Raw genomic sequence first — 56,841 nt, 5'->3', positions numbered from 1 at the left:
AGGCCGCCGCGCAGCCGCCGTAGTAGTAATAGTAGTAGTTGCCCACCAGCATGCCGCGGTGGTTCCACTCGCCGCAGGAGCTGTTGCCCACGTCGAGCGCCGTGTGGCTGCTCCCGGTGCAGTTGTAATAGGTCGTCGAGTTCACCCAGGCCGCCGTGTCGCAAATGGGGCCGTTCGCCGTGGCGGCCGTTCCCGGACCCGCCCACGCCGCGGCGGCCAGCGCCACCCCGGCGGACAGCAACGTCTTCAGCTTCATGCGGTGCTCCCTCCCGTCATCCGCCCTCCCTTTCCCCGCGAATGGCGGGGTGGGCGGTGAAGCCGTAATACACGAAATAGCTGTCTAAATCCTGGAAATCGAGAATTGAGAAACACAACGATTCCATGGGCTTCCGTGCCGCGCCGTGTCGTTTCTGACCGGGTGACGCAACCGGCGGCAAACGTTCACGACAATCTGGAATGTCGGCGTTCGGCCGACCCTGGCGCGCCGTCGCCGGGACTCTGGCCGGGTGCCCCCGTCACCCGGGAGAAGCGACATGACCACGATTGGAAAGCCCGGCTCGCGCCCGACGTCCCCTGTGTCTTCGCAGCCGGTGAAGACGCCCGCCGCGCCCGCGAAGCCCAACGGGGTGAAGGCCGCCGTCACGCAGCGGATGACGGACGGCTTCGACGCGGGCCCTCGCGCGGGTGCGCGACCCCGGCTGACGGAGGTCCGCACCACCGAGACGGCGCTGAAGAAGGACAAGGACGGCTCTGGCTTCCTGGGCGGTCTCGGTTCGAGCATCGGCTCGGCTGTCGGCAGGCTCGCGGAGGGCGTGGCGAAGGCGCTCGCGCCGCAGGTGAGCACGAACGCGGACGGCCGCACGGTGGTGGACCTGGGCGCGGGCAACAACACCGCGACGGTGTCTCAGAACCAGGACGGCGGGCTGACCATCAGGTCCGGCAGCGACACGGTGACGCTGACGGCGGCGCAGGCCCAGGGCGTCATCATCAACGGCGGTGACGGCAACGACTCCATCACCGTGGACGCGAGCGTCACCCAGGACATCACGCTGGACGGGGGCGCGGGCGACGACAAGCTCGTGGGAGGCAAGGGCAACGACACGCTCATCGGCGGCGCGGGCAACGACACCCTCCTCGGAGGCGAGGGCCATGACCTCCTGAAGGGGCAGGACGGCGACGACTACCTGGAGGGTGGCTCGGGAGATGACCGCATCCAGGGCGGCGAGGGCCGCGACGTGCTCTACGGCCTGGATGGCAATGACACGCTGTCGGGAGGCAAGGGCCGCGACTACATCGACGGCGGCGCGGGCGACGACCTTGCCTCCGGTGGTGAAGGCGACGACCAGGTCCTCGGCGGGCGTGGCAACGACACGCTGTTCGGTGGTGCGGGCAACGACGCGGTGGCGGGCGGCGAGGGCCAGGACCGGATCCAGGGGGGCGCGGGGACGGACAAGCTCTACGTGGAGGAGAGCGAGGCCACCGCCGACGCGGCCGAGGGCGAGCGCGAAGTCGTGGACATGACGAACGCGGGCCAGCGGGGCTCGTCCGTCTCCGTGACGGGCAGCGCGGACTTCCAGGCGCGCGTGCAGTCGGACCTGGACGCGCTGCGGTCGCTGCCCGCGGGGCAGGAGCTGCTGCGCACGCTGGATGACAGCGGCAAGAAGACGACCATCCGCGAGACGTCCAGTGGCAACAGCGCGGGCGGCACGAACTTCAACGACGGCTTCATGAACGCGGACGGCACGCCGGGCAAGGGCACGGACGCGCAGGTGAACTACAACACCACGCGCATCTCGCTGGGCGGCGAGGAGTGGATGAACCGCCCGCCCGTCGTGGGCCTGTTCCATGAGCTGGTGCACGCCTCGGACATGAACAACGGCACGCTGGCGCTGGGCTCCAAGGATGGCACGCGCAACCTGGAGACCTCCGCGGTGGGCCTGCCCATCGACCTGGACCAGGACCCGTCCACGCCGGACGTGGTGCAGGGCGGCCGTCCCGGGGAGAACGTCCTGCGCGACGACCTGAACCTGCCCACCCGTCCGCGCTATTAGGATGCGCGGGATGAGGACCTTCCGCCGCGCGGGTGCCATCATGGCGCTGGCGCTCATCGTCGGGTGTGCGCGGGCGCCGGAGCGGCCCGCGCCTCCCGTGGAGACCGGAGGACAGCGCGTGGCCCAGGCGGACGTGGAGCTGAAGGTGGAGTCGGTGGCGCGCGACGCGGACACGCTCGCCGTCACGTACGCGGTGCACAACCGGACGGCGAAGGCGGTGCTGCTCCTGGACGGCCTGTGGGACGTGGGCTTCAGCGGCCACCTCACGCTGGCGCCGGAGCGCGCCTACGTGGACCTGTCCGGCGGCAAGGTCGTGCTGTCGCGGATGCTCCTGCCGGTGCCGGAGGACCTGGCGGTGGAGGCGCCGGAGGTGCCCGCCGTCACCCGTGTGGAGCCGGGCGCCACGGTGAACCGCCGCGCGGCGGTGCCGCTGCCCCTGCGCACCGCGCTGCCGTACCCCACCGGCCCGGAGGACACACGCGAGCTGTCCGCCGTGCGTGAGGTGTCCCTGCGCGTGGGCTACCTGCCGGACGCGGATGCGGTGACGCTGGGCGAGGGCCGGGACGCGCAGGGCACGCCCATCCAGACGCCCCGGTACGGGCAGGCCGTGACGGCGCAGCGGGTGCTGGACAGCGGCCCACTGCCGGTGACGGGCGCGAAGTAGGGAGCTCGGGTCCTGGGGCGGGACGACGAACGCGATGACGGCTCCGGGCCCGTCATCGTCACCGAGGATGCACAGGGGCGCCGCTCGCTGCGCTTCGGTGACGGTGGTGCGCGCCAGAGCGTGGTGTGGCCCGGCGAGCCGCTGCGGCTGGAGCTGCCATACACCCGCATGTCGATGGTGGCGCTGGCGTTCGTGCCGCGGCCGGAGAACGTCCTCGTCGTCGGACTGGGTGGCGGCGCCATCCCCATGTTCCTGCACGCGGTGCTGCCGGACACGCACGTGGACGTGGTGGAGCTGGATCCAGCGGTGGTGGACGCCGCGAAGGCGTACTGCGGCTTCCAGGAGGACGCGCTCCTGCGCACGCACGTGGCGGACGGGCGGGCGTTCATCGAAGCGGACGGGCCGCCGTACGACATCATCTTCCTGGACGCGTATGGGGCGGACCAGATCCCCGGACACCTGGCCACGCGTGAGTTCCTGGGGGCGGTGCGCGACCGGCTGTCGCGGGGCGGGGTGGTGGCGAGCAACGTCTGGGAGTCCGCGGGCAATCCGCACTACGACGCGATGGTGCGCACCTACCAGGTGAGCTTCCACGGCGTGTCCGTCTTCGAGGTGCCCACCACCACCAACCGCATCCTGGTGGGGCTGGAGGGCCCTTCGCGGCTGACGCGCGAGGCGCTGGTGGAGCGGGCCCGCCAGGTGGAGCGGGAGCGCAAGCTGCCGTTCCGGTTGAGCCCCCTGGTGTCGCAGCGCTACCACCCCTTGACGAAGCGGGTGGGCCGGGGGCGGGTGTTGACGGACGCGGGGCTGGGGCCGGGCGGCCTCATCGTGGAGGAGTGAGGCCGCTCTGCTGCCCAGTGAGCACGGCACCGCCCGGTCGCGGCTGAATCGGGGAGCGGCGCTGCTAATCTTGAGGGCTCGGTACGTCAGCATCCTTTCGGGAGACGCGATGAACGGCGCGAATGACGGACGACCCGGCCAGCCCACGGCCTCCTCCGAGGACGAGGAGCTGCTGGCGGCCGGCGAGTCCGGTGCCGAGGGCCTGACTGGCCGTCCGAAGCCCATCTATGTCCTGGAGGGCAACACGCTGAAGACGCGGCTGACGCGCGAGCTGGGCATCCACTATCCCTTCGTCGGCGCGGGCATGGCGTTCGTGTCGCTGCCGCCGCTGGTGACCGCGGTGTCGGAGGCGGGCGGCCTGGGCGTGCTGGGCACGGCGCCGGAGCCGCCGGGTGTGCTGGAGACACGGCTGAAGGCCATCCAGGCGGGCACGCAGCGGCCCTTTGGGGTGGACCTCATCGTGGACCAGTTGGAGCCGCACGGCTTCACGACGCGGGACCACGTCGCCGTGTGCATCGCGGCGAAGGTGCCGGTGGTGGTGTTCCACTGGACGCTGCCGCCGCTCGAATGGATTCGTGCGCTGCATGCCGCGGGGACGCGGGTCTGGATGCAGGCGGGCACGGTGGAGCTGGCGAAGCAGGCGCTGGATGCGGGAGTGCAGGGGCTCATCGCGCAGGGCCGGCAGGCGGGCGGGCGCAACCTGGGCAGCACGCCGACGCTCGCGCTGGTGAAGACGTTCCGGGAGCTGACGGACGCGGCGCTGGTGCTGGCGGCGGGAGGCATCGCGGACGGGCTCAGCGCGGCGCGAGCGCTGCATCACGGCGCGGACGGCGTCTGGGTGGGCACGCGGCTGGTGGCGTCGGTGGAGGCCTACGCGCATCCGCTCTACAAGGAGCGGCTGGTGGACGGGGACGCGGGGGACACGGCGATGACGACGCTGTTCGGGCCGGAGTGGCCGGGCAGGCGCATGCGGGTGATCCGCAACCGCGTGGTGCGCGAATGGGCGGGGCGCGAGTCGAGCGCGCCGCCGACGACGGAGGCAGACGCCATCGGGACGACGCGGCTGTTCCCGGGCGTGCTGGACGTGCGGTACGTGATGCCGAAGTTCAGCGCCTTCCTGCCCACGCCGGACACGCAGGGCGACCTGGAGGAGATGAGCCTCCCCGCGGGAGGCGCGAGCATGGCGCGCATCGACAGCGTCCAGCCCGCCGGGCAGATCGTCGTGGAGATGATGGAGCGGGCCCGGAGGCTCCTGGAGTCGCCGGAGGGGCTGGACGAGGCCGACGAGGAGGACCGGGGGTAGAAGGCGCTGGCGATGATCAGCGAGGGAAGCGTGCCGTCAGCCGTTCCTGCCACGTATCCAGCGCCTGGTTGACCTCCATGCGCTCGGTGGCGGTCGTGGCGTTGGCCGCGGACCGGTAGATGTCCACCAACTGCTTCGTGAGGTCCGGCGCGACGTCCTGGTCTTTCGTGCGCTTGCGCAGCTCCGCCAACAATTTGTCCAGGCGCTGGGCCAGCCGCTGCTCGGAGGCATTGCCCTGGGGCAGGGTGGGGAGCTTGGGAATCACGAGGGCAGGGACCTGGGGGGGCGGCTTCGGGGCTGCGACGACGACGGAAGCCGGGGCCGGAGGCGCGTCGTGCAGGGCGATGCGCTGGGTCAACTCTTTCTCGATGTCATCCAGCGCGACATGGATGCGCGCGCGCTCGGAATCCGTCGTCGCGGCCGCGGCAGCCCGGTACTGCTGGACCAGCTTGCCGCGCAGCACTCTTTCCTCATCCACGTCCTTCGCCCGCGCCAGCAGCTGCTTGAACAGACCTGCCAGCCGCTGCTCCATCTTCTGCTCTGAGGCAGTCCCCGTTGGCAACGGTGGCAAGCCCGTGGACTTCACCTGGAGCTCTGTCGCGGTCTCCGCCCCGGCGTGCGCTTCTTCTTCGATGTTCTCGGGCGGCACCTCGACAGGGGCCTGTGTCGCCGTGACCGGCGGCGGCTCCACCGGAGGCGTGGGCTTCGCGTCCACCCTCACCGGCTCGGAAGGGCGTGGCGGCGCCATCGCCAGGGGCTGCTCCGCCTTCCCCGCCAGCGTCCCCCACCCATAACCCACTCCGAGCAGCGCCAGCCCGGCGACCGCCGCCACCGCGAGGGGAACCCCGCTCCGCCGGCCCGGCGGCATGCTCACCGCGGGCGCAGGGACCACGATGGCCGAGGGCCCTGTCTTCCCAGGCACCTCTGGTACCGCCCCCGCCTCCACGCTCACGGATGGCACCGGCGGTCTCGCCAGCCCCCGGAGCTTCCGACGCACGGCCGCCGCGGACGGGGGCCTCTTCGCGGGCTCCTTGTCCATCAACTGGAACACCAGGTCATCGAGCTCCGGCGGAATCCCCTCCACCCGCGACGACACGCGGGGCGGGACGCGTTCCACGTGCGCGAACATCACCTGCACGTTGTCACCCTGGAACGGCCGGGTGCCCGTGAGCATCTGGAACGCCATCACCCCCAGCGCGTACAGGTCCGCGGCCGGACCCACCTCGCCGCCGCGAATCTGCTCCGGGGCCATGAAGTCCGGCGTCCCCAGCGTGGAGCCGTCCGCCCCCGCCACCGCGTCTTGCTCCTGCATCACCTTGGCGATGCCGAAATCCACCAGCTTGATCAGCGGCGCCGCATCCGGCTGCTCCATCAGGAACACGTTCGCCGGCTTCAGGTCGCGGTGCACCACCCCCGCCCGATGCGCGGCGCCCAGCGCGGCCAGGACCTGATCCAACAGCCAGGCCGTGGTCCCCACGTCCATCCGGTCCTGCTCGCGCAGCCGGTCCGCGAGCGACTGGCCCTGGAGCAACTCCATCACCACGTACGGCCGCAAGTCCGGCAGCGTCCCGAAGTTGAAGATGTCCAGCACGCCCGGATGCCGGATGGCGTTCACCGCCCGCGCCTCCACCAGCAGCCGCTGCTCCTGCTCCCGGGACACCAGCTCCGCGCGCATCACCTTGATGGCCGCGTGCTTGCCAATCAGCGGGTGCTCCGCCCGGTAGACGATGCCCATCCCTCCCGCGCCCACGCGCTCCCGGATGACGAACTCGCCAATCTTCGACCCCACCAGCGGATCCGCCGACGGTGCGGTCGTCGCCAGCGCCGCCGGGAGCTCCTCATCCGACAGCACCTGCTGTGTCCCTGCCTCTGGCAATGGCCCGGTCCTCATGGGAAGCGCGTCTCGCGCCGATGGTACCGGGCCGGGGCGATGACGTCGCGCATCCATGCGAGCCACCGGCCCGCTCGCCTGCCGTCAGATCCACGCTGCTCGGAGAATCCTGTTCTCCGAGCAGCGAAGCGAGAGAGAGGAGGGCTCCGGCTGGGGCTGGTCGTCGATGATCACTTCGGGATGCGGGCGTTCAATTGTTCCTGCCACGCATCCAGCGCCCGGTGGACCTCCGTGCGCTCGGTGGCGGTCGTCGCCTGAGCGGCCTGGGTGTAGAGGCCCAGCAGCTTCCGCGTCAGGTCCGGCGCGACATCCTGCCCCTGGGTGCGTCTGCGCAGCTCCGCGATCAGCTTGTCCAAGCGCTGTGCCAGGCGTTGTTCGGACGGGTTGGTCCGGGGCAGCGCCTGCAGCGTGGGGATCGCGAGCGGCGGGACCTTGGGCAGCTCCGGGACGACCGGCGCGGGCGGTGCGTCGTGCTCCGCGATGCGCTCCACCAACACCTTCTCGAAGCCATCCAGCGCGGCATGGATCCGCGCACGGTCAGCGTCGGTCTTCGCGTCCGCGGCGGCCCGGTACTGCTGGATCAGCTTGCCACGCAGCGCTCCATCCGCGTCCACGTCCTTCGCCCGTGCTCGCAGCTGTCGGGACAGCCCCGCGAGCCGCCGCGCCAGCTTCTTCTCGGAGGCAGTGGCGTGCGGCAGCGAGGGCTGTCCGGGGGCCTTCGCTTCCGTCTCCGTGTCCGCTTCCGTTTCCTCATGCTCCTCCGGCACGGGCTCGCTCTTGACCTCCGGAGCAGGAGGTGGCACGACCGGATCCGGATGCTTCATCACGGCCACGGGCGGCGGGGGCGGACGCTCCTCCTGCTTCAGCGGCGTCCCCGCGGGCCGGTACATCCAAAAGAGCCCCGTGCCCAGCAGCGCCAGCCCCGCGACCGCCGCCACCGCGAACGGGGCCGCCCGTCGGCGCGGCGCGAGCCCCGTCGGACGGGGCGCCGTGGGGGACGTGGGCTCCTCCCGCTTCGCCTCCAACGGCACCGGATGCACCAACTTCTCGGGAGCCCGCTCCAACGACAGCGCCTTCAACCGCTGGCGCACCACCTCCGCGGAGGCCGGCCGCTTCGCCGGATCCTTCTCCAGCAACTGGAGCACCAGCGCGTCCAGCTCCGGCGGGATGCCCTCCACCTTCGACGAGGGCGGCGGCGGTGCCTGTTCGACGTGCGCGAACAGCAGCTGCACGCTGTCTCCCTGGAACGGCTTCTCGCCCGTGAGCATCTGGAGGGCCATCACGCCCAGCGCGTACAGGTCCGTGGCCGGCCCCACCGTGCCGCCGCGGATCTGCTCCGGCGCCATGAAGTCCGGCGTCCCCAGCACCGAGCCGTCCGTGTGGGTCAGCCCCTCGCTCGACTGCAGCACCTTGGCGATGCCGAAGTCGACCAGCTTGAGCATGGGCGCCGCGTCCGGCCGCTCCACCATGAACACGTTCGCCGGCTTCAAATCCCGGTGCACCACCCCCGCCCGGTGCGCCGCCCCCAGGGGCGAGAGGATTTGATCCAACATCCAGACCGTGGTCCCCACGTCCAGCGGGCCCCTGGCGCGCAGCACGGCCGAGAGCGCCTGACCCTGGAGCAGCTCCATCACCACGTAGGGCCGCCCGTCCGGCAGCGTCCCGAAGTTGAAGATGTCCAGGATGCCCGGGTGGCGGATGGCGTTCACCGCCCGCGCCTCCACCACCAGCCGCTGCTGCTGCTCCGCGGACACCAGCTCCGAGCGCAGCACCTTCACCGCGGCCTGCTTGCCGATGATGGGGTGCTCCGCCCGGTACACCACCCCCATCCCTCCCGAGCCGATGCGCTCCTGGATGATGAACTCGCCCAGCTGCGCCCCCAGCAGCGGATCCGCCTTCGGCGCCGTGGGTGCCAATGCCGCCGGCACCTCCCGCTCCGTCAGCGCCCGGTGTGCCCCCGTCTCCGGATTTTTTCGAGTCTTCATGGAAAAGCTCGCTTTGTGTGACAGTACCGTGACTCCAGGGACGCCGTCGCGTGCCCCGAAGGACTGCCCTCGCGGTGCTCGTTCGCCAGGCGACGCAGGGGTTCCCCGCAGGTCATGACGCTGCCGGCCAAGACGCTCCTGGGGGAGGGGGATGGGCCCCAGCGCCAGTGGATCCAGGCTGTCCCGGAAATGCCCGTCTCCAGAGTGAGAAATGCGGATCCGCCGAGGGGGTGCGGCCTCAAGGAAACAGGGGCGACCCGTTGTAGAGTCAGGTCCGTCCTTTCCTGGACGTTCCCGGGTCGCGCTTCCGGATCCCTGCTCCCCAGGGATCGCACCCGAGGGGGAACATGGCACCGGCATACGACGCCCTGGTCATCGGCACGGGGTTTGGCGGCGCGGTGGCGGCCTGTCGGCTCGCGCAGGCGGGGCTGTCCGTGCGCGTGCTCGAACGCGGCCTCCGCTATCCGAAGGGCGGCTTCCCGCGCGACTTCGAGGACCCTCGCAACGGCTGGCTGTGGCAGCACCGGCAGGGGCTCTTCGACATCAAGCTGCTGAAGGGGATGAGCGTCGTGCAGGCCGCGGGGTACGGCGGCGGCTCGCTCATCTACGCCAACGTGCACCTGCGCCCGCCGCAAGAGGTGTTCGCGTCCGGGTGGCCGGAGGGGTACAGCCGGGAGGCGTTGGATCCGTACTACGACCTGGTCGCGCACATGCTGGACGTGCAGCCCATCACGGCCTCCGCGCGCGGGCTGCCGCCCAAGACGAAGCGGATGCAGGAGGTGGCGAAGAAGCTGGGCCGCGAGGCGCAGTTCTTCTACCCGAACCTCGCCGTGCGCTTCGCCCCCGCGGGCGAGCCCCTGCCCAACAAGTTCGGCGTGCTCCAGGAGGGCTGCAACTACTGCGGCGAGTGCGACATCGGCTGCAACCGCCGCGCGAAGAACACCCTGGACCTGAACTACCTGGCCGTCGCGGAGCAGCGCGGCGCGGAGGTCACCACCCAGGCGGAGGTGACCCGCATCGAGCCCCTGTCCCCGGGCTACCGCGTCACCTTCACCGACCACGCCCACGCCGGCATGCAGCGCACCGTGGACGCCCGCCGCGTCTTCCTGTGCGCGGGCGCGGTGAACACCACGGAGCTGCTCCTGCGCAACCGCGACGTGCTCGGCACGCTGCCGGACCTGAGCGCGCGGCTGGGCTCCCGCTATTCCGCCAACGGGGACTTCCTCGCCTTCGCCTTCGACACGAAGGAGGCGTGGGATCCGGCGGTGGGGCCCACCATCACCACCGGCATGGTGGTGGATGAAGGGCAGGGCAAGGACAAGACCTGGTTCCTCTTCCAGGAGGGCGGGCACCCGGTGCAGGCGGCGGGGCTGATGATGGCCATGGATCCGGACCGCGCGATGACGCTGCCGGCGGACCTGCTCCAGCGCGAGCTGGTGAAGGTGCTGCGCACGCGCTCCAAGGAGATGGCCTCCATCGAGAACGAGCGCGGCCGCTTCCAGGCCGTCTTCCTGGCCATGGGCCGGGACAAGTCCAACGGCCGGCTGACGCTGTCCCCGCTCACCCGCGAGCTCCAGGTGCAGTGGGACGTGCCCGCGAACCTGCCGCTCTACCGCACGCAGGAGCAGCTCTGCGAGGACGTGGCCCGGGCGCTGGGCACGCGCGCCGCCTACAACCCGCTCTGGGAGCGGCTGCACCTGCCGGTGTCCGTGCACAACCTGGGCGGCTGCACGATGGCGGAGGAGCCCGCGTACGGCGTTCTGGATCCCCACGGCGAGGTGCACGGATATCCCGGCCTGTACGTCATGGACGGCGCGGCGCTCCCGGTGGGCGTCGGCGTCAACCCGTCCTCCAGCATCGCCGCGGTGGCCGAGCGCAACGTGGAGCACGTCATCCGCCAGGTGAAGGACGCGCCGGGCTGGGTCGCGCCGGAGCGCGTCCCCGTGAAGTCCGCGCCCGCGTACCCGCCTCGCGTCAGCATGCGGATGATGCCGGAGGTGGAGACGGTGGCCTCGCCGGTGATGCCGGGGACGGATCCGCTGGGGGACGTGGTGATTCCGCCAGGCGGCACCGTGGCGTCCCCCACGCCGGTGGTGGGCCTGCGCTTCACGGAGCGGATGAAGGGCTTCATCCAGCCGAACCATCCGTCACCGGAGGACTTCTCCGGCGCGGCGAGGGCGGGCCAGCGCGCGGGGCAGACGGCGGAGTTCGTCGTCACCATCACGCTGCCGAACCTGGACCGCTTCCTCGCGCAGGAGTCCCACGGCGGCATCGTGCAGGGCACGCTGACCGTGCGCGGCTTCACGCCGCCCGGAGGCGCGCCGGTGGAGAACGGCGTCTTCAACCTCTTCGTGGGCACGGAGCGCTTCTACGAGCGGCGCATGCTGTACCTGCTGCCCTTCACCGGCGTGGATGGCCAGCCGTACCTCCTGGACGGCTACAAGGAGGTCAACGACGACGCGGGCTTCGACGTGTGGAGCGACACGTCCACGCTCTACACCGTGCTGCGCAAGGGACACGAGCGCACCGGCCCCATCGTCGCCACCGGCATCATCCGCCTGCACCTGCCGGACTTCCTCCAGCAGCTCACGACGTTCTCCGTGATGGGCACGTCCTCGCCGCTGAAGCAGGCGGACGCGCTGCGGCGCTTCGGCGGCATGTTCATGGGCACGCTCTGGGACGTCTTCGCCCGCGCGAAGTTCGACTAGGGGGACACACCATGGGCATGGCGAAGCGGTACGACGTGGTGGTGGTGGGCTCCGGCTTCGGCGGTTCCATCACCGCGCTCCGGCTGGCGCAGGCGGGCCGGTCCGTGGCGGTGCTGGAGCGGGGCCGCCGGTACAACCCCGGCCAGTTCCCCCGGGACGTGACTCGCGCGAACGAGCTGCTCTGGAACCCGTCGGTGCGCCGGGAGGCGCGGGGCCTGTACGACGTGCGCTTCCTGTCCGGCATCGGCACGGTGACGGCGAGCGGCGTGGGCGGCGGGTCGCTCGTCTACGCCAACATCCACGTGCGGCCGGACCCCATCGTCTTCGACCATCCGCGCTGGCCCCGGGGCTTCAGCCGCGAGGCGTTGGAGCCGTACTACGACAAGGTGGCGCACGAGCTGGACGTGAAGCCGTTCCCCGCGTCCATCCCGCTGAAGAAGCGCGACCTGTTCCAGCAGGCCGCCCGGCGCATGGGCCGCGAGACGTTCGACCCGGACGAGGCGGTCTCCTGGACGGAGCCCTCCGCGCCGGGCCGCAAGGCGTGCCAGCGCTGCGCGGAGTGCGAGTTCGGCTGTCAGCACGGCGCGAAGAACACGCTGGACCTCACCTACCTGGCGCGCGCGGAGAAGCTGGGCGCCACGGTGTGGCCGGGCCTGTCCGTGTCCCACGTGCAGCGCGTGGCAGGCGGCTACCGAGTGCACTTCCAGGACCTGGCCACCGGGGAGAAGTCCTCCGTGGAGGGCAGCCGCGTGGTGCTGTCCGCCGGGGCGCTGGGCACGGTGGAGATCCTCCTGCGCAGCCGCGACCGGGCCCGCACGCTGCCGCTGGTGAGCGAGTGGCTGGGCAAGGGCTACTCCGGCAACGGCGACTTCCTGGGCTCACTGCACGGCAGCCGCGAGGAGATCCTGCCGTGGGTGGGGCCGGACGTGGCCACGGTGATGCGCTTCTTCGACGCCGCGCCGCGCTTCACGATGGTGACGGCCACCTTCAACCAGCCGGCGACGGCGGTGCTCGCGGGGCTGGGGCAGCCGCGGCTGGGCCTGCTGGGGGGCATCGGGTCTCCGCTGTGGCCCAAGCTGTGGCCGCTGTTGCACGGCGCGTTCTCCAAGGGGCTGCTCAGCAAGCCGGTGGGGACGGGCGTGGACCCCTCGCGCACGAGCAACCTGTTCGCCATTGGCCAGGACAACGCCAACGGGCACATGGTGCTCAAGGGCGACCGGCTGGACATCGAGTGGGACTACGCGAACGAGAACTTCGCCCTGGTGAACCGGATGACGGCCGCGATGCACGAGCTGGCCTCGCAGTACGGCGGGACGTTCGCGCCGCTCGTCACCTGGGAGCTGTTCCGCCGGCCGTTCACGGTGCACTCGCTGGGCGGGGCGCACCTGGCGGAGTCGCCGGCGCGGGGCGTGGTGTCGACTGAAGGCGAAGTGTTCAACTACCCCGGACTGTACGTGGCGGATGGCTCCGTCATCCCCACGTCCATCGGGTTCCATCCGGTGATGACCCTCAGCGCGGTGGCCGAGCGCATCGCGGAGGCGGTGGCCCATGGCTTTTGATTACCGAAGCGGCGCGGCGGTGTCGCGGACGCTGTCCCAGGACGTGTCCGCCCATGGCCTGCCCGTGGCGGAGCGGTACGACTTCCTCTCGGGCGACGGCGTGCCCCTGCGCCTCACCCGCTTCGTGGGCGGCACGAAGGGCCCGGTGCTCCTGGTGCACGGCGCGGGCGTGTGGAGCGGCATGTTCATGCTGCCCACGCTGAAGGAGAACTTCGTCCAGCACCTGGTGCGCCACGGCTACGACACGTGGCTGGTGGACTGGCGCGCCAGCGTGCAGCTGCCCCTGCGCCAGTTCACGCTGGACGACGCGGCGGACCACGACATGCCGGCGGCGGTGCGGCGCGTGCGCGAAATCACCGGGGCGGAGTCGGTGCAGGCGGTGGTGCACTGCGCGGGCTCGGCGGCGTTCTTCATGTCCATGGCCGCGGGGCACCTGTCGGACGTGCGCTCCGTGGTGGCGTCGCAGGTGGCGCTGCACCACGACACGCCAGCCTCCACGCGCTTGAAGGCGCTGCTGCGCGTGCCGGAGCTGTTGGACACGGGGCTGGACTCGCTCACGCCGGATGATGCGTCGCGCACGCCGCTGTTCCAGGCGGCCTTCACGAAGGTGGCGGGCTTCCTGAGGATGGAGTGCGACAGCCCGGTGTGCCACCGGCTTTCGTTCATGTACGGCCGGCTGTACCGGCACGCCCGGCTCAACGCGGAGACGCACGCGCGGCTGGAGGAGCAGTTCGGCAGGTGCAACCTGCTGACGTTCCGCCACCTGGGGCAGCTTGCGCGCTGCGGTCACGCGGTGAAGTTCGACTACGGCCGCGCGGAGAACCTGCGGCGCTACGGGCAGGCCCGCCCGCCGGACTACCTGGATCCGCGGCCCTTCCGGCGGCCCATCACCTTCGTCTCCAGCGAGCAGAACCGCACGTACCTGCCGTCGTCCACGGAGCGCACGTTCCAGTGGCTGCGCGAGGCGAACGGCGCGAGCTACTACCAGCGCCGCATGCTGCCGGGCTACGGCCACCTGGACACCTTCATGGGCAGCACCGCCTCCGAGGACACCTACCCGGTGCTGCGCGAGGCGCTGGAGTTCCAGCCCCGCTGAGGCGCCACCGCTCTGATGGTGCGGTGCTTCACGACCTGGAAGGTCTGGAGGGTCGAGGCTATGCATCAGGGTGTCTGGTGTTGACCTCCTCGGGAGGGTCCGGATGGCCTCGTGCGTGATTCCGGGGGCTGAAGCCAGACGCGTTCCCCCAAGACGCACCTGCGTCGCGCGGTGACGCCGCTCGGGTCTGCTCCCGGGGGTGATGTGTCCAAGTCCGCGAAAGCAGACGTCTGGGTTGTCCGGCAGGGAATGGCATCCGGGTTGCTCCTGGATGCGTGCCATGCAATCGCAGACGACGCTCGGGTTTCCTGGTGGGGTGCGTCACGTCGCCATCTCGGCGAGCCATGAGCTCTTCCCGTCGCGGGAGGCGGCGCTCGCGTGCGTCGTCGAGAAGCATGTCGTGGCCCACCGGCGGATGCGCGACCAGCGGAAGGGGCTCACGCTTCGCGCTCCCGTGCGTCTGGCGGCGACGCGCATCGAGCGGACGCTGGAGGGCGGCGTCGACGACCTGAAGTTCCTCTACCCGGTGCTCGACAACCTCCCGGTCATCGCGTTTCCCATCCTCCACTTCGCGGCCAGCGGAGCGCAGGTCAGCGTCTATGGCTCCGCCGAGGTGGGGCGGGTGGTGGAGGTGATGCGGGACTACCTGGTCGGTGCGCGCGTCATCGCCGGACCCGAACGGCTGCTCTTCGCTCCGGAGGACCGGGAGCGCATCTCCTATTTCCACTCCGTGCGGAGCGCCGCGGAGGCGCTGGGCGCGCGAGAGGCGGAGCCGCTCGTGTGGTGCGCGGGGGACATCGTCCTTGCCTACGACGTCTTCCCCTGGCTGATGGAGCCCGACGTGGGCGCGCACGCGCTCGTCCTCAACGTGGGCGCGAAGCAGCGCGTATTTCCGGACGGGACGCCGGAGCTGTTCTCCGGCAACTACTACGAGACGCTCCTCGCCCCGGACGGACGCGGCGGGACGTGCGCCTTCGACGTGAAGGACCCCAACCTGCTCGTCTTCACGCGCGAGGGCCTGGGCGGCCTGTCCCGCCTGGATGAGCTGCGGAGCGCGAAGGACTCCAGCGTCTACATGGACGTGTTCCTGCGCACGGCCTGGCGGGCGCTGGCGGGCTCCCGTGCACGCGCGTGCCTGGGCACGCTCCGCTACGGCCTCAAGCGGCGGCGGGGAACGCTGCGGCCCGGCGAGGGCCTGCGGCAGGACGACGCGAGCGACTTCGCGTCGGCCTTCTTCGGCGTCCGGGTTCGGCTCAAGGCGGACACCGTCGACCCGTTCGCCCTCAAGGACTGCGACAACTACGAGGACCTGTTCGGCTTCTATCGGGGCCTCTTGCAGGGCATCGTCGATGAGGGCTCGTCGCGCGAGGAGGGCTACCGCCGCCTGGAGGCGTTCTACCCGCACGCGCGACACCTGCTGGCCCTGTCGGAGCGCCTGCGCCCGCTCTGGAGCGAGCTGCCCCTGTGGCGTCACTGGCCGGAGCTCATCCGCGACCGCCTCGCCACCTGCAACCGCCGCCTGACGGAGGCGCTCCAGGCCGAGGCGCTGCACGACGGAGCGCCGCCCCTCCCCGAGTACTTCGCCCCCGACGGCTCCTTCCAACAGGCGCCCGCCCCCGGCGACGACCTGCCCGGGACGCGCGCCTTCCTGCGAGACGTCTACCTGCCTCGCTTCCACCAGGGCCGCGCCGCCCATGCCGCCGCGCTCACGGGAGCCCAGCCATGAGCCGCGCATTAAATGAAGCCCTCCCCCCGGCGGACGTGCTCGGGCCGCACCTCGCCGCGCTGGCGTCGGCCGGGGTGCTGGTGGTCGGAGACGTGATGCTGGACCGCTACTGGCACGGCTCCGCGTCGCGGCTGTCACCGGAGGCGCCGGTGCCGGTGGTGCGCGTGGAGCGGGACGAGTGCCGCCCGGGTGGGGCCGCCAACGTGGCGGTGAACGTCGCGGCGCTGGGGGCGCGGGCGACCGTGGTGGGCATCACGGGCGAGGACGCCGATGGGGGCGCTCTGCGGGCGCGCCTGGAGGAGGCAGGGGTATGCGCACGGCTCGTCCAGGCTCTGGGCGTGCGCACCGTCACCAAGCTGCGCGTCCTGGGGGCGCGCCAGCCCCTGATCCGCCTGGACTTCGAGGACGGGCTGCCGGGAGGCCATGAGGCGGGGTTGCTCGAGCGGTTCGTCCCGCTGCTCGCCGACGCGAGCGCCGTCGTGGTGTCCGACTACGGCAAGGGGACGCTGCGCGAGCCCCGGGGCTTCATCCAGGCCGCGCGCGCCGCGGGACGGCCCGTGCTGGTCGCTCCGAAGGGCCGCGACTTCACGCGCTACGCGGGGGCGACGGTGCTCGTCCCCAACCGCGGCGAGCTCGAAGCGGTGGTGGGGCCCTGCCCGGAGGAGGCGGTGCTGACCGCGCGGGGATTGGAGCTGGTGCGGACGCTGTCGCTGGGGGCGCTGCTCGTCACGCGAGGAGAGGAGGGCATGACGTTGCTGCGCGAGGGCCACCCCGCGCTGCACCTGCGCGCGAGCGCCACCTCCGTCGTGGACGTCACCGGCGCGGGCGACACCGTCATCGCGGTGCTTGCCGCGGCGCTCGGCTCCGGCGTGCCGTTGCCGGAGGCGGTGGCGCTGGCCAACGCGGCGGCGGGGCTCGTCGTGGGCCGGCCCGGCACCAGCGCCGTCACCCTGCCGGAGCTGCGGCGGGCCCTGACGGGCCCGCGCGAAAGCGCGCGGGGGGTCGTCACCGAGGAGCGCCTGATGGCGCTCGTGCACGACGCGCGCGCGCGCGGAGAGACCGTGGCCCTGACGCTCGGCTGCTTCGACATCCTGCACGCCGGGCACGTCTCCTATCTGGAGCAGATGGCCGGGCTCGCGGACCGGCTCATCATCGCGGTCAACGACGACGACTCCGTGCGCCGGCTGAAGGGGCCGTCGCGTCCGCTCAATCCGTTGGCGCAACGCATGCGGGTGCTCGCCGGGCTCGCGGCGGTGGACTGGGTGGTGCCCTTCAGCGAGGACACGCCGGAGCGGCTGGTGTGCAGGGTCGTCCCGGATGTCCTCGTGAAGGGCGGCGACTACCGCCCCGAACAGATTCCCGGCCAGCGCTGCGTCCGCGAGGCGGGGGGCCGGGTGCTCGTCCTCGACTACGTCGAAGGGTGCTCGACGACGGGGCTGGTGGCCCGCATCCATGAACGCCAGGGCGCCGCGAAGGTGGGCCCTGCCTCCGCGGGGCCGGGGTAGGCCATGGGAGCGAGCGCGCCCATGGAGCACATCCGCGCGGACGTGGCCATCCTGGGCGGTGGCATCACGGGGCTGTGGCTGCTGGCGCACCTGCGGGGGCGGGGCTACTCCGCCGTCCTGTGCGAGTCCCGGGCGCTCGGGGCCGGGCAGACCCTGAGCTCGCAGGGCATCATCCACGGCGGCCTCAAGTACGCGCTCACCGGGACGCTGTCGGCGGCGAGCCGCGCGCTGATGCACATGCCCGCGCTGTGGCGCGACTGCCTTGGCGGGACGCGCGCGCCGGACCTGAGCGGCGCCCGGCTGCTGTCGCCGCACCAGCACCTGGTCTGCGGCTTCAGGCTGGCCGGCTTCTTCGCCAGCCGCCTCCTGCGCGGACGCGTGAGCCGGGTCGACGCCGGAGCGCTCCCCGCGCCCTTCGCCGAGGCCCTCGGGCGCACCGTGGACGGCGGCGTCTATCAACTCGACGAGCCCGTGGTGGACGTGCGCTCCGTCCTCGCGGAGCTGGCCCGGGCCCACGCGGACGCCCTGCTGGCGGTGGAGCAGGAGGGGACGATGCTCCTCCAGGAGGCCGGCGACGTCCGCGGGCTGGAGGTCCGCGCTCGCGATGGTCGCAGGCTGCGGATCCACGGTGCGCGGGTGGTGCTGTGCGCGGGCGCGGGCAACGAGCGCCTGGGCCACCAGTTGCCGTCGGGCGCCGCGCCCATGCAGCGCCGTCCCCTGTGCATGGTGATGCTGCGCGGAGCGTTGCCCGCGCTCTACGCGCACTGGCTGGGGAGCGGCGCCGCTCCGCGCGTCACCGTCACCAGCCACCGCGACGCGCGAGGGACCCCCGTCTGGTACGTGGGCGGGGCGCTGGCGGAGTCGGGTGTGGCGCTCGACCCGGGCGCGCAGGTCGAGCGCGCCCGCGACGAGCTGTCCCGTCTGGTGCCCGGCGTGGACCTGAAGGCGTGCGCGGGCGCGGTGCTGTCCGTGGACCGGGCCGAGGGACGCCACGCGTCCGGCCAGCGCCCGGACGGACCGGTGGTCGCGCACGCGGGGACGGTGACGCAGGTGTGGCCCACCAAGCTGGCCTTCGCGCCGCGCGTGGCGGAGCAGGTGGAGTCGCGGCTGTCGCTCGAAGGCCTGCGGCCGTGCCGCGTCCCCATGCCCTCCACGGAGGGGTGGCCGCGCCCGGCGCTGGCGCCGCTGCCCTGGGACGAGGCGCGGACATGGTGCTGAGTGCTCCCGCCGCACGGCCCTTCGTCCTCCTGGACCGGGACGGCACGCTCATCGAGGAGCGCGGCTACCTGCGCGACGTGGACGACGTCCGCCTGCTGCCCAACGCCGCCCAGGCCCTGCACCGGTTCCGGGCGCTGGGGCTGGGCCTGGTCATGGTCACCAACCAGTCCGGCGTCGCCCGGGGCTACTTCGATGCGAGCCGCGTCGACGCGGTCCACGCGCGGCTTCACGAGCTGCTCGCGCGGGAGGGACTGCACCTGGACGGCGTCTACGTCTGTCCGCACCTGCCCGACGCCGGCTGTGCGTGCCGCAAGCCCCAACCGGGGCTGGGGCTCCAGGCAGCGCGGGAGCTGGGCATCGACCTGTCGCGCAGCTTCGCCGTGGGGGACAAGCTGACGGACGTCGCCTGGGGGCAGGCCTTGGGGGCCACGGCCCTCCTGGTCCGCACGGGCCATGGCGCCGGCGCGGACCTGTCGCGACTGCCCGCGCCCGCCCGGGCCGCGGACGACCTGCTGCACGCCGCGGAGCTCATCCAGCGGCGCATCCACCGGAGGGGGCAGATGGAACGGAAGCTGACGCTGGAAGCGGGGGAAGCACGTGGTGGGGCGGGCTCGCTCGTGAGGCGCCACCTGCTGGGCAGCATCGACGTCAAGCAGCGGCTGCTGGCGGACTGCGAGCACGCCATCGAGGACGCGGCGCAGGTGCTGTCGCAGGCCCTGCGGACCGGAGGCAAGCTGCTGCTCTGCGGCAACGGAGGCAGCGCCGCGGACTGCCAGCACCTGGCCGCGGAGTTCGTCAGCGCGCTGAGCCACGACTTCGAACGGCCGGGGCTCGCGGCCATCGCGCTGACCACGGACACGTCCCTCATCACCGCGCACGCCAACGACTTCGGCTTCGGCCACATCTTCGAACGGCAGGTGCAGGCGCTGGGCCGCCCCGGGGACGTGCTCATCGGCATCAGCACCAGCGGCGAGTCCGAGAACGTGGTCCGCGCCTTCCGCTGCGCGCGGCTCCAGGGGCTGCGGACGGTGGCGCTCACGGGCGCGAGCGGCGGCCGGCTCCTGGCGCTGGCGGACGCGTGCGTGCGCGTGCCCAGCACCAACACGCAGTACGTCCAGGAGAGCCACATCACCATCGCGCACCTGCTGTGCATGTTGGTGGAGAGCGGGCTGATGGCGCAGCCAGTGGCCTCCGCGGGGTGGAGCGTGGCCCATGGCAAGTGACTCCGGGGGCGTGGACATCGCGACGCGCGCGCTGTGGCGCTTCCTCGCCGGGGAGTTGGAGCCGCTCTGGTCGCGGCTGCTGGAGGGCTCGCTCGGTGCTCCGGGGCCGAAGGCGGACGGCGACCTGGTGTACGGCGTCATCGACGAGCTGCGCGAGCGCACGTCCCACTTCCTCTCGCGCCGCTACCCGGGCCTTCCCCTGAATGAAGAGGGGCAGTCCTCGTGGCCACCCCGGGGCGACTGCATCGCGGTGGACCTGGTGGACGGGACGAACAGCCTGCTGCTCGGCGCGCCGCTCTTCGGGCTCCAGTTCGCCACCGTGGTGGGCGGCCGCGTGGAGGAGGCCGTCATCTTCCTGCCCACGGAGGCGCGGCTCGGCGGCGCGGGGCTTCACGTGAGCCGGCGCGGCGCCGGAGCGCATGCCGTGCTGCGCGGCGAGACCGCGATGCGCCTGCGCGTGTCCCCGGTGCGCGAGCTCGCGAAGGCCTCCATCGGCTTCGACGGGACGACGCCCACCGTGGGCGCGCTCTACCACCCGCCGCTGGTGGCGGCCGTCACGCGGATCCGGAACTTCGGCGCCTTCTGCTGGGCGGGGACGCGGCTGGTGCGCGGCGCGCACCTCCCGGTGAGCTTGGACGCCATCATCGCCATCGGCAACAAGCCGTGGGACCACCTGCCGGCCGTCGGCCTGGTGGAAGAGGCCGGGGGCCAGGTGACGTGCTTCGACGGGTCCCCGCACGCGCTCACGCACTGCACGGAGCTGCTCTTCTCCAACGGGCACCTCCACGCGGAGCTGCTCGGCCACCTGCGCGGCGCGGGGCTGTCCCGGAGGGGCACGTGAGCGCGACGCACGTCACCGTCCTCTGCGGCTGGCCGCTCTCCGGCAAGAGCGAGACGGCGGCGCTGGTCGGGCGGGAGCTGGGCGCGCACGTCGTCGACGTCGACGTGCTGGCGCGAGCGGGCATTGGCCTGCCGGAGGCGGCATGGTGGACGACCGACGCGGGCCGCCAGCGCAACCTCAACCGGATGGCCATGGCCTACGAGCTGCTCCACCAGGCGGTGCGCATCCACCTGGAGGTCGCCCGGCCCCAGCGCTCGCTCGTCGTGGTGTCCACGTACTCGAGGCCCTCCAGCTGGGACTTCCTGCGCGCGGTGCTCGCGCCTCACCCCGAGGTCCGCTTCAAGGTGCTGTGGCTGCGGCCCGCGGATGACTCACCCGCCGCGGTCCGCGAGCTGCTGGGCCGCCGTGCCGGCGCGGGCTACTGCGGCGGGTGCACGACGCCGGACGAGTACTTCGACGTCAAGGCGCGCTTCGTGCCGCCGCCCTTGCCCCACCGGGTGGTCGACACCTGGTTCCGTCACTCCCCCGAGGACTGCGCGCAGCGGGCCCTCGACTACGTCCTCGCGCCCTAGGAGCCACCATGCTGTTCCACCGCAGGTTCGAACATCGCTATCCGCGCATCGTCCGCGGGCAGGGCGCCTACCTGTATGACGACGAGGGCCGCGTCTACCTCGACGCCGTGGGCGGCGCGGGCGTGGCCATCCTGGGCCACGGCCTGGAGCGGCTGGCCCGGGCCGCGGCCGAGTCGATGCGGCACGTCAGCTACCTCCACGGCACCCAGTTCACCACGCCCGAGCTGGAGGCCTACGGCGAGCGGCTGGTGGCGCTGGCGCCGGACAACCTCTCTCACGTCCTCTTGATGGGGAGCGGCTCGGACGCGGTGGAGACGGCCCTCAAGCTGGCGTACCAGTACCAGGCCGGGAAGACGGGCACGCGGCGCAAGCGCAAGGTGATTGCCACCCAGCCCGGCTACCACGGCGCCACGGGGCTGGCGCTGGCGGTGACAGGCAAGCCACGAGACCGCCTGCTCTTCCAGGGGCTGCTGCCGGAGCAGTGCTTCATCCCCGCGCCGGATGCCTACCGCGGGCCCGGGTCCGCGGAAGCCTGCGCGATGGCGCTGGAGCGCAAGATATTGGAGGAGGGGCCGGAGGAGTGTCTGGCCTTCATCGTCGAGCCGGTGATTGGCGCGTCCATGGGCATCGGCGTCCCGCCGCCCGGCTACCTCCAGGAGGTGCGCGCGATATGCGACCGCCATGACGTGCTGCTCATCTGCGACGAGGTGATGTGTGGCTTTGGCCGCTGCGGGGAGTGGTTCGCGTCCTCCCTCTTCGGCGTCAAGCCTGACATCCTCATCCAGGGCAAGGGCATGGCGGCGGGGCTCATGCCGCTGTCCGCCGTCTACGCGAGCCGCGCCATCGTCGAAGGCATCCACCGGGACGGCGGCAACTTCGCGCACGGCTTCACGTTCACGAACCACGCGCTCGCCGCGGCCATCGGCCTGCGGGTGCTGGAGCACGTGGAGCGGCATGACCTGCTCTCCCACGTGCGGCGCCAGGGGCAGGTGCTGCGCGAGCGGCTCAGCGAGCTGACCGCGTTCGACTGGGTGGACGACGTGCGCGGGCTGGGGCTGTTCTGCGGCTTCGAGCTGGTCGCGGACAAGGCCACGCGGCGGCCATTCCCGCGCTCGGCGAAGGTGGCGGAGCGGGTGTTGCAACGGGCCATGGCCCGGGGCGGGAACTTCTACTTCTCCATTGGCTACCTGCCCGACGGCACCGGCGACTCCATCCTCGTGATGCCTCCCTACAACGTCACGGACGAGGAGCTGGAGCATCTGGTGGACATCCTGCGCGGCACGCTCGAGGACCTGGACCCGGAGGTCCGGACGCTGCGGGGCCCGGCAGCGTAGGCCCGCGAGGAGGACACCCATGGACATCCGGACCGACTGTCTTCACTTCAATGGCTACAAGCCCTGTGGGCCCCACAAGGCTCGCGGCGTCCACTGTGGCGGCTGCACGGACTACCGGCCCGCCACCGGCAACGTGCTCATCATCAAGCTGCAGGCGGCGGGCGAGGTGATGCGCAACACGCCGCTCCTGCGGGCCATCCAGCGGCGGCACCCGGGCGCGAGGATCTTCTGGCTCACGAACTACCCGGAGCTGATCCCCCGGCGCGAGGTCTTCAAGGTCCTGCGCTTCGACCTGGCCGGCACGCTGACCGTGCTGGACACGAAGTTCGACCTCCTGCTGTCGCTGGACAAGGACGTGGAGGCCTGCGCGCTGGCCAACCGCGTGGACGCGAAGGTCAAGAAGGGCTTCACCCAGCGGGACGGCGTCATCCTCCCGTTCGACGGCGAGAGCGAGCGCAAGTGGCGCACCGGCGTCTTCGACGACCTGATGAAGGCCAATCGCAAGCACTATGTCGAAGAGCTCTTCGAGGTCTGCGGCTATGACTTCCAGGGCGAGGAGTACCTCCTGCCGGACTTCGAGGTGCCCCAGGTGCCGCTGGCCCCCGGCAAGCCGGTGGTGATGCTCAACACGGGCGCCGGCAGCCAGTGGAAGCCCCGGCTCTACTCCCAGGCGGGCTGGACCGCGGTCGCCCGCGCGCTGAAGGACTCCGGCCGCGAGGTCGTGCTCGTGGGCGGGCCGGAGGAGCATGCGCGCAACGAGGACATCCGCCGCGCGGCGGACGTGCATTACTTCGGCGTCCAGCCGTTCGCCGGCTTCATCGGGCTGTTGAGCCTGGCGGACGTGGTGGTGACGTCGGTGACGTTCGCCTTCCACGCGGCGGTGGGGCTGCGCAAGCGCATCGTCCTGTTGAACAACACCTTCAACAGACATGAGTTCTTCATGTACGGGCGCGGCACGGTGCTGGAACCCGAGGTGCCCTGCCTGATGTGTTACAAGCAGGACTTCGACGCCGGGTGCGTCCAGCGCGACTGTATGGATTTGATTTCCCCGGAGCGCATCCTGCGCGCGGTGGGGGAGGTCTGAGCCTGGACACCACCGGCCCCCATGAGACTTGCGACGTGGCCATCGTGGGCGGCGGCGTGGGCGGGTGCTACCTGGGGCACCGCCTCACGCACCCGGACGGTGGAAGGACCGGACCGAAGGTCGCCCTCTACGAGGCGACGGGACGCGTGGGCGGGCGGCTGTGGTCCGTGGCGCTTCCCGGCGTACCGGGTGTCCGCGCGGAGCTGGGTGGCATGCGCTTCCATGAACAGCTCCACCTGGTGGCCGACCTCGTCCAGCACCTGGGCCTGGGCGCGCAGGTGGAGGACTTCCACTTCGGACAGCCGGAGAACTTCCGCTACGTGCGCGGCAGCCGCCTGCGACAGCGGGACGACGGGGGGCTGCCATACAGGTTGCGCTTCTCCGAGCAGGGCCTGGGGCCCGCGGAGCTGGAGGCGCGGGTGGTGGAGGCCGCGGTGCCTGGCTTCACGGCGCTGCGCGCGCGCTATCACGCCGCCTTCGACGCGGGACGGTGGGGTGACGCCGAGGCGCTCGAAGGAGCGTATGCGCGGAGCAAGGACGCAGCGCGGCTCGACGGCGCGCGGCTCCATGCGGTGTCGTGGTGGACGGTGCTGACCGCGGTGCTGAGCCAGGAGGCCATCCGGCTCCTCCAGGACACCGGCGGCTACGACGGTCTGGCGGCGAATGGCAACGCGGCGGACTGGCTGGACGTCCTCTTCCATGCGCCGCCGTCGGGCCGCTACCGCCGCCTCGCCGGAGGCTTCGACGCGCTGCCACGCGCGCTCCACGAGCGCTACCGCCAGGCCGGGGGCGGCACGCGGTGGTTCCATGTCCTGAGGCGCATCGACCGGGCGCGAGGGCTCGCTGGAAGCCGGGCCTACGATTTGCGCTTCGGGTGCCCCGACGGTGAGCGCGTCGTGCGAGCCCGGACGGTGATGCTGGCCCTGCCTCAGCAAGCGCTGCTGCGGCTCGCTCCGGACTGCTTCCTGCTCCAGGACCCCACGTTGCGGCGCCACCTGGAGAGCGTGCGCGGCGTGCCGGCGGTGAAGCTGTTCCTCGCCTATCCCTTTCCGTGGTGGGAGCGGGCGGGCGTCTCGAAGGGGCGCAGCACCACGGACCTGCCGCTGCGCCAGCTCTGGTACTGGCACGGCACGACTGGCGCGGCCTCCGGGCCCGGGGTGTTGCTGGCCGCGTACGCCAGCGGGACGGACGCGGAGTACTGGAGCAGCCTGCGCTCCGGCGAGCCCTTCCCGGACGCGCCCGGAGACTCGGGCCTGCCTCCGGTGGACGCGCCCGCCAGCCGGCACATGGTGGAGCGCGCCCACGCCATGTTGCTGGAGCTCCACGGCATCGAGGACGCGCCGCGCCCCATCGCCGCGCGCTGCCAGGACTGGTCCGAGCCGCCGCACGGCGCGGGCTGGCACGTGTGGCGCGAGGATGCCGTGTCGCGCGACATCATCCCCGCCATCCGGCGGCCGCTGCCGGACGAGGACGTCTTCATCGTCAGCGATTGCTGGTCGCACGACCCCGGCTCGGTCCACGGCACGCTCGCCTCCGCGGAGTGCACCCTGCAGGACCACCTGGGCCTGTCGTGGCCGTCCTGGCTGCGCCGCGAGGGCACCCGCCTGGGCCCGCGCGGCGCGAAGACCCTCACCCCTTTTGAAGGAGGCGCACCATGGCGTTGAGTGTTCCCGAAGGCTACGAACCCCTCGACGCGCGAAGCCTGCCCGGCTACCTCGCGCGCCATCCGCACCTCGCCGCGAGGCTGGGCGGCCGCCCCGAGGACTGGCGCGTCGTCGAGGCGAACGACGGCAACGTCAACCAGGTGTTCCGTGTCCACGGTCCCGCTGGCGACGTGTGCGTGAAGCAATCCCTGCCCTACGTGCGGCTGGTGGGCGAGTCCTGGCCCCTGGCGCTCGGCCGCATCCACTTCGAGCACCTCGCCCTGCGCGAGCACGGCAAGCACGTGGGGCGGCGCGTGCCGGAGGTGTTGCATCACGATGCGCGCCTCTTCCTGCTCGTCGTGGAATGCCTGACGCCGCACCGCATCCTGCGCGAGGGAATGACAGACGGCGTGCGCTACCCCCGCTTCGCCGCGCAGGTGGCGGACTACCTGGCCCGGTCGCTGTTCTTCACCTCCAGCCTGGCGCTGACGGCGGAGGAGAAGCGGGCGGGCGTGGCGGCCTTCAGCGCGAACACCGCCATGTGCCGCATCATGGAGGACATGGTGTTCACCGAGCCGTACCAGGTGCACCCGCGCAACCGCTGGACGTCCCCCGCGCTGGACGGGCTGGCGGCGGCGGTCCGCGAGGATGTGCCGCTGAAGCTCGCGGCCTTCCGGTTGAAGCACCACTACCTGAACACCACCGAGGCGTTGATCCACGGCGACCTGCACACCGGCTCCATCATGGTGACGCAGGAGGACACCCGCATCATCGACCAGGAGTTCGCCTTCCACGGGCCCATGGCGTTCGACGTGGGCTCACTGCTCGCCCACCTGCTGCTCTCCTTCTTCAGCCAGGAGGGACACGCCACCGCCCGGGCGCCCAGGGAGGACTCCGCGTCGTGGGTCCTGGAGGTGGCGGAGGCGCTGTGGTCCTCCTTCCACGAGACCTTCCTCCACCTCTGGGAGGCGCACGGCGCCGGCGCGGGGGACCCCGCGGTGCTGCTCACCCGTCCTGGGGAGCGCGAGGCGCTGCGGACCGAGCGGCGTGCCTTCCTCCAGCGGCTGTGGGAGCAGAGCGTGGCGTACACGGGCGCGGAGATGCTCCGGCGCATCTTCGGCCTGGCCCATGTCCTGGACCTGGAGCGCATCGCGGATCCGGAGCGCAGGGCCCGCTGCGAAGAGCGCTGCGTCCATCTGGGGCGCGACCTGCTGGTCGAGCCCGGGCGCTACCGCACCGTCCGAGACCTCACGGCGGCGGCGCGAAACGCGGTGGCGCGGACGCCGCGCGGACAGAGGGCATAGCGGGCGGAGCGTCCCGGACGCGCGCGGCTTCCGGGACGGCCCCGCGCGTCACTTCACGAGCGCGAGCGCTCCCGGCAAGGGGCTCGACAGCTCGTGGAACTTCTCCCCGAGCGGCCGGACCACGTGCTTCTCAATCTGGTAGTAGCTCGACAGCTTCTCCAGCGGGACGCGCCGCATGGACCAGCGGCCGTTCAAATCACAGCCGATGGAGTTCTTCTGGAAGCCGCCGGTGAGCCAGCCATCGCTCTCTCCCTGGCTCGTCCGCTCGATGCGGAAGTACTTCCACATCTTGTCCGCGGTCACCACCACGGACTCGGAGGGGTCGTCCGGTCGGGGCTCGGCCACGCCGAACCAGACCTCCGGACCCTCCGCGTCATTCACATAGGCGTCATTGAAGCCCAGCCAGATCCAGATGAACGCGATGTGCCGCACGTCCCGCGCGGTGCACGCGTCCACCGGCGTGCCCGGCGGGACGTGCAGCGGGTCCACGTAGAAGCGGCCCAGCCACGAAGGCATCCACAGATAGAAGGGATAGGAGCTGTCATCCGTCAGCAGGTAGCCGCTCGCGTTCGAGAACAGCTTGTTGCCCGCGAGCGGCTTCAGGCTGACGCCGTACTCGCGGATGGCGAAGCGCACCCCGATGATTTCGAAGAACGCCCGGATGTCCTTGTGGTGTTCGTTGAAGTTGGAATAACTGCTGCCCAGGTCGCTCAAGACGTGTTTGCGGAAGGCCATGGAGCAAGTCATTGCACTCCAGATGCCAATCACAGATGCGGGCGGGCCGCCCGGTGGGGCTCCGGTCGCGGCCCTGATTTGCGTCAACCCCTGACGCGTCTGCGTTCCGCGGGGAAACGGCCTCCCGCACTCCATGAGATGGCTTCCTGGTTCCGTTCGAAGGCCGGGAGATAGACATTGCGCAGGAAGTCACGCGTCTGGGACAGCCGGTCCGAGGGCAGGGGGCAGGAATGGAAGACGCCGTCCGCGCCGAAGTACTCCGGAACGGGCCGCGCCGCGTCAGGGAGGCCCAGGCCCCGGAACTCCGCGGTCAGCCGCTGGTTGAGCGTGGCGAGCTTGTCCCGGATGAGCTCCGGCCACCGGCGCCAGAGGGACAGCTCCTCCTGGAGCGGGCGCAGCGCCTGGGACACCCGGTAGAGGACCTCCGCGTGCGGGTGGTAGCGCGCAAGCTCGCGGTAGCCGGCCTCCTTCGTGGCGCCGGAGTCCACGATGGGTTGCAGGACGGCGCGGTAATAGCCGAACAGGTCCTCCACGCTGTCGCCATCCCGCACGCAGAACGGATCCGTGTTCTCCGCCTTGATGAGGGTGGGCACGCCGAAGAACGTCCGGGCCAGCTCCCCGGCGTGGTGGCTGCCCAGCGCGTCAGGCGCCTGGAGGCGGTCGCGGGTCCGCTTCCATCCGTAGCGGAGGAAGGCCAGCGTCGCCGCGGGGCTCGTGTGCCAGAACGTGCGCGCCGCGGCGCGCAGGAGCACGTTCACATAGGTGTCACCCGGGCGGGGATGCCGCAGCTCGTCCACCCTGCTCAGTCCCCGCAGGCCCCGGGCAGTGAAGAGCAGGACGTTGGGCTCCTTGATGTCCAGGAGCTCCTCCGGTTCGCGCTCCACCCGCAGGCGGTCCAGGTAGTTGCGCGCGAAGAGCTCCGGGGTGCCCTCCGGAAAGACGCGCTGGCGGGCATTGAGGTTGAAGATGAGCTCGTAGCCGGGGAGGTGCCGGTCCGTCAGCCAGGGGTGGACGTCATAGGCCAGCACCAGGTCACCAGCCGACCAGACGATGGGGGCGTCGCTCGGGGCGGACAGGCCCTCCGTCGCGCGCTGGAGTGAGCGGGACAGGGAGATGTCGCTCCGGTCCTCCTCGACGGTCACCACCCGCGCGCGGTCCTCCAGGCGGCCCATCGCCAGCAGGACGTCGCGCACCACCTCCACCACGCGGCAGACCTCCGGGGGGCCGTAGACGCTGACGTGCACCCCGGCGAGCGCGTGGCTCAGCAGGGGAAAGACAATGACCGGGAGGTTGTCCAGGACGGGGTAGAGGAACTTCGTGTCGTCGAGCCCGCCTTCCATGGAGCGCAGCAGCGGAGTGGTATCCACCACCTTCCACCGCCGATAGCGCGCGGGCTGGCGCTGCTGTCGTTCTCGGGCCAGGCGGTCCGCGACGCGCCGGGTCACCGCCTCCTGGATCGCGGCTTCACTTGAGTCGAAGATTTCATGGCTGGCGCTGATGGCTGCGTGTCTCACCTGCATTCGTTCCACCTCCAGGCGCGTGATGCCATTCACGAACCATGCGAGGCGCCGGGACGGATGGACACGCCGCCGGGATTTTCCGGTTGGCGTCTGTCCATCACGCGGTTGCGTTCGCGGGGGACGCGGGCGCGGCGCGGCAGCTCGTCACGAATGGGTTGCCATGCTGGGGCGCGCGTTTTGTCTTGGATTGGTATGCCGCTTGCTGATGGCCGTGGCCCGAGGCAGGCGGCGCACGCCGCGGCCTCGCTTCCGCCCGTGAAGGCGGAGCTGGATGCGATGTCTGTCTTTTTCGTCAGGTCCACGCAGTCCCACGCATGGAGTCCGTCATGAAGAAGAACCTGGTTGTTTCCCTGTTGTCGGGCGTCAGCCTCGCGATGCTTTCGGTGGGGTGCGGCACGCCCGCGGAGTCCACCGAAGGTGGAGCGAAGGACACCGCCCGGTCGAGCGCGGCGCTCGCGGGGCAGATCTCCAGCGTGCCCGGGGACACCGCGTGCCCGTCGGGCTACACGCTCGCGTCCCCCGAGGAGGCGCGCGCCAACGCCGCTGCGCTCTGCGGCCAGCTCGGCACGTGGGACATCCTCCGGCTGGCGAACGGCGGCAGCATGGACGGTCCGGGCTACGGCTGTGGCGTCCGGACCTACGACAACCGCGCGCTGGGCGGTAGCGTCTGCAAGCTGGTCGGCACGGCCAGCACCGCGGTGGGGGACGGCGTCTGCCCGTCGGGCCTCACGCTGGTGAGCCCGCTGGTGGCGCGCACGAATCCGTCCGGCTTCTGCTCCGTGCTGGGAACGTGGGACATCGTGCGGCTGGCGAACGGCGGCAGCATGGACGGCCCGGGCTACGGCTGCGGCATCCGCGACTTCGATTCGCGCCCGCTGGGCAACACCCTCTGCGCGCAGCTCTCCTTCGTCACCGTGGCGGGGGATAAGCCGTGCACGCCGGGGACGGCGTTGCTGTCGCCGCAGGAGGCGCGCGCCCGCCAGTCGGAGGCCTGCGCGGCCCTGGGGACGTGGGACATCGCCCGTCTGGCTGGTGGCGGGAGCATGGACGGCCCGGGCTACGGCTGCGGCATCCGGGACTGGGACACCCGCACCACGGGCAACGCCCTCTGCCAGTCGCTGTAGTCTCCGGCGGAGTCCTCCCGCTTCCGGCCGCTCGGGCCGGGAGCGGGGCCGCGTCCTCCATGCGCTTCATCCATTGCTCTGACGTCCACCTCACGGCGGACTACCGGAGGCTTGCCCCGCGCCCACTGGGGTGGCGTCGCTGGCTGGCCCTACCGGAGCTGCTCCTGGGGGGGCGCGCGCAAGCCTATGCGCGCGCTGCCCGGACGCTCTCCGCCATCGTGCGCGAGGCGAAGACGCACGACGCCGACCACCTCATCCTGTCGGGGGACCTCACCGCGTGCGCGCTGGACGGTGAGTTCCAGGCCGCTCGGGACGCGCTGGGCGAGTGGGGGGAGGACCGGCGCCGCTGCACCGTCATCCCGGGCAATCATGACGTGTACACGCCCGGCAGTGTCCGCGCCGCGCGGTTCGAGCGCTACTTCGGGCACCTGTTGGAGAGCGACCTCCCCGAGCACCGCAGGGAAGGCCGGTACCCGTTCGTCAGGTTGGTGGGGAGCGGAGCCGCCGTGGTGGGGCTCTGCTCCGCGCGCCTGCCCCTTGTTCCCGGAATCTCCCGCGGGTTCATCGGACGTGCGCAGCTCGAAGGGCTCGCGGCGGTGGTGGCGGATCCTCGGCTGGCCGGGCGGGCGCTGCTGGTTGTCGTGCACCACGCACCGCTGACATCCCGGGGGGAGCTGGCGACGGGGCCCTGGGGGCTCCGGGATGGAGCGGCGCTCTGCCGGTTGCTGCCCGGGAGTCGCCACGCGGTGCTTCACGGCCACATCCACCAGCGCTTCCATCACCAGGCCACCGGGACAGGGCCCCACCTGTTTGGCGCGGGCTCGTCGACGTTCGCGGGCCACGAGGGCTACTGGCTCATCGACGTCGAGCAGGGGCGCGTGACGGGAGGACGGATGCGGGTCCCCCCAATGAACGACGCCGGGGTGCAGGCCAGCGAGCGGAGGGACTGAAGGGAGCAGGAGACGGGGCGACCGGCTGGCGACGATGGCGGCCTTCCTGGCGGTGCTTACCGTTGGGCCGACGTTGGAGTGCTGATCCCTCGCTCGTCTGTGTGGAGGCCTGGATGAAAGCGGTCGTGCTGAAAGGCTATGGGGATGTGGACGTGCTCGCGGTGCAGGAGATGCCCGAGCCGAAGGTGGGGCCGGGCGAGCTGAAGGTCCGCGTCACCGCCGCGGGCATCAACCCGGTGGACTGGAAGATCCGCCGGGGGGAGATGAAGGGGCGGGTGGATTTGAAGTTCCCCGCCATCCTCGGGCGCGACGTGGCCGGTGAGGTCCTGGAGGTGGGCACGGGCCTCGAGGACTCCTTCGAGCGGGGGGACCGCGTGATGGGCCTGGTGAACGCGGGCTACGCGGAGACGGTGGTCGCGCCCGCGGAGTGCTGGGCGAAGGTGCCCGACAATCTGAAGCTACAGGATGCCGCCGCGCTGCCGCTGGTGACGCTGACGGGCACGCAGCTCATCGAGGAGCAGGTGCGGCCCTCGAAGGGGGACACGCTGCTCATCACGGGCGCGCTGGGCTCGGTGGGACGTTCCGCCGTCTTCGCGGCGCGGGCGCGGGGCGCGAAGGTCTGGGCGGGCGTGCGGAAGAGTCAGGTGGAGGAGGCCCGGAAGCTGGGCGTGGACGGCGTCGTCGCGCTGGATGACCCCAAGGACATCGCGAAGCTGCCCACGCTGGACGCGGTGGCGGACACGGTGGGCGGTGAGACCGTGGCGGCGGTGCTCGGCAAGGTGAAGCACGGCGGGACCGTGGGCAGCGTGCTGGGCGAACCGAAGGGCGCGAAGGAGAAGGGGCTCGTCGTGCGCAGCTTCATGTCGCATCCGGATGCGAAGCGGCTCTCGCAGATTGCCGAGAGCGTGGCGAAGGGCGACCTGGTGATTCCCATCAGCCGGACCTTCAAGCTGGACGACGCACGCGAGGCCCAGAAGCTCGCGGAGCAAGGCGTCACGGGCAAGGTGGTGCTCGTCAACTGATGCGAGCGTCTAGAACGGGGCGGCGCGAGTGAAGGACACGCGCTGCCCCGTCGCCGGGTGCATGAACGACAGTGTCTCGGCGTGCAGGTGCAGGCGGAGGCCCGCGTGGCCGTACAACGGGTCTCCCACGATGGGTGCTCCCAGGCCCTGGGGATGGGCCGCGTGGACGCGCAGTTGGTGGGTGCGGCCGGTGCGCGGATGGAAGGCCACGCGCGTGTGGTTCGCCTTGCGCTGGAGGACCTCCCAGTCGGTGACGGCGGGCTTGCCGTGCACGGGGTCGACGATCTGCCGGGGACGGTCATCCAGGTCCACGCGCAGGGGCAGGGTGATGGTGCCCGCGTCTTCGCGCACGGGGCCGTCGATGAGCGCCACGTAGCGCTTGGAGACCTCGCGGTGGAGGAACTGGCGTTGCAGGGACGCGTGCGTGCGGCTGTCCAGCGCGGCGACGAGCAACCCGGAGGTGTCCAGGTCCAGCCGGTGCGCGAGCAGCGGTCCCGTGGCGTTGGGGTATCGCGCGCGCAGCCGGGTGAGCACCGAGTCGAACAGGGCGGCATCCCGGCCCGGCACGGACAGCAGGCCGCAGGGCTTGTCGATGACGACGAGCCAGGCGTCCTCGAAGACGATGGAGAGGTCTGGCGTGGGCGCGGGCGGCGGGACGAAGACCCGGGGCGCGGAGACCTTCAGACCCTCCAGCATGAACGGGAGCAGGGGGCCGCACTTGTCGCGGCATGCGGGATAGAACGCGCCCTGGATGCGGCCACCCGATGCGGGCGGCGTGCCCCACCAGAACTCCGCGAGCGCGACCGGCTGGAGTCCCTGCGCGAAGGCGTAGGCGAGCAGCTTCGCGCCCGCGCAGTCACCGGCGCCGGACGGGGGCTCGGAGCCGCCGTAGAGCGAGCGCAGGGGGCGGGTCTCTCCCCGGGCGTTGGTGACGGCGTAGGTGTCGTGGAATTGCTTCATGAAGCCGCGGGAGACGATGCGCCGCAGCCGGTCCAGCGCGCGCACGCGGCGTTCCGCCTTCGCACGGGCCGGGGCGAACTGGCGCCGGGCTTCTTCCTGCGTGGCGTCCCAGCGGCGCTTCTCTGCTTTGTCGCCCCGGCTCTCCTGGTCGAGTGAATGGAGCGCCTCCGCGCGTGCGGCCTCCGTGAGTCCTTGTGTGGCCAGGAGGGCGGCGCGGCGCTTGTGACGCTGGCGGCGGCGGGCCTCGTGGTGCTGGCGCACGGCTTCGCGCTCGGTGGCTTCGCGTGCCTGCCGGGCGTCATCGTCCTCGCGCAGGCGGCGCAGCTCGTCGGAGGCGCTCCAGGCTTCAGCGCGGGCCAGCAGGGCCTTCACCGTGGCGTCGGCCACCGGCTCCACGCGGGCGCGGGCCTCGCGGTCGAAGACAGGGGGCACGAAGCCCGGCACGTCCCAGCGGCCGGCGAGCATCGCGGAGAAGGCTCGCAGCACGCCGAAGGTTCCATCCGGTTGGCGCACCACGAGCACGCCGAACATCTTCCCGCCGTCCGGCCCCTGGAGGATGTCGCCGGGCAGCCCTGGCGCGATGAAGCCTTCGCGGAGCGTGGCTTGCAGCGACTCCGCGGCCCGGCGCGCGAGGGCGTGCGGGCCCACGGCGTCGAAGGGGCTCGGGAAGGAGTCCGGCACTTCGTCCGCTTGGGGGGCCGGTTCGAGTGCGGTGACGTGCGGGGCCACGGCGCCGGAGTAGCACGAAACCTGGAGGCTGGGGACGCGGGGCTACCGCGAGGCTGGCCGGCTGGCGCGGAAGGGGGCGACAGCGTGGTCCGTGCACCGCTGGACGTCCTGCGCCTCCATGAAACTCGCGGTGTAGGGGCCTCCCAGGGGACATCGAGTGGGGCGCAGTCCTGCCTCGTGATGGCCAGTTCCCACGTGTCCCAGCACGCACGGAACTCGAACGGATGTTCATCGACCTCGACGCCGAGCGTCTGCTGATTGGACTGACCGACCGGTGATGGATCAGCCTGCCCATGCGTGACCGAGATGAATTGCGCAATGAGAGGCGGGGGGAGGATGGGACTGATTGATGCTGTTCAGATGATTGACGCGAGAGGGGACTACAAGGAGTTTTGACTCTAGACTCCGGGCCTCCATGGCCACTGTCCGCGCTGTTGCCGCTGGTTTGCTGCTGTTGACCGCACTCCTCGTGCCTGAGTGGAACGTGGAGGCCCGCACCGCCATCCTGGAGGCAGGGGCGGGATGGAAGCTGGAGGTGGATGGCCAGCCCTACGTGGCGAAGGGCGTCACCTTCAGTGGCACGGGCGGGCCCGCGAACTTCGACAAGGATTGCGAACGGCTGCGCGCCATTGGCGTGAACACGCTGCGCACCTGGGGCACCGGCGACGAAACGGCCGCGCTGCTCGATGCCGCGCACAAACACGGCCTCCGTGTCCTGGTGGGGCTGTGGCTGCGGCCGGGCCGCGCGGGCATGGAGAACGACGACGCCTTTGATTACGCGCGCGACGCGAAGGGACGTGATGCGCAGCTCCAGGCCACGCTCGCGCAGGTGCGACGGTTCAAGGACCATCCGGCGGTGCTCGCTTGGGGCGTGGGCAACGAGGTCATCCTCAATTCGCCGGATGAGCCCTCGAAGGTCGCCTACGCGCGCTTCCTGGAGAAGGTCGTCCGCGCGGTGAAGAAGGCGGACACCGCGCACCCGGTGCTGTCCGTGGATGCTTGGACGCTGGGCATTCCGCTCTGGGAGAAGTACGTCCCCTCACTGGATGCGTATGGCTTGAATGTCTACGGCCGGGGCATCCACGCGCTTGCGGATGCGGTGAAGCAAGCCGGTGCGCGCAAGCCCTGGTTCATCACCGAGTTCGGCGCGCAGGGGGAATGGGAGGTCCCCAAGGATGCTCGCGGCGTGCCCCAGGAGCCGGGAGACGGGGAGAAATATGACGTCATCGTGGATGGCTGGCGCAACGCGCTGGCGCCGCACGTCCAGACGGGCCGGTGCCTGGGATTGTTTGTCTTCAACTACAGCTCGGCGTTGGACCACACCGGGCTGTGGCTGGGAATGGTGTCCGGCACCTCCATGCGGCCGGCATGGCACGCGGTGCGCGAGGCATACACAGGCACGAAGCCCGACCCCGCGCTGCCGGTGGCGGTACGCCTGGAGGTCCGGGGCGTGGAGAAGGGGTGGGCTGACGTGGCCTTCGACGTCACCTCCACCACGCCGCTGGACGTGTCCTTCGCCTACAACTTCCGGGGCGCGGCGCTCCGGGCGGAGCGCGATCGGGTGACGGTGCTGGAGTCCCGGCAGGGGAGCACTCCGGGGACGTGGCGCGTGCGTCTGCCCGTCGTGACGGGCGCCATCAAGCTGTATGGCCTGGCGAAGGACGGTGCGGGGAACCTGGTCGCCGCGACCACGTCCGTTGCGGCGCAGGCGACTCCCTGAGCCCTCGCGGCTACTTCGTCCAGCTGTCCCCGTGGCCCTTCGTGATGCCCAGGGCCGCGACCCAGTAGTCCGCCTTCGAGGAGGCCGGTGACAACGCGCGGCCGCTGCCCTCGACCGTGCCGTTCTTCACGCCGTCCACCTTCCAGTTCACATCCTCGGGCCGGTACTGCGCATGGCGCCGCATGTGCTCGTACATGCCCGAGAAGATGCTCTGGATGCCCAGGGCGCCGGCCAGGGTGCGCTTCTGCTGGGCGAACTCCGCATCCACGAAGGAGTTGCGCAGCTGGGAGCGCAGGCTCCGGGGCTGGACCGGGGCGCCGCAGAAGCCAAAGGCCTCCGCCCGGGCGATGTAGTGGCGCGCAATCGTCCACATCATCGGGTGCCGCGGCGGCGCGTACATGGCCCACATGTCGGTGCCGTTGAACTGCGCCATCTCATCCGTGGCGTCCTCCTCCATGCCCATCTGCAGGGCCAGCTCGTCCTTCATGAAGCCGGGTGGCTTCGCATTGAAGGTGAGGGTGTCCTCCAGCTTGAGGAACGTGGGGACCTTCGGAGGCTGGGCGAGCATCTTCTCGAACTGCTTGCGGTCCTCGATGACGCAGTTCGCGTCGAGGAAGTACCCGCCGTTCACGCCCAGCGTCAGAAACGTCAGGATGTCCTTGGCGGGCGCGTGACCTTTGTTGCCCAGGTAGAACGCCAGGAGCTGCTCCAGCTTGTCCAGCAGGAGCGCGCCCAATTCCTTGCGGACGACGGGCGCGTCCAGGACTTCGTCCAGCCCATGGACCTTGACGCGCTTGCCCAGCGCCTTCTCGAACTCGGGCGCCATCTGGGGCAGGCACCAGAAGTACACCGTCGCGGAGGAGAAGCCGGACGCGATGGCCTTCGGCGTCTTCGTGTTCGCGTCGTTCGGCTTGCCCGTCCCGTACCAGACGAAGTGCAGCGCCGTCTTGTGCGGGGCCGGAGTCCGCGCGGGCTCCGGCTCCGGTTCCTCGACGCCGTCCCGCAGGACGTTGAAGGGATTGAAGGTGGGGTCGTCCTTGCGGCGATCAGCGATGGAGAAGGGTTTGGAGGACCGGGGCATCTCGCGAGTATGAATCGTGTTCACGAAAGGTGACAACGTCGTGGGACGTCAGGTCCCGCCGGAGGACGTGGCCCTTCCCCCTGGCCGTCAGCGCAGCGTCGGGTCCTCGTTGATGCGTGTCACGGCGCCGTGAAGGATGCCCAGCTGCCGGGGCACGCGCTCCAGCAGCGCGCCCAGCACGGGGTCGTCGCTGGTGCGCGGCAGCGCCAGGGCCGGCAGGGGCGGGGGCTCTCGCCGCTCCTGCAGCGCGCGGGCGAGCAACTCCAGGCTGTCGCTGGCGCGCTGCGCGAGCTGCTGCGGCAGCACCGAGTTCGTCCTGCCGTCGAACCGCCCCGTGCCCAGCGCCGTCACCGCCACCGCGAACCGCCTCGCGTAGGTGAGCAGCGCCATGCCCGGCTCCAGGTGGCCGGGCGGGCCCCGGTACTCCGTCAGCAACCGCTGGAAGGACGACTCCGCCTCCAGCAATGCCTGGTCCAGGCGGCGGCGCTCCTCGTTCACCGCGGGCTCCGTGCCGCTGCGGTGCGTGGCCAGCTGTTGCAGGTACCTGCCGTCCGCGCGCAGGGCGGAGGCCGCCGCGTCCGGGAAGCGGCGCCGCTCCGGGCTGGGCCACAGCGTCCACGAGCCCACCAGCGCCATCGCCCCCGCGATGAGCACGCCCAGGGAGCGCTGCGACGCCACCCGCCAGTCCCCCGAGCTGAGCGTGGCCATCAGCAGGTAGTCCGGCGTGAGCAACACCTGGAACGCGCCGAAGTTCAGCGGCAGCAGGGACACGGAGATGGCCGTCAGCCCGCTGATGACGCCAATCATCATGGGCGGCGTGTGCACCGTGGTCGCGATGAGCGCCGCCAGGCTCGCGCCCACCAGCGTCCCCACCGTGCGCTGGAGCACGCGCTCCTCCGTGCTGCCCGCGTAGGGCTGGAGAATGGAGATGACCACGAGGCTCACCCAGTGCGCGTCGCCCACCTGCAACGCCCGCGTCAGCCCCAGCGCCGCCGTGGCCACCATCCCCGTGCGCAGCGCGTGCCGCAGCACCACCGAGTCCCGGTGCAGGTGGTCCCGGATCGGCCGCCACACAGAGAACCCCCGCGCCTCACCCTGGCCGCCCACCGTGTGCCTGCCGCGCGCCGGCACCGGGTCTCCGAAGAGCAGTCCCGATGCCGTCTCGTGCGCCACGCCCGCGTGCTCGCGCAGCCGGTCCAGCAGCGTGGCCACGTGGGTGGACAGGGGCCCCTCCGCGCCCCGGCGCACCGGCGGCGCGGCCATCCTCGCGGGCTGCTGCCGGCTCCGGGGCTTCAGCGCCAGCCGCGGCGGCGCGCGCATGCCTTCATTGCGTTCCTGTTGGAGCGCCCGCATGACCCACTGGTCCATCGCGGCGAAGGCCTCGCACAGCCGGGCCACGCGCTCGCGCGTCGCGTACAGGTGCGGGTCGCGCCCCACCACCTGCATCGCCTCCGCCAGCGCGCTGAGCAGCGCCACCATGGGCTCCGCCTGCTCCACCAGCACCAGCAGGTGTTCGCCGCGCCGGGACTCGTCCGGCCTCCCGCGCCGCGTGGCCGCGAGCACGTCGCGCGCGTGTTCGATCTCCGGGCGGATGCCGGCATGGCGCTTCAACCCTTCCGCCCATGCATCCGGCGTGGCCCCCTCCAGCGTGGCCCTTCGCAGCTCCTCCGCCGCAATCCCCAGCCTCGCGTACACGCGAGCCACCGCCCGGCGCGCGGGCCGGTAGGGCCTGAGCGGCCACAAGAGCAGCGACAGGGTCATCGCCCACACGCCTCCCAGCAGGAGCGAAGCGCCGCGCAGCACCGCCTCCCGGAGCGAGGCCGCGGGTGCGCCGAGCGACACGACGAAGATGACGGCGAGCTGCCCGCCCACGGAGCCCGCCGTCTCGCCGTAGCAGCGCGCGAAGTTCGCCGCCGTGACGCCCAACAGCAGCAGCGTGGCGTCCACCGTGTACGTGGCCCCCGCGGGCGCCAAGAGCATGCCGACGAGCGCCCCCAGCACCGTCACCACCCCCATGATGCGCGCCCGCGTCCGATACGAGCCGCCCTTGTCCGCGAGCGTGACGAGCAGCCCCGTGAGGCCCGCCCAGCCCGCCTCGGGCACGGTGAGCAGGTACGCCAGACACAGGGGCAGGGCGGTGGAGACGGCCGCCCGGATACCCGCCCACAGGGCCGGTCTTCCGGGCTCCACGCGGAGAAGCGACTGGAGGTGTCTCAGCAGCCGGTGCATGGGGATTCAGGGGAGCGGCGGGCCGTCACCCCAGAGGGTGGCCACGGTCGTCCCCATCCACAGCCGGTGCCCCTGGCTCGGGCGCCGCTCGTGCGGCACCGCGGGCCCCATCCCGCAAGCCCGTCCCTCCCCGAAGGCGGAGACGCGCGGCCCGGCCTCAGCCCGTGCCCAGGGCCGGTGCGGCGTCGGACGCCTTCTCCTCGAGCGACGTGCCGTCCCAGGGGATGTACCGCACGCCCGCCATGGGCTCCGGGCCGTGGAACTCCAGCGCGCCCACGGTGGAGGTGAGCAGTCCGGTGGGCCTCCACGCCGCGAGCGGATGGGGCCGGGAGAAGCGTTGGAGCTCGCACCGGGCCACGTCGCTCTGGGCCACCAGCACGTCCCAGCCCGTGGGGTCGCGGTACGCATAGCCCACCAGCGTGCGCGGGTCGCACCACGCGCGGCCCTCCACGGCCACGGTGGCGGAGGCGGCGCGGAAGGACAGCTCCCCGGCCGAGGGCGACGTCACGCGGCTCAAGAGCAGGTGGGGCATTTCATGGAACGTGTGCTCGGCGTCGCGCGTGCGCAGGTAGATGGGCGACAGCCGCGGGTGGCCCCGCTGGCGCTTCGCGCGCACCGCCATGATCTCCAGCCGCGCGTCGGGGTCCTCGGCGAAGCGCGGGCAGTACAGCCACGTGAGCTCCTCCAGCCGGCGGTGGCCCCACAGGTGCTTCTGCAGGCCCGGCGCGCCCTTCACGTCGATGCGCTCGCCGTCCACCGTCACCGCGCCCTCGAAGAGGACGTCGTCGTGCACGTGGGCGACGCGCGTGGGCAGGGGCAACAGCGAGGTGCCTCGCGGCTCGCGGCGCACCGGCCCGGCGTGTCCGCCCTGGAAGCGCAGGTCCCACGCGATGCAGTGCCCTCCGCTGGCCACCTGGCCGTGGCAGTGGCCGGGCGTCAGCTCCGAGTCCGCGATGCGCACGCCCCCGGAGGGCAGCGCGCTGAAGGCGGAGGCCGGGTGGATGGCCTTGAGCGCCACCGCGGGCCGGTCCTGCGACGCGCAGTCGAACGCCGCCGCCCAGAGCGTGGCGCGAGGCTCGCCAGGGCTGCCCGGCGCCGGGGTGAACAGGGTGTAGCGCAACCACCAGGCGCGATCTCCGCCCGGGTCGAGCACCACCAGGAACCAGATCTCGAAGAATCCCCGCTGTTGACCGTTCCAGCGCGGCTGGTTGGCGCGCTTGCTCGACAGCATGATGGAGCCCCCTCTTCGCGCGGCCGTTCACGGCCTGGACGTCGCGCGTACGCCTTCACGCTGGCAGATGGGGCCCCGTGCGGGCAAGGGTCCCCGCGGTCGCGGGGCCGCGGGGAGGGGGCGCTCCTTCCGCCGGATCAGGCGCCGGGCGCGCCCCAGGACACGCGGTAGGTGACGCTCTCGTCGTCGAACTGGACGACGTCCACCTGCGTGGCCGGACCGCTGGCGGCGCGCACCGTGGCCAGCATCACGCCCTGCTTGAAGTAGCGCAGCAGGCCGGGCTCGTTGAGCCAGAGGTCCGCCTCGCGCTCGCCACGTTCAGTGATGCGCACCTCGGTGTAGTTGTTGCCGGTGCGGAAGCTGTGCTGCGTGCGGTGCAGCATCCGCTTGGGCCCGATGAGCCGCAGCACGCCCAGCAGCGCCCGGCCCACCATCGTGTCGCGATAGCCGTCGATCATCCGCTCGCCCAGCATCCGCCACGCCACCGCGTCCGGCTGCTCCGGGTGGAGCGTCTTCGCGGTCAGCGCCACGCAGCGCGTCCACGTGTCCAGCGAGTACGCCGGCTGAAGGGGGCGGTCCAGGTCCAGCCCCTCCTTGCGCAGCTGCTCCTTGAGGGCGAAGGGCACCCTCCCGGCCAATCCCCGAACGAAGAGTCCTTCGACGATGGTCGGGAATACGAGTTTCTCGGCGGTGGCCATGGATGCCATTCCGCCCAGCACCGCGCGTTCTGGTCAAGACCTACCGCCCGGGTGAAGTTCGGCGCTCGAATGCGCGGTCGCCCTTCGGGGTCATTCCGCCCCGTTCCGGCGCCGTGAAACATCGCATGTATCCATGGAATTCACGCAAGGTGTGGAAGCACTCCACGCGGTCGCCAGGCGTGGGCATCTGGTAGCGTCCGGGGCCCCGGCTCCCCCTTGGCTCGGCACCTTTCTGGGTCCTGATGACGTCGCGAGTCCTGACGTGCCTGCTGTTGTCCGCGCTGGCCGCGCTCCCTGCCTGGGGCGCCCGGCCGGTCCCTGCTCCGGCCGCGGAGGGCATGGCGATGCTCCAGCGGATGGACACGGCGCGCGTGCAGGGCAGCCCCAGCACGCTGCGCACGGAGCTGGACGCGCAGGAGGCGAAGACGCCCAGGGACCCGATGCCGCGCGTGTACCGGGCCTTCCTCGCGCTGCCGTCGGAGGAGAGCTTCAGCGAGTTCAAGGCGCTGGCGGTGATGTACCCGGAGAACCCGTGGCCGCACGTGGGCATGGGGCTCGTGTACGTGCGCTGGAAGATGTTGAAGGACGCGGCCGCGCCGCTGGAGGCCGCCCGGAAGGCCGTGCCCGGGTTCGCGCCCGCGCTCTGGGCGGACGGCCTGCGGCTCCAGGCGGAAGGCAAGCCCGCGGAGGCGGAGGGCCGGCTGCGCGAGGCCTTGGCGAAGCTGGACATCCCGCGCTTCCGCACGGACCTGGCGCTGCTGCTGGCGGGCCGGCCCGGAGGCGCCGCGGAGTCGCGGGCGCTCCTGGTCCGCTCGGTGAAGGACTGGCCGGAGCAGCCGGAGGCGCTCCAGGTGCTGTCGCGGCTGGCCCGCGAGGCCGGGGACGCGCGGGCGGGCGCGGAGGCCGGGGCGCTGCTCGTCGCGCTCCAGCCGCATGACCGCGAGGCGCACCGGCGGCAGGCGGAGGCGTGGCTCGCCGCCGGGGACAAGGCGCAGGCGGTGAAGATGCTGGAGCGCTACGCGACGCTGGGGGGCGCGGACCCTGCGGTGCTCGCCTCGTGGGTGAAGCTCAACGTGGAGCTGGACCGCCCGGAGGACGAGGCGAAGGCGCTGGTGCGTCTGGCCGCGGCGACGCCCAGGGATCCGGAGCCGTTGCTTCGGCTGGCGACGCTCGCGGAGGCGAAGCCGGACCTGGCCGGCATGGAGGCGCGGTTGGAGCAGGCGGCGGCGCTGGCGCCGGAGCGCGCGGACATCCAGGTGCGGCGGGCGCGGATGCTGCTCAAGCAGGAGCGCTACTTCGAGGCCGTGGCGGCGTACCGCGCGGCGCTCGCCGCTCCGGAGCATCCGGTGCCCGAGGCCGCGGAGGAGGCCGCGCAGCTGAACAAGAAGCTGCGGCTGCCCGCCACGCCCGCGAAGGGCACGGTGGAGCAGATCTACGACCGCGTGTCCCTGGCGCTGGTGGCGCTGTACCTGGAGCACCTGATGGAGAAGCCCGACCTCAAGGGCAACCTGAAGGTGCGCGTGGACCTGGACCCCGCCACCGGGAAGGCCACGAACGTGGTGGTGCTCTACGACAGCCTCCAGGACGTGCTCATCACCCACCACGCGCGCATCGCCTTCATGGACGCCGAGTACCCGCCCGGCAGCGAGTCCCCGGTGTACCAGTACGTCTTCCGTCCTCCGCGCTGAGGCGGACATTTGGCGCGCGCTCCCCGCGCAAGCCGGTTGACGCTGGCGTCACCGGGCGGCACAGACTCCAAAGGCCTCACGCCAGGAGCCCCTCCGTGAACGCCGCGCCGCTGACGCCCGCCTCCCTGTGGTCCCGCACGCTGGCCGTGACGCGCCATGCGCTGGAGACGGGCGCGCTCCAGCCCATCGCCACGGACTTGCGCACGGTGCCGGTGGCGGGCACGGCGTTCCAGGTGCGCGTGCTGGGCAAGGTGGCGCTCAAGGAGCGCAAGCGGCCCGCGCCGTCCTCCTCCTCGGAGCCGTTCAATCCGTTCGCGAACCCGGAGCCGGACCTGGTGCTGGGGGACGTGCCACCCGCGCACGTGTGCCTGCTCAACAAGTTCAACGTCGTGGAGCACCACCTGCTGCTGGTGACGCGGGCCTTCGAACCGCAGGACGCGCTGCTGTCGCTGGCGGACTTCGACGCGCTCTCCACGTGCCTGGAGGGGCTGGACGGCCTGGCCTTCTACAACGCGGGGGAGACGGCCGGCGCGAGCCAGCGCCACAAGCATCTGCAACTGGTGCCGCCCCTGGGGCCGGAGCTCCTGCGCGCGCCCGTGGAGGCGCTGCTGCCGCCCCTGCCGGGGCCGGGCCGCGTGGTGGCCGCGGGGTCGCTGCCGTTCGCGCACCTGCTGGCGGGACTGGGGCCGTGGGGGGCTCCGGGGCAGGGGGGCCGGATGCTGGCGGCCTACCGGCTCCTGCGGGAGGCCATGGGGCTCGCGGAGCACGCGCCGTACAACCTGCTCGTCACCCGGGACTGGATGCTGCTCGTGCCTCGTGCCCGGGCGGAGCACCTGGGCGTCAACGTCAACGCGCTGGGCTTCGCCGGGTCGCTGCTGGTGCGCACGCCCGAGCAGTTCGACGCGGTCGCCGCGCTCGGTCCGCTGGAATTGCTGCGCCAGGTCGCGGGCGTCGTTCCGTAGGGACGGTGCAACCGCGCGAGCGGACCGGCAGACGGCGGAGTCCCTGTTCCCGCTGCTGCCCTCCACGCGGAGGTGGGGGCGGATGCTGCGCGCATGCCTCCAGGGCGTGGGGAACGAGTTCTACGCGGTCATCCTGGAGAAGAAGGAGCGGCCGCCGCGCGGTAGCGAAGCCCGACGAGCGCCGCGACGAAGCCCGCCGCGGCGCCCACGCCCAGCGCCTGGCGCGGACCGAACGTGTCCGCGACCCACCCGACGACGGGCGCTCCCAGGGGCGTGCCGCCGAGCGCGATGGCCAGGAGGATGGCGAGCACGCGCCCGCGCATGGCCGGCTCCGTGGACAGCTGCACCAGGCTGTTCGCGGTGGTGGTGAAGGTCTGCGCCGACACGCCGATGACCACGAGCATGAGGCCGAAGAGGGCGTAGGCCGGCATCAGCGCCGCGAGCGTGAGGCCTGCTCCGAAGACCGCGGCCCCCGTCACCAGCAAGCCGATGCGGGGGTACGCGCGCCGGGCGGAGAGCAGCGCGCCCGTCACGGACCCGACGGCCATGATGGACGTCAGGAGTCCATAGCCGCTCGCGCCCTTTTCGAAGACGCGCACGGACATGGTGGAGATGAAGATGGGGAAGTTGAGGCCGAAGGTGCCGATGAGGAAGAACATGATCAGCACCGCCTTCAGGTCCGGCCGCTTCCAGACGTAGACGAAGCCCTCCAGGAGGCTCCCGCGGGTGCGCAGCGCCCGGTCCCTCACGTGCAGCTCGTTCACGCGAAGCAGGCTCAGTGAGCAGAGGACGGCGCCGAAGGACGCCGCGTTGAGGACGAACATCCACCCGGAGCCCACCCAGGAGATGAGCACCCCCGCGATGGCGGGACCCAGCATGCGCGCGGCGTGGAACGAGGTGGAGTTGAGCCCCACGGCGTTGGAGAGATCCTCCTCCCCCACCAGCTCCGACACGAACGTCTGGCGCGCGGGGGCGTCGAAGGCGGTGACGCAGCCCAGGAGGAACGCGAACACGTCCACGTGCCACAGCCGCACGTGCCCCCAGAGCGTGAGCAGCCCCAGGCCCAGGGCCAGGACTCCCAGGCTCGCCTGCGTGGCGAACAGGAGCTTGCGCCGGTCCAGGTGGTCCGCCGCGAAGCCCGTCAGCGGCAGGAGCAGCAACTGCGGCGCGAACTGGAGCGCCATGACCACGCCCACCGCCGTGGCGTTGTTGTGGGTGAGCTGGGTGAGGACGAGCCAGTCCTGGGCGGTGCGCTGCATCCACGTGCCCACGTTGGACACGATCGCTCCGGCGGCCCACGTCCGGTAGTTGTAGCCGCGCAGCGAACGGAACGTGCCCTTCATTCCATCGGGTATCTCACCCGCACGACTCTCCCGCCAGCGCGCAGCGGCCGGATGAACAAGGGGTGAACGGAGCGGTGGAGCCGCAGCCCGAGGCGGCGCAGACGCAGGTGGTGACGCGGTGGGTGCCGGGGGGGCAGCAGGGCTCGTAGCCGTACGAGGGCTGCGGGCCCCCGTCGACACCTCCGTCCACGCCCGCGTCCATGGGGATGCCGCCATCGGTGCTGGCGCCCGCGTCGGTCGCCGTGCCCGCGTCGGACTCCGTGCCGGCGTCGGATGGCGTGCCTGCGTCTTCGATGTTGACGCCTCCGTCGTTGGGCACGCCGCCGGCGTCCTGGGTCGCGGGGCCCGCGCAGCTGTCGTTGCGGGACGCCGTGCAGGTGCCGGACGCGCAGGCCTTGAAGGAGGTATTGCAGGTGTCGCCGTCGTCGCAGGGGCAGGTGTCCACCTGGCCGCGGACGCAGCAGACGGCCCAGGACACGCCGCCCAGCAGGTCCGGGTCCTCGTAGAGCGGGTCGAAGCAGGCGCCCAGGAGCGCGACGAGGGTGGCGAGGACGAATCGTTTCACGGCGCTTGGACACCCGGTGCGGCCGGCCTGGGACACGCCGCCGGGGTGCGACTAGTATCCCACGGCCCATCGCGGATGCGATGTCCCAGGCCGCCGGGGCCGGGTGTCTCAAGGACGAAAAGGAAGGTCGGACCAGGCGGATGGGGAGCGGGCTCGATGCGGAGGAGCTCAGGCGGCTCTACGAGCGCTTCGCGCCCGTGGTGCACCGCCGTGCGCTCGCGCTGCTGGGGCGCGATGCCGATGCGTGGGACATCGTGCAGGAGGTCTTCGAGCGCATGCTGACGGCGGGAGCGCGGTTCCGACGGGAGGCCCGTCCGATGACGTACGTGTACCGCGTGACCACCAACCTGTGCCTCAACGCGCTGCGCTCGCGCCAGCTGCGGGAGCCGGTGCTTCCGGAGGCCCCCGAGGCCGCGGCGCTCACCCCCAGCCAGTGGGAGGCCGCGGACTTCATCCGCCACCTCGTGGGGCGGATGGGCGAGCGCGAGCTGGAGGTGGCCACGCTGCACTTCTTCGACGGGCTGACCCAGGAGGAGATCGCCGGGATGCTGGACGTGTCGCGAAAGACCATCGTGCGCGACCTGGACTCCATCCGGAAGAAGGCGGCGGAGCTGGGGCGGCTGCCGGAAGCGTTGGAGGCGGAGCGTGGCTGAGCACCTGACACGGCTGGAGCTGGATGAGTGGCTGTCGGGGCTGGACACCACAGGCCGCGCGGAGCGGCACGTGGCCGCCTGCCCGGCGTGCGGGATGCTGGCCGAGCGGATGCGGCAGGCGCGCGAGACGAGCCTGGCGCAGCCCCGGGCGAAGGCAGTGCTCGCGAGGCTGGAGGAGCAGCGGGCCCGGTCCGCGAGGCCTCGTTGGAGCTGGGGCGTGCCGCTGGTGGCGGCGCTGGCGGTAGGGCTCGCGCTGATTGTCTACGTGCCGCGAGGCGCGGACGACGGCGTGCGGCTGAAGGGAAACGTGGCGCTGAGGCTTGTGTCCGCGCAGGGCGCGCCGGTGCAGGGCGCGAGGCCCGGCGAGCAGGTGACGCTGGCGGTGGGCACGGGGCCGTACCGGAACGTGCTGGTGCTCGCGGTGGACGAGGCGGGGGCGGTGGAGCCGCTCTGGCCGGGCGAGGGCGGGACGAGCGGCACGGTGGAGCCGGGGGCGGAGGTGAAGCTGTCGCCGCCGCTGGAGGTGACGCCGGGGTCGGTGGCGTTGCACGCGTTCTTCTCGGATGCGCCGCTGGACGGAGCACACGCGCGCGAGGCGCTCACGTCGAGCGTCGCGGAGGCCCGGGCGAAGGGACAGGGGGCGTTGGACGCGCCGACGCCCGGCGACGTCGGGAAGGCACAGGCGCGCACGCTGCTGAGGGTCGTGCCGTGAGCCGGGCGGAGGGCCCGCGGGTGTTCACGGCGCTGCGTCCGTACCAGGGGGCCGCGGAGAAGTCGCCGCGCCGCTGGGCGCCCGGCCTGGGCGCGCGGGTGCTCGCGGTGCTGCTCATGGTGGTGGGACCGGTCCGGAGCTTCGCCGAGGAGGAGGCGCCGCGCCGCTGGGCGTTGGTCGTGGGAGAGAACCAGGGGCTGCCCGGCGAGGAGCGGCTGCGCTTCGCGGAGACGGACGCGCAGCGGATGCGCGAGGTGCTCCAGGACGTGGGCACCGTGCCGCCGGAGCGGACGATGGCGCTGCTGGGCACGGATGCCGCGAAGCTGCGCGACACCCTGGCGCGCTTCCGGGAGCGGTTGGCCGCGGAAGCTTCGCCGAGGGACTGGCTGCTGTTGTACGTGTCATCGCACGCGGGCGACGGCAGCCTGCACCTGCGCGGCACCGAGCTGCCGATGCGCGAGCTGGTGGACTTCCTCAAGGGAGCGCCGGTCGGGGTGGGGCTGCTCATCCTGGACTCGTGCCGCTCGGGAGTCGCCACGCGGCTGAAGGGCCTGAAGCCTGTGGCCATGCCGGTCACCATGGAGGCCTCGGACCTGGAGGGCCGGGTCGTCATCAGCGCGTCGGGCGCCGACGAGTACGCGCAGGAGTCGGATGCGCTCCAGGGCTCCTTCTTCACGCATCACCTGATGGTGGGGCTGCGCGGCGCGGCGGATGCATCGCGCGACGGGCGCGTCACGCTGGAGGAGGCCTACCGCTACGCCTATGCGAGGACGCTGGAGTCCACGCTCGTCTCACCGGGAGGCCTGCAGCGTCCCACGTTCCGCATGGACCTGAGCGGACGCGGAGAGCTGATCCTCTCCGAGCCCCAGCGCGCGAGAGGCCGGCTGACGCTCGACGTGAAGGCGCCGGGCCGCTGGCTCGTCCTGGCGTCGGAGAGCGGCGCGCTGGTGGCGGAGCTGGAGAAGGGCGAGGGCCCCACGACGCTGGCCGTGGCGCCCGGCGCGTACCGGCTGCTGTTGCGCGCGGAGGATGGGTATCTGGAGCGGTCGGTGCGGGTGCCGCTCGACGGCGCCGTGTCGGTGGGCGGCGAGCCCCTGGAGCAGGCCGCGCGGATGCGCCTTGCGCGCAAGGGCGGGGCGGGGGAGTCGATGCTGCTGGCGGTGGGGCCGTCGCTGACCTCGGGCATCGTGGCGGGCCTGTCGTCGAGCGCGGGGCTGGACGTGCGCCTGCTGCGCGAGGGGCGGCTGTTGCCCGGAGTGGACACGTCGGGCCTGGGGCTCGCGGTGCGGCGCGGAACGGGCAGCGGCGTGGCCTTCCAGCAGACGGAGCTGGAGTTGAGGCTGGGCGCGGGGCCGCACTGGAGGTTCGGCGCCTGGACGTTCAGCGGAGCGCTGGAGGCTGGGGTGCTGGCCGTCTTCCAGTCGCGCATCCCGGATGAGGACGCGCGGTTCGGATTGGAGCCGCTGGCGCTGGTCACCGGGGGCGCGAGGCTGGACGTGCGAAGCCGCCTGTCGATGCTCCTGAGCGCCTCCGCCGGAGGCGTCGTGGCGAAGCGGGACCTTGGCACGTCGCTGGTGCCCAGGGCTTCCGCGTCACTGATGGTTGGGTACGCGCTCTGACCTGTCGCGTTCGCTGGGGCGGGCCCGTAGACTTCGCCGCCCATGCGCGACTTCGACGTGCGACAGGCTCTCACGGCAAGCCTCAAGGCCACTCACGCGAGTGACCCCGGGACGCTCATCCGTGAGGAGCTGGGCCTGGAGCACGGCCAGGTCTTCGTGGACGTGGCAGTCATCAACGGCGAGCTCCATGGTTACGAGCTGAAGAGCGAACGGGACACGCTGGAGCGGCTTCCTCGGCAGGTCGAGGCGTACAGCGCGGTGCTCGACCGGGCCACACTCGTCGTCGGTGCCCGTCATGTGCAACAGGCCCTCGGACTCATTCCCGCATGGTGGGGCGTCAAGACGGCCACGACCCAGCGCGATGGCTCCGTCAAACTCCGGCCCTTGCGCAAGGCCCAGCGCAATCCACAGCAGCAGATGTCGGCCCTGGTCCGATTGCTCTGGCGCGACGAGGCATTGGGGCTCCTGGAGTCACGGGGGGCCGCCAAGGGGCTGAGGAGCAAGCCCCGGAAGATGCTTTATGAGCGCCTCGTGGAGTTGCTGCCTGCCCAGGCGCTGCGCATGGAGGTCCGGCGCCTGCTCAAGGCACGTGAAGACTGGTGAGCTGCTTCAGCACCTTCGCGATGTGATGGTTGGTTCCCACCCTGCGCCACACCGCTGAGTTTCCAGCTGTCTCGGCACCTCCAGCGCATCCGAAGATGTAGTCGTCGCCTCGACTGAAAGAGCGTCCTGCGTAGCACTCTTGCTCCACCAGGAACTGTGCCAGCGCGGCGTATTGCTCGAAGCCGTGAAGCTTGAGGGAGAAGCCACGCACCACCAACCAGTGCTCATCGGCCGTGCACCGGATGTTGGGGTTTCCGGAGTGGAGCGCCGCGTCTGCTGAGGGAGGCTGAACTGCCTGGATTGCATGGTCGCCATAGGTAGGCAGCCTCGCGAGCGCTGACGCCTTCCGGGCAAGGCTCTGCCACAGGAGCCAGTCCGCCCTGGGAATCTTCGTGGGTTGTTGGATGCGACTGAGCGACTGCGGAAAAGCACCCGCGGCGACCGTCAGGGTTCGAAAGGCCTTCACACCCGGGAGGGTACTCAGAATCCCGAGGATGCCCTTCGAGAGCATGTTCACGTCATCGGGTCTGATATCCCCGAGATCCAGCACCAGGTCGGTGGATTCAGGAACTGTCCCTATGGCCTGAAGGAACGATGAGAGCACGTGCTCGAGGTTGTCCTCGAACAGCTCCTTCCGACGAAGGCGGATGCAAGCGCCGCGCTTGTCTTCGGTGACGGCGGCCCTGACAACAGCCTGGTATTCAGGCGTGCGCTCGGGACCTGTCGCAGGCACAAGTGCGACTCCAGATTCCCTCGCTTTCGCGAGGACGTATGCCAGGGGTGCTTCTCCCGACGCCATCATCTGGGCAGGCGTTAGATGAAGGCCGTCAATGAAGGCGCGGCCCTCAGGGATCGCCTTCACGAGATGGGGCCCGACCTTGCCCAGCACTTCGTCCATCGTTTCCACCCGGAAGGCCTTCCGTTTGTCCTTCACGGGCCTGGTCTTGGGCGGTCGGATTTCAAAGAGCGGAGTCACGCGTCGGCGTTGGCCAGCCTCGAGTTGTGAGAGGGCTTCGCGCTCTCCCTGCATGAGCTTGAGGATGGGAACGTAATGCGTCCGGTCGATGCTTTGTGTCACCTGGATGGGCCCCCCTGGGATGCTGGATCCCGTGCCGCGTGGTTGCGAGTGATGTTGCCTGCGTGGCGCAACCTTGCCCCGGTCCAGCCATGGTGTGGCGGTCCCAAAGGAGGTATTGCGTCAGCGACCACTCTGCCATCCAGCACTGACACGACCGCGCGGCGGAGGCCTTGATGTCTCAACAGACTTCTTAGAACGCTCAGCCCGTTCCACCCCGGAGCCGCCCATGACCACGCGCCGCCACATCCTGTTCTCTGTCACGCTGGGCCTCAGCCTGGGCTGTGCGAGCACGAAGCCCACCGCGACTCCGCCTGCTGAACCGGGCGCACTGGAGCGGGTGGCGCTGGTGCATGGCGGCGCCGGACCCTGGGCGGTGGCGGGCTATCGGATGGGCGACTACGCGCTCCAGCAGCTGGGCCTGCCCCGGGGCAGCTTCAAGCTGGAGGTCATCCATCACAGCCCGGCGCAGGTTCAATACACCTGCGTCGCGGACGGTGCCGCCGCGGCCACCGGCGCCAGCCTGGGCAAGCTCAACCTGTCCCTGGTGACATCGCCCACGCCCGGGGACGTCGCGACCACGTTCCGCAACCGCGACACCGGCCAGTCCCTCACGCTGCGCCCGTCCGCGAGCTTCGTGCAGCGCTTCCGTGATGTGCCGCGCGAGAAGCTGGGCGAAGCGGGCCGGACCGTCCTCACCCTCCCGGACGCCGACGTCTTCGAGACCGTCATGCCCTGAAGGGACACGCGCTCAGAAGACGACCAGCAAGAGGGCCAGCGCCGGCAGGACGCCCTGGATGAGGCTGGCCCGCAGGAACTTCCGGTTGTTGCTCACCAGCACCACCGCCGCCAGCAGCATGCACGCGCAGCCGAACACCACGGCCGCCACGCCCGACACCACCGCCTGGGTGTGCACCAGCACCACGCCCACCAGCACGCCCAGCGCGAGGAACAGGTTGTAGAAGCCCTGGTTGAGCGCCATCGACTTCATCACGTCCGCGTCCGCCTGCGACTTCAACCCGAAGCGCCTCCACACCTTCGGCCGAGAGAAGAGGATGCTCTCCAACACGAAGAACAGCACGTGGATGAGCGCGGCGGTGACCGCGAAGACCTGCGCCAGTGGCGACATGATGACTCCCCCTCCGGGGTCGGGATATTCTGAACCAGTCAGTTTCGAATTCATATTGAAACGGTCAGTTCAGAATTGTCAAGGAGGGTGACGTGGCGCGGACGCGGGCGTTCGACGAGACAGAGGCGGTGAGGGCGGCGCTGGGCGTGTTCTGGTCGCGCGGCTACGAGGCGACGTCGCTGTCGGACCTGGAGTCCGCGACGGGGCTGAACCGCTCCAGCCTGTACCAGACGTTCGACAGCAAGCGCGGGCTGTTCGCGCGGGCCATCGCGCTGTACCTCCAGGAGGTCATCACGCCCCGGCTGGGCGTCTTCGCGAAGGACCCACCGGGGCTCGGGCAGGTGACGGAGTACTTCGAGTCGCTCGCGGCGACGATGGCCCACGCGCCGCCGGCGCTCACGCGGCGGGGCTGCCTGCTGGTGAATACGGCCACGGAGCTGGGCCCGCATGACGCCGAGGCAAAGCAAGCGGTGGAGGACTACCGGGCGCTCCTGCGCGGCCACCTGACGCGGGCGCTGGAAGGCGCGGCGAGGGCGGGCGCGCTGCCTCGCAAGACGGTGGCGCGGCGGGTGGAGCTGCTGCTGGGGGCGGTCATCGGCGTGCTCGTCACCGCGCGCGTGGACCCGGCGGCGGCGGCGAAGCTGGCCCAGGCGACGGCGAGCGAGGTGGCGGGCTGGGCGGGGTAGGGGCGCCGGGCTTGTCCGGCGTGGGAAGGCTGCTACAAGGGCGCGTTCTCCCGAGGCGCCCGTGCCTCCGTCCCCCGAGGCCCTGATGGAATTCTCCGCGCTCGCGCTGTCGTCCCCGCTGCTCCAGGTGCTGGAGGAGCTGGAGTTCAAGACGGCCACCCCCATCCAGGCGCAGAGCATCCCGGTGCTGTTGCAGGGCAAGGACCTGGTGGGCCAGGCGCGCACGGGCAGCGGGAAGACGGCGGCGTTCGCGCTGCCCATCCTGCAGAAGGTGAAGCTCACGCAGGACCGGCGGCTCCAGGCGCTGGTGCTCTGCCCGACGCGCGAGCTGTGCGCGCAGGTCGCGGGGGAGCTCCGGCGGCTGGCGCGGCGGCTGGCGGGCGTCCAGGTGCTGGTGCTCGCGGGAGGGCAGCCCATCCGGCCGCAGGTGGAGGCGCTGGAGAAGGGCGCGCACATCGCGGTGGGGACACCGGGACGCATCATGGACCTGCTGGACCGCGAGGTGCTGGACACGCGGCACCTGGCCACGGTGGTGCTGGATGAAGCGGACCGGATGCTGGACATGGGCTTCCGGGAGGACATGGAGCGGGTGCTCGGGGCGACGCCCGCGAAGCGGCAGACGGTGCTCTTCTCCGCGACGTTCCCGCACGACATCGAAAAGCTGAGCCGCGCGTTCCAGAAGGAGCCGGTGAGGGTCTCGCTGGCGCAGGAGGAGGCCGCGCCGGACATCCAGCAGGTGGGGTACGCGTGCCAGCCCGAGGAGAAGCAGGCGCTGCTGTTGCGGCTCCTGCGCCAGTACCAGCCGGCCTCCGCCATCGTGTTCTGCAACTTCAAGGCGGTGGTGGTGGAGCTGACGCGGGCCCTGGTGCAGGCGGGCGTGAGCGCGGACGGCTTGCAGGGAGACCTGGAGCAGTTCGACCGGGACCGGGTGATGGCGAAGTTCCGCAATCACAGCACACGAGTCCTGGTGGCCACGGACGTGGCGGGCCGGGGCATCGACGTGGAGGCGCTGGACGCGGTGGTGAACTACGAGTTGCCACAGCAGCCGGAGGCGTATGTGCATCGCATCGGCCGCACGGGGCGCGCGGGCCGGCGAGGCCTGGCGCTGTCGCTGGTGACGCGTTCGGACAGCCGCAAGGTGGAGGACATCGAGGCGACGACGGGCGTGAAGCTGGAGAAGGGGGACGTGGACGCGCTGGTGCCGGAGAACGCGCCCGGCGTGTCGCTCATCTCCAGCTGGGAGACGCTGTCCATCTCCGCGGGGCGCAAGGACAAGATGCGGCCCGGCGACATCCTCGGAGCGCTGACGGGCGAGGCGGGCGGCCTGAAGGCGGAGGACGTGGGCAAGATCGAGCTCCACGACCATCACGCCTTCGTCGCCGTCTCCAAGCGCGTGGTGAAGGTCGCGTTCCAGCGGCTGAGCGAAGGCCGCATCAAGGGCCGCCGGCACCGCATCGAGCGGGTGCGATGATGAACTGCTCATTTCGCGATACCCGACAGGAGCTGCTCGACCTTGAAGCCGCGGGGGTCTTGGAGCGAGACCGGGCCGGACGGGCCTCCTTCTTCATGCCCGTTGCCAACCTCGAAAGGCGTCTCAAGAAGCACAAGCCTTGACGCAGGCTCACCCCTGCACGCTCTTGCGCTCCGACGTCACCGGCGACGCCTCCGCGTGCTTCGCCAGCGCCTCCATGAGCTGCTCCGCCTTCCAGGCCGGATCCAACACGGGACAGAAGTATCCCGGGCCCGCTCGCTCGCGCACCGCCCAGGCGAAGAAGTCCCTCGCCAGTGTGTGGACCTCCTCCGGGAGGAAGAGCGCCGCGACGTCGTACTCCGTGAAGCGCAACAGGCCCGGGACGCGCCACTCCCGCTCCCAGTCGAAGCGATAGCTGTAGGGCGCGTTGTGCGCGTCACCCTGGATGTCCACGAAGGGCGTCACCGCCCAGACCGGCTCCCGCTGCGGGTCCTTCGCCGCCAGCGCCTGGTCCAACTGGTGCTTCATCGCCAGGTGCGCCGGTGAGCCGTACTGCACGTACCAGACCGGGCCGCCTCCCTGGGACAGGATGAAGCTCTTGCGGAACGCGATGCCGTACAGGCTCCGGCGCTGCACCAGCCTCGCGAGCTGATCCAACGGAATCTCGCTGAAGCACACCGAGCGGTGACGGTCCGCCACCACCGCCTCCCGGCGCGCGATGCCAAACCCCTCCGCGCCCGGGATGAGCGTGCGCGCTCCCAGGATGCTCATCATGTTCTGGTAGGCGTCGTGGTACGGAGGCCCGGGCCTCGTGAAGTGCACCACGAAGTCGGACATGTCCCGCCACTGCGCATTCGCCTGATAGCCGAGCATCGCCTCGCAAAGACCCCCGCGCGAGTCTCCCGAGCCCGTCCCTCCTTCGCAACACGACGTGCCGGGTTGTCCCCTGGCCTGCCCGCCCTCCTGACGTGCGAAAAGCGTCAGGGCAGGCGGACGGGCGCTGGCTCCCTCGGCCGCGACAGCCGTATCAGCGCCAGGCCCGCGAGCACCGTCACCGACGCCACCGCCGCCTCCCGGGCGCTCGCGCCAAACGCCACCAGCGTCAGCCCCAGCACCAGCGTGGGCGCCGCGAGCAGCGCGTGCACCGGCCGCAGGCCCCGCTCCCGCCGCAGCGACAGCACCGCGAGCGCCGCCGCCGTGACACCGAATTGCATCAGCACCGCGATGGCGGAGAGCGCGAAGAGCTCCGACAAATCTCCCAGGTTCACGAACCCCAGCACCAGCGCCCACGTCACCGCGAGCGCCCGCATGGGCACGCCCGACGCCGACATGCGCTCCAGTCCGAACAGCGACCGCTCCCCGCCCGCCAGCGCGGAGAGGTAGCGGGGCGTCGTCACCATCATCCCCACGCAGATGCCCAGCGCGGACACGCTCGTGCCGGCGGAAACCAGCCGCTCCAACCCCGCGCCACCCCACACCCCCGCCGCCCGAGCCAGTGGCGCATTTTCGTGCGCCAGGGCCGGCAGCGCGATGACGCACGCCCATACCAGCCCCACGTACAGCAGCACCGCCACCAGCAGCGAGCCCACCGTCGCCATGGGCACCGTGCGCTCCGACGCGCGCACCTGTCCGGCGATGACCGGGACGATTTCGAAACCCTGGTACGCGAACATCACCGTCAGCCCCGCGCTCAGCCACGACGTCCCCGTGGCGGGCAGCGGTGGCGGCACATCCGGGTGGGACAGCAAGACGCACGCGCCCAGCAGCGCCGCCAGCGGCACCAGCTTGAGCACCGTGAGCGCCGTCCATGTCCTCGCCGACACGCGGATGCCCGACGCCACCAGCGCCGCGAGCCCCGTCACCAACGCGGAGGCCAGCAGCCGCTCGCCCACGGGCCCGCCCAGGTTCACGGACGGCGCCACCGCGCGTGCCAGGCCCGCCATCACCGCGGACGTGCTCAGGAAGGCGCTGACGTAGGCCACCCAGCCGACGAGGAACGACACGCGCTCGCCGAACGCCGCGCGCGCGAACACCACCGGCCCTCCATCCGAGTCGAACCGCCGGCCGAGCACCGCGAACGCGAACGCCACCGGCACCAGCGCCAGCCCCGTCAGCGCGAAGGCCCAGACCGCGCCCAGGCCCGGCGCCAGCGCCGCGACCTCCGCGGGCGCGAAGAAGATGCCGACGCCCACGATGCCGTTGACGCCCAGGGCCAGCAGTTGGAGCGGCCCGATGGTGCGCTCGGGCGCGACGCCGGAGGGAAGGGTGGACACGGCGTGGACTTCACTACACCCGAGCCCCGCGCACCATCGCCCTCAATCCGGATGGGAGAGCAGCACGCTCAGCGCCGCCATGCGCCCGGACGCGGGCTCCTTCCACATGGACTTCGGGACGTGGACGAACACGACGTTGTCCTCCTGCTTGCCGCAGGCGCGCGTCCCCCGGAAGTGCCTGCGGTTGCGGTCGATGATGAGGTTGTAGCCGCAGGTCCCCACCTGCCCCGTCAACGCGTCCGGGGCGAGCGTCAGTGACGAGGGCAGGCCCTCGAAGGTGCCCCTCGCCTCCACCACGTCCGGACGCTGGGTCACGGTGAGATCCACCGGCTTCTGGTTCACGGTGCCCTGGATGCGCCGGTCGGACAGCCGCAGGTCCACGGGGCCCTGGAAGGCCTGGCCCTTCAGCGCGTTGTCCGTCATCTGGAGTTGCATGTCCGTGCCCTGGAAGCCCTGCGCGGTGACGTTCGCCCGCACGTTCGTCCGGGGCGTGGTCAGCTCCAGGGTCTCCTCGTGCTTCGCGACGGCGGATCCGCCCGCGAGCAGGGCGGCAACGGTGAGGATGCGAGCGGTTCTCATGCCCCAAAGCTGGGGCGTCGGACCGCGTGGCACCAGGACCGCGCCCCGGCTGCTCGGCGGGCCGCACACGCCCGGGTGCCTCCCGCCGGCGGACGGCCTTCGTGATATCCGTGCGCTCGTGTCCCGCGCGCGCCTGCTGGCCCTCCTCGTCGCACTCGTCGCCCTCGTGGTCGCTGCCTGGCAGCGCACCCGGGCGGTCGAGCGGCTGGGGCAGGACTTCGATGAGGCGACCTACCTGCCCATCGCCTTCACCTACGCCGGGATGATGGACCAGGGGCACTGGGGACACGTGGGCGCGCTCCGCGAGAACTTCGAGCACCCCCCGCTGGTGAAGCTGCTCTTCGCCGAAGCCGTGCGCGTGGCCGGCGCTCCTGAACCGGACTGGTCCAACGTCCCCATGGGCCAGCCCATCCCAGCGCCCGCGCGCCCCGCGTTCAACGTGACGCGAGGCCTGTCGGCCGTGGCGGGGGTGCTCCAGGTGGGGCTCGTCGCCTTCGTGGATCCGCTGGGGGCGCTCCTGCTCGCGTGGGACCCGTACCACACGAAGTACACGTCCCAGGCCTACCTGGAGGCGGTGCCGGGGCTGTTCGCGGTGCTCGCGCTGCTCGCCTTCGAGCGCGCGCGGCGCGGGGGCTTCGCGCCGGGATGGACGGCGGTGTCCGGCGCGCTGCTGGGGCTCGCGGCCGCGGGGAAGTATCCGTATGGGCTCGTGGGCGGGCTCACGTTCCTGCCGTTCCTGGTGGCGGGCGCTCGCACGCGGTGGCGCCCCTGGGCCGCCATCGTCGTGTCCACGGCGGTGGTCTTCATCGCGGTGAACCCGGCGCTGTGGTCCTTGCCGCTCGCGTCGCTGTGGGAGTCCATCACCTTCCACTGGGACTACTCGCACAGCGAGCACGTGCGCCGCAGCGCGCTGCCCTGGTACCAGCCGCTCGCGTTC

The 56,841-nt window shown here is 71.4% G+C and carries 48 protein-coding genes (2 of these 48 running past the window's edge); 31 read left to right on the top strand and 17 right to left on the bottom strand.

What is annotated here, in order from left to right; genetic code table 11:
* On the bottom strand, positions 1-256 hold the start of the coding sequence (locus tag KYK13_RS28195) for a peptidase M23 (protein ID WP_223635743.1). 290 nt of this gene lie to the left of the window's left edge; the window shows 256 of its 546 coding nt (coding positions 1-256); the start codon lies at positions 254-256; the stop codon falls past the left edge of the window.
* A 277-nt stretch (positions 257-533) separates the two neighbouring features.
* On the opposite strand from KYK13_RS28195, the gene KYK13_RS28190 reads away from it, so the two are divergent.
* From KYK13_RS28190 to KYK13_RS28175, 4 genes are all read left to right on the top strand, one after another.
* Entirely contained in the window at positions 534-2,051 is a 1,518-nt protein-coding gene (locus KYK13_RS28190) for a M91 family zinc metallopeptidase (RefSeq protein WP_223635741.1), read from the top strand.
* Positions 2,052-2,061: 10 nt separating this feature from the next.
* Positions 2,062-2,715 (top strand): hypothetical protein, encoded by a 654-nt coding sequence (locus tag KYK13_RS28185; protein WP_223635739.1) that lies wholly within the window; start codon positions 2,062-2,064, stop codon positions 2,713-2,715.
* A 120-nt stretch (positions 2,716-2,835) separates the two neighbouring features.
* The gene (locus KYK13_RS28180; protein WP_223635737.1) at positions 2,836-3,555 is read left to right on the top strand and encodes a spermidine synthase; all 720 of its coding nucleotides are present in this window, start codon (positions 2,836-2,838) and stop codon (positions 3,553-3,555) included.
* A gap of 109 nt (positions 3,556-3,664) precedes the next feature.
* Entirely contained in the window at positions 3,665-4,858 is a 1,194-nt protein-coding gene (locus KYK13_RS28175) for a nitronate monooxygenase family protein (RefSeq protein WP_223635735.1), read from the top strand.
* Between the two features lie 16 nt (positions 4,859-4,874).
* On the opposite strand, the gene KYK13_RS28170 is transcribed toward KYK13_RS28175, so the two are convergent.
* Entirely contained in the window at positions 4,875-6,749 is a 1,875-nt protein-coding gene (locus tag KYK13_RS28170) for a serine/threonine-protein kinase (protein ID WP_223635733.1), read from the bottom strand.
* Between the two features lie 170 nt (positions 6,750-6,919).
* Positions 6,920-8,734: a serine/threonine-protein kinase gene (locus KYK13_RS28165; RefSeq protein WP_223635730.1), complete on the bottom strand. Its 1,815-nt coding sequence runs from the start codon at positions 8,732-8,734 to the stop codon at positions 6,920-6,922.
* Between the two features lie 347 nt (positions 8,735-9,081).
* Here KYK13_RS28165 and KYK13_RS28160 point away from each other — a divergent pair, with 347 nt between their 5' ends.
* The 13 genes from KYK13_RS28160 to mtnK all read left to right on the top strand — a co-directional run bounded on the left by KYK13_RS28160 (position 9,082) and on the right by mtnK (position 26,547).
* Positions 9,082-11,442, top strand: coding sequence for a GMC oxidoreductase (locus KYK13_RS28160; protein WP_223635727.1), 2,361 nt, complete (start codon positions 9,082-9,084; stop codon positions 11,440-11,442).
* Positions 11,443-11,453: 11 nt separating this feature from the next.
* Positions 11,454-13,001 carry an FAD-dependent oxidoreductase gene (locus KYK13_RS28155; protein WP_223635724.1) on the top strand — a complete coding sequence of 516 codons (1,548 nt, stop codon included), beginning with the start codon at positions 11,454-11,456 and terminating at the stop codon, positions 12,999-13,001.
* Positions 12,991-14,097, top strand: a complete 1,107-nt coding sequence (locus tag KYK13_RS28150) for an alpha/beta fold hydrolase (protein ID WP_223635721.1) — start codon at positions 12,991-12,993, stop codon at positions 14,095-14,097. Before KYK13_RS28155 ends, KYK13_RS28150 begins: the two co-directional genes overlap by 11 nt.
* A gap of 280 nt (positions 14,098-14,377) precedes the next feature.
* The gene (locus KYK13_RS28145; RefSeq protein ID WP_223635718.1) at positions 14,378-15,823 is read left to right on the top strand and encodes a hypothetical protein; all 1,446 of its coding nucleotides are present in this window, start codon (positions 14,378-14,380) and stop codon (positions 15,821-15,823) included.
* Positions 15,820-17,328, top strand: coding sequence for a bifunctional D-glycero-beta-D-manno-heptose-7-phosphate kinase/D-glycero-beta-D-manno-heptose 1-phosphate adenylyltransferase HldE (gene hldE / locus KYK13_RS28140; protein WP_223635715.1), 1,509 nt, complete (start codon positions 15,820-15,822; stop codon positions 17,326-17,328). Before KYK13_RS28145 ends, hldE begins: the two co-directional genes overlap by 4 nt.
* A gap of 3 nt (positions 17,329-17,331) precedes the next feature.
* Positions 17,332-18,546 (top strand): FAD-dependent oxidoreductase, encoded by a 1,215-nt coding sequence (locus KYK13_RS28135; protein WP_223635713.1) that lies wholly within the window; start codon positions 17,332-17,334, stop codon positions 18,544-18,546.
* A complete protein-coding gene (locus KYK13_RS28130; RefSeq protein WP_223635710.1) occupies positions 18,537-19,769 on the top strand; it encodes an HAD-IIIA family hydrolase in 1,233 nt (410 codons plus the stop codon). The genes KYK13_RS28135 and KYK13_RS28130 overlap by 10 nt, the downstream gene beginning before the upstream one ends.
* The gene (locus KYK13_RS28125; RefSeq protein ID WP_223635707.1) at positions 19,759-20,610 is read left to right on the top strand and encodes an inositol monophosphatase family protein; all 852 of its coding nucleotides are present in this window, start codon (positions 19,759-19,761) and stop codon (positions 20,608-20,610) included. Before KYK13_RS28130 ends, KYK13_RS28125 begins: the two co-directional genes overlap by 11 nt.
* Positions 20,607-21,182, top strand: a complete 576-nt coding sequence (locus KYK13_RS28120; protein WP_223635705.1) for an ATP-binding protein — start codon at positions 20,607-20,609, stop codon at positions 21,180-21,182. The genes KYK13_RS28125 and KYK13_RS28120 overlap by 4 nt, the downstream gene beginning before the upstream one ends.
* Before the next feature lie 8 nt (positions 21,183-21,190).
* Positions 21,191-22,516, top strand: a complete 1,326-nt coding sequence (locus KYK13_RS28115) for an aspartate aminotransferase family protein (protein ID WP_223635702.1) — start codon at positions 21,191-21,193, stop codon at positions 22,514-22,516.
* A gap of 19 nt (positions 22,517-22,535) precedes the next feature.
* Complete coding sequence (locus KYK13_RS28110; RefSeq protein ID WP_223635699.1) at positions 22,536-23,600, top strand: glycosyltransferase family 9 protein; 1,065 nt, start codon at positions 22,536-22,538, stop codon at positions 23,598-23,600.
* A gap of 35 nt (positions 23,601-23,635) precedes the next feature.
* The gene (locus KYK13_RS28105; RefSeq protein WP_223635696.1) at positions 23,636-25,264 is read left to right on the top strand and encodes an FAD-dependent oxidoreductase; all 1,629 of its coding nucleotides are present in this window, start codon (positions 23,636-23,638) and stop codon (positions 25,262-25,264) included.
* Positions 25,255-26,547, top strand: a complete 1,293-nt coding sequence (gene mtnK / locus KYK13_RS28100) for an S-methyl-5-thioribose kinase (RefSeq protein ID WP_223635694.1) — start codon at positions 25,255-25,257, stop codon at positions 26,545-26,547. The genes KYK13_RS28105 and mtnK overlap by 10 nt, the downstream gene beginning before the upstream one ends.
* Positions 26,548-26,595: 48 nt before the next feature.
* On the opposite strand, the gene KYK13_RS28095 is transcribed toward mtnK, so the two are convergent.
* Both KYK13_RS28095 and KYK13_RS28090 read right to left on the bottom strand, forming a co-directional pair.
* A complete protein-coding gene (locus KYK13_RS28095) occupies positions 26,596-27,282 on the bottom strand; it encodes a hypothetical protein (protein WP_223635692.1) in 687 nt (228 codons plus the stop codon).
* An 83-nt stretch (positions 27,283-27,365) separates the two neighbouring features.
* A complete protein-coding gene (locus tag KYK13_RS28090) occupies positions 27,366-28,802 on the bottom strand; it encodes a hypothetical protein (RefSeq protein ID WP_223635690.1) in 1,437 nt (478 codons plus the stop codon).
* Between the two features lie 326 nt (positions 28,803-29,128).
* Between KYK13_RS28090 and KYK13_RS28085 the strand changes: the two genes are divergently transcribed.
* The 3 genes from KYK13_RS28085 (at position 29,129) to KYK13_RS28075 (ending at position 31,898) form a co-directional block, all read left to right on the top strand.
* A complete protein-coding gene (locus tag KYK13_RS28085; RefSeq protein ID WP_223635688.1) occupies positions 29,129-29,926 on the top strand; it encodes a hypothetical protein in 798 nt (265 codons plus the stop codon).
* Positions 29,927-29,985: 59 nt separating this feature from the next.
* Positions 29,986-30,876: a metallophosphoesterase gene (locus KYK13_RS28080; RefSeq protein ID WP_223635686.1), complete on the top strand. Its 891-nt coding sequence runs from the start codon at positions 29,986-29,988 to the stop codon at positions 30,874-30,876.
* Positions 30,877-30,989: 113 nt separating this feature from the next.
* On the top strand, positions 30,990-31,898 hold the full coding sequence (locus KYK13_RS28075) for an NADP-dependent oxidoreductase (protein ID WP_223635684.1): 909 nt from the start codon (positions 30,990-30,992) through the stop codon (positions 31,896-31,898).
* A 9-nt stretch (positions 31,899-31,907) separates the two neighbouring features.
* Here the strand turns inward: KYK13_RS28075 and KYK13_RS28070 are convergent, their stop codons facing one another.
* Positions 31,908-33,539 (bottom strand): RluA family pseudouridine synthase, encoded by a 1,632-nt coding sequence (locus tag KYK13_RS28070; RefSeq protein WP_223635682.1) that lies wholly within the window; start codon positions 33,537-33,539, stop codon positions 31,908-31,910.
* A 502-nt stretch (positions 33,540-34,041) separates the two neighbouring features.
* Here KYK13_RS28070 and KYK13_RS28065 point away from each other — a divergent pair.
* Complete coding sequence (locus tag KYK13_RS28065) at positions 34,042-35,307, top strand: glycoside hydrolase family 2 TIM barrel-domain containing protein (RefSeq protein WP_223635678.1); 1,266 nt, start codon at positions 34,042-34,044, stop codon at positions 35,305-35,307.
* Between the two features lie 10 nt (positions 35,308-35,317).
* Here KYK13_RS28065 and KYK13_RS28060 read toward each other — a convergent pair whose 3' ends face one another.
* The 4 genes from KYK13_RS28060 to KYK13_RS28045 form a co-directional block, all read right to left on the bottom strand.
* The gene (locus tag KYK13_RS28060) at positions 35,318-36,388 is read right to left on the bottom strand and encodes a hypothetical protein (protein WP_223635676.1); all 1,071 of its coding nucleotides are present in this window, start codon (positions 36,386-36,388) and stop codon (positions 35,318-35,320) included.
* An 87-nt stretch (positions 36,389-36,475) separates the two neighbouring features.
* Complete coding sequence (locus tag KYK13_RS28055) at positions 36,476-38,617, bottom strand: FUSC family protein (protein WP_223635673.1); 2,142 nt, start codon at positions 38,615-38,617, stop codon at positions 36,476-36,478.
* A gap of 157 nt (positions 38,618-38,774) precedes the next feature.
* The gene (locus tag KYK13_RS28050; RefSeq protein WP_223635672.1) at positions 38,775-39,848 is read right to left on the bottom strand and encodes a hypothetical protein; all 1,074 of its coding nucleotides are present in this window, start codon (positions 39,846-39,848) and stop codon (positions 38,775-38,777) included.
* 137 nt (positions 39,849-39,985) lie between these two features.
* A complete protein-coding gene (locus tag KYK13_RS28045; RefSeq protein ID WP_223635669.1) occupies positions 39,986-40,546 on the bottom strand; it encodes a DUF2378 family protein in 561 nt (186 codons plus the stop codon).
* 242 nt (positions 40,547-40,788) lie between these two features.
* Between KYK13_RS28045 and KYK13_RS28040 the strand changes: the two genes are divergently transcribed.
* Positions 40,789-42,234 carry a lipopolysaccharide assembly protein LapB gene (locus KYK13_RS28040; RefSeq protein ID WP_223635666.1) on the top strand — a complete coding sequence of 482 codons (1,446 nt, stop codon included), beginning with the start codon at positions 40,789-40,791 and terminating at the stop codon, positions 42,232-42,234.
* Between the two features lie 95 nt (positions 42,235-42,329).
* Positions 42,330-43,196, top strand: coding sequence for an ATP adenylyltransferase (locus tag KYK13_RS28035; protein ID WP_223635663.1), 867 nt, complete (start codon positions 42,330-42,332; stop codon positions 43,194-43,196).
* A gap of 128 nt (positions 43,197-43,324) precedes the next feature.
* Here KYK13_RS28035 and KYK13_RS28030 read toward each other — a convergent pair whose 3' ends face one another.
* A complete protein-coding gene (locus KYK13_RS28030; RefSeq protein ID WP_223635660.1) occupies positions 43,325-44,539 on the bottom strand; it encodes an MFS transporter in 1,215 nt (404 codons plus the stop codon).
* A gap of 13 nt (positions 44,540-44,552) precedes the next feature.
* The gene (locus KYK13_RS28025) at positions 44,553-45,104 is read right to left on the bottom strand and encodes a hypothetical protein (protein ID WP_223646961.1); all 552 of its coding nucleotides are present in this window, start codon (positions 45,102-45,104) and stop codon (positions 44,553-44,555) included.
* 140 nt (positions 45,105-45,244) lie between these two features.
* Here KYK13_RS28025 and KYK13_RS28020 point away from each other — a divergent pair, with 140 nt between their 5' ends.
* From KYK13_RS28020 to KYK13_RS28005, 4 genes are read left to right on the top strand one after another with little or no spacing between them, the layout of a single operon-like run.
* Positions 45,245-45,757, top strand: a complete 513-nt coding sequence (locus tag KYK13_RS28020; protein ID WP_223635657.1) for a sigma-70 family RNA polymerase sigma factor — start codon at positions 45,245-45,247, stop codon at positions 45,755-45,757.
* Positions 45,750-46,469 carry a hypothetical protein gene (locus tag KYK13_RS28015; RefSeq protein ID WP_223635654.1) on the top strand — a complete coding sequence of 240 codons (720 nt, stop codon included), beginning with the start codon at positions 45,750-45,752 and terminating at the stop codon, positions 46,467-46,469. The genes KYK13_RS28020 and KYK13_RS28015 overlap by 8 nt, the downstream gene beginning before the upstream one ends.
* Positions 46,466-48,088, top strand: coding sequence for a caspase family protein (locus KYK13_RS28010; RefSeq protein WP_223635652.1), 1,623 nt, complete (start codon positions 46,466-46,468; stop codon positions 48,086-48,088). The genes KYK13_RS28015 and KYK13_RS28010 overlap by 4 nt, the downstream gene beginning before the upstream one ends.
* A 42-nt stretch (positions 48,089-48,130) precedes the next feature.
* Positions 48,131-48,691 (top strand): sce7726 family protein, encoded by a 561-nt coding sequence (locus tag KYK13_RS28005; RefSeq protein WP_223635649.1) that lies wholly within the window; start codon positions 48,131-48,133, stop codon positions 48,689-48,691.
* On the opposite strand, the gene KYK13_RS28000 is transcribed toward KYK13_RS28005, so the two are convergent.
* Complete coding sequence (locus KYK13_RS28000) at positions 48,669-49,769, bottom strand: beta family protein (RefSeq protein ID WP_223635646.1); 1,101 nt, start codon at positions 49,767-49,769, stop codon at positions 48,669-48,671. The genes KYK13_RS28005 and KYK13_RS28000 overlap by 23 nt on opposite strands.
* 226 nt (positions 49,770-49,995) lie before the next feature.
* Between KYK13_RS28000 and KYK13_RS27995 the strand changes: the two genes are divergently transcribed.
* Positions 49,996-50,505 carry a formylmethanofuran dehydrogenase subunit E family protein gene (locus KYK13_RS27995; RefSeq protein WP_223635643.1) on the top strand — a complete coding sequence of 170 codons (510 nt, stop codon included), beginning with the start codon at positions 49,996-49,998 and terminating at the stop codon, positions 50,503-50,505.
* A 12-nt stretch (positions 50,506-50,517) separates the two neighbouring features.
* Here KYK13_RS27995 and KYK13_RS27990 read toward each other — a convergent pair whose 3' ends face one another.
* Complete coding sequence (locus KYK13_RS27990) at positions 50,518-50,895, bottom strand: DUF1304 domain-containing protein (RefSeq protein ID WP_223635640.1); 378 nt, start codon at positions 50,893-50,895, stop codon at positions 50,518-50,520.
* 92 nt (positions 50,896-50,987) lie between these two features.
* Between KYK13_RS27990 and KYK13_RS27985 the strand changes: the two genes are divergently transcribed.
* Both KYK13_RS27985 and dbpA read left to right on the top strand, forming a co-directional pair.
* Positions 50,988-51,581 (top strand): TetR/AcrR family transcriptional regulator, encoded by a 594-nt coding sequence (locus KYK13_RS27985; RefSeq protein ID WP_223635637.1) that lies wholly within the window; start codon positions 50,988-50,990, stop codon positions 51,579-51,581.
* 85 nt (positions 51,582-51,666) lie between these two features.
* Positions 51,667-53,052 carry an ATP-dependent RNA helicase DbpA gene (dbpA, locus tag KYK13_RS27980; protein WP_223635634.1) on the top strand — a complete coding sequence of 462 codons (1,386 nt, stop codon included), beginning with the start codon at positions 51,667-51,669 and terminating at the stop codon, positions 53,050-53,052.
* A 150-nt stretch (positions 53,053-53,202) separates the two neighbouring features.
* Here the strand turns inward: dbpA and KYK13_RS27975 are convergent, their stop codons facing one another.
* From KYK13_RS27975 to KYK13_RS27965, 3 genes are all read right to left on the bottom strand, one after another.
* Positions 53,203-53,889, bottom strand: coding sequence for an abortive infection system antitoxin AbiGi family protein (locus KYK13_RS27975; RefSeq protein WP_223635631.1), 687 nt, complete (start codon positions 53,887-53,889; stop codon positions 53,203-53,205).
* Positions 53,890-54,032: 143 nt separating this feature from the next.
* On the bottom strand, positions 54,033-55,286 hold the full coding sequence (locus KYK13_RS27970; protein WP_370645447.1) for an APC family permease: 1,254 nt from the start codon (positions 55,284-55,286) through the stop codon (positions 54,033-54,035).
* A gap of 81 nt (positions 55,287-55,367) precedes the next feature.
* Positions 55,368-55,904 carry a hypothetical protein gene (locus KYK13_RS27965; RefSeq protein WP_223635624.1) on the bottom strand — a complete coding sequence of 179 codons (537 nt, stop codon included), beginning with the start codon at positions 55,902-55,904 and terminating at the stop codon, positions 55,368-55,370.
* Positions 55,905-56,022: 118 nt separating this feature from the next.
* Between KYK13_RS27965 and KYK13_RS27960 the strand changes: the two genes are divergently transcribed.
* Positions 56,023-56,841, top strand: partial view of a hypothetical protein gene (locus KYK13_RS27960; protein ID WP_223635621.1) — the 5' portion only. The gene runs 306 nt beyond the window's last position; only the first 819 of its 1,125 coding nucleotides appear in the window; its start codon is at positions 56,023-56,025; its stop codon lies beyond the right edge, outside the window.

This window comes from Corallococcus sp. EGB (assembly GCF_019968905.1).
Classification (GTDB): domain Bacteria; phylum Myxococcota; class Myxococcia; order Myxococcales; family Myxococcaceae; genus Corallococcus.
This window is presented reverse-complemented; position numbering and strand designations above follow the sequence as displayed.

Excerpts from the sequence above, each read along its gene's own strand:
- KYK13_RS28190 (WP_223635741.1), top strand. The coding sequence starts at position 534 with ATGACCACGATTGGAAAGCCCGGCTCGCGCCCGACGTCCCCTGTGTCT.
- KYK13_RS28185 (WP_223635739.1), top strand. The coding sequence starts at position 2,062 with ATGAGGACCTTCCGCCGCGCGGGTGCCATCATGGCGCTGGCGCTCATC.
- KYK13_RS28175 (WP_223635735.1), top strand. The coding sequence starts at position 3,665 with ATGAACGGCGCGAATGACGGACGACCCGGCCAGCCCACGGCCTCCTCC.
- KYK13_RS28170 (WP_223635733.1), bottom strand. The coding sequence starts at position 6,749 with ATGAGGACCGGGCCATTGCCAGAGGCAGGGACACAGCAGGTGCTGTCG.
- KYK13_RS28165 (WP_223635730.1), bottom strand. The coding sequence starts at position 8,734 with ATGAAGACTCGAAAAAATCCGGAGACGGGGGCACACCGGGCGCTGACG.
- KYK13_RS28160 (WP_223635727.1), top strand. The coding sequence starts at position 9,082 with ATGGCACCGGCATACGACGCCCTGGTCATCGGCACGGGGTTTGGCGGC.
- KYK13_RS28155 (WP_223635724.1), top strand. The coding sequence starts at position 11,454 with ATGGGCATGGCGAAGCGGTACGACGTGGTGGTGGTGGGCTCCGGCTTC.
- KYK13_RS28150 (WP_223635721.1), top strand. The coding sequence starts at position 12,991 with ATGGCTTTTGATTACCGAAGCGGCGCGGCGGTGTCGCGGACGCTGTCC.
- KYK13_RS28145 (WP_223635718.1), top strand. The coding sequence starts at position 14,378 with ATGCAATCGCAGACGACGCTCGGGTTTCCTGGTGGGGTGCGTCACGTC.
- hldE (WP_223635715.1), top strand. The coding sequence starts at position 15,820 with ATGAGCCGCGCATTAAATGAAGCCCTCCCCCCGGCGGACGTGCTCGGG.
- KYK13_RS28135 (WP_223635713.1), top strand. The coding sequence starts at position 17,332 with ATGGGAGCGAGCGCGCCCATGGAGCACATCCGCGCGGACGTGGCCATC.
- KYK13_RS28130 (WP_223635710.1), top strand. The coding sequence starts at position 18,537 with ATGGTGCTGAGTGCTCCCGCCGCACGGCCCTTCGTCCTCCTGGACCGG.
- KYK13_RS28125 (WP_223635707.1), top strand. The coding sequence starts at position 19,759 with ATGGCAAGTGACTCCGGGGGCGTGGACATCGCGACGCGCGCGCTGTGG.
- KYK13_RS28115 (WP_223635702.1), top strand. The coding sequence starts at position 21,191 with ATGCTGTTCCACCGCAGGTTCGAACATCGCTATCCGCGCATCGTCCGC.
- KYK13_RS28110 (WP_223635699.1), top strand. The coding sequence starts at position 22,536 with ATGGACATCCGGACCGACTGTCTTCACTTCAATGGCTACAAGCCCTGT.
- mtnK (WP_223635694.1), top strand. The coding sequence starts at position 25,255 with ATGGCGTTGAGTGTTCCCGAAGGCTACGAACCCCTCGACGCGCGAAGC.
- KYK13_RS28095 (WP_223635692.1), bottom strand. The coding sequence starts at position 27,282 with ATGGCCTTCCGCAAACACGTCTTGAGCGACCTGGGCAGCAGTTATTCC.
- KYK13_RS28090 (WP_223635690.1), bottom strand. The coding sequence starts at position 28,802 with ATGCAGGTGAGACACGCAGCCATCAGCGCCAGCCATGAAATCTTCGAC.
- KYK13_RS28085 (WP_223635688.1), top strand. The coding sequence starts at position 29,129 with ATGAAGAAGAACCTGGTTGTTTCCCTGTTGTCGGGCGTCAGCCTCGCG.
- KYK13_RS28080 (WP_223635686.1), top strand. The coding sequence starts at position 29,986 with ATGCGCTTCATCCATTGCTCTGACGTCCACCTCACGGCGGACTACCGG.
- KYK13_RS28075 (WP_223635684.1), top strand. The coding sequence starts at position 30,990 with ATGAAAGCGGTCGTGCTGAAAGGCTATGGGGATGTGGACGTGCTCGCG.
- KYK13_RS28060 (WP_223635676.1), bottom strand. The coding sequence starts at position 36,388 with ATGCCCCGGTCCTCCAAACCCTTCTCCATCGCTGATCGCCGCAAGGAC.
- KYK13_RS28055 (WP_223635673.1), bottom strand. The coding sequence starts at position 38,617 with ATGCACCGGCTGCTGAGACACCTCCAGTCGCTTCTCCGCGTGGAGCCC.
- KYK13_RS28050 (WP_223635672.1), bottom strand. The coding sequence starts at position 39,848 with ATGCTGTCGAGCAAGCGCGCCAACCAGCCGCGCTGGAACGGTCAACAG.
- KYK13_RS28045 (WP_223635669.1), bottom strand. The coding sequence starts at position 40,546 with ATGGCCACCGCCGAGAAACTCGTATTCCCGACCATCGTCGAAGGACTC.
- KYK13_RS28040 (WP_223635666.1), top strand. The coding sequence starts at position 40,789 with ATGACGTCGCGAGTCCTGACGTGCCTGCTGTTGTCCGCGCTGGCCGCG.
- KYK13_RS28030 (WP_223635660.1), bottom strand. The coding sequence starts at position 44,539 with ATGAAGGGCACGTTCCGTTCGCTGCGCGGCTACAACTACCGGACGTGG.
- KYK13_RS28020 (WP_223635657.1), top strand. The coding sequence starts at position 45,245 with ATGGGGAGCGGGCTCGATGCGGAGGAGCTCAGGCGGCTCTACGAGCGC.
- KYK13_RS28005 (WP_223635649.1), top strand. The coding sequence starts at position 48,131 with ATGCGCGACTTCGACGTGCGACAGGCTCTCACGGCAAGCCTCAAGGCC.
- KYK13_RS27995 (WP_223635643.1), top strand. The coding sequence starts at position 49,996 with ATGACCACGCGCCGCCACATCCTGTTCTCTGTCACGCTGGGCCTCAGC.
- KYK13_RS27990 (WP_223635640.1), bottom strand. The coding sequence starts at position 50,895 with ATGTCGCCACTGGCGCAGGTCTTCGCGGTCACCGCCGCGCTCATCCAC.
- dbpA (WP_223635634.1), top strand. The coding sequence starts at position 51,667 with ATGGAATTCTCCGCGCTCGCGCTGTCGTCCCCGCTGCTCCAGGTGCTG.
- KYK13_RS27975 (WP_223635631.1), bottom strand. The coding sequence starts at position 53,889 with ATGTCCGACTTCGTGGTGCACTTCACGAGGCCCGGGCCTCCGTACCAC.
- KYK13_RS27965 (WP_223635624.1), bottom strand. The coding sequence starts at position 55,904 with ATGAGAACCGCTCGCATCCTCACCGTTGCCGCCCTGCTCGCGGGCGGA.